Below are 57,377 nucleotides of genomic sequence, written 5' to 3' on the forward strand. Positions count from 1 at the left end.
GAGGGCCTGGCGCACAGGCTGGGCCTGGACGTGCCGGGCGACGTCTCGATCGTCGGCTTTGACGACACCTCGATCGCCGACAACATCTGGCCGGCCCTGACCACCGTTCACCAGCCGATCGCCGCCATGGCCCGCGCCGCCGTCGACCTGGTGCTGGAAGAGATCCGCCGCAAGCGTGACGGCAGCGGCGAGCCGAGGCAGCTCGTGCATCCCCACACCCTGATCGTGCGGGATTCCAGCGGGCCGGTCAGCAAATAGATCACCCTAGCCAGCCGCGCCCTCGGCGCGGGACGCGGCGTTTGGCGGATTGGTCTGACAAGTCGCTTGCGGCTTAGACATGTTAGCGCTACCAAGTGCCTGATCAACGAGCGCCGCCTGTCGGCAGCTTCCAGACGCTCGAACTTGGGGAGACGACGCCGTGGGCGTGAGTGAATTCCTTCCGGAAGACTGGAAAGACGCGACCTTGCTGGGCCGCATCGACTTCGGCGATGGCCCTACGCCCGTGCTGGTGCGCGGCGGTCGTGTCGAGGACGTCTCGAAGATCGCCCCCACCGTCGCCGACCTGATGAACGCCTATCCGCCCGGCTCCGTAATCCCGCGTGGCGAGGACAAGGGGCCGCTGGAAGCCCTCGACATCCGCCCTGTGTGGGAAGACGCCGACGGCGCCGCAGCCGTGAAGCTGCTGGCCCCCGTCGACCTGCAATGCCTGAAGGCCGCCGGCGTGACCTTCGCCGTCTCGACCCTGGAGCGGGTGATCGAGGAACGCGCGCGCGGCGACGCCGCCGAGGCCCTGAAGATCCGCGAGCAGCTGGCCGAGAGCATGGGCGGCGACCTGCGCAGCGTGAACCCGGGCTCGGAGGGCGCCGAGCGCCTGAAGCAGACCCTGATCAAGGACGGCCTGTGGTCGCAGTACCTCGAGGTCGCCATCGGCCCCGACGCCGAGATCTTCACCAAGGGGCCGACCCTGTCGTCGATGGGCTGGGGCGACCATGTCGGCGTCCGCTATGACAGCCACTGGAACAATCCCGAGCCGGAAGTCGTGCTGCTGTGCGACGGCCAGGGCCAGATCCGCGGCGCCTCGCTGGGCAACGACGTCAACCTGCGCGACTTCGAGGGCCGCAGCGCCCTGCTCCTCAGCAAGGCCAAGGACAACAACGCCTCGTGCGCGATCGGGCCGTTCTTCCGCCTGTTCGACGACGCCTTCGGTTTGGATGACGTCCGCTCGGCCGAGGTCGAGCTGAAGATCACCGGCCGCGACAACTTCGTGCTCGACGGCAAGTCGAACATGAGCCTGATCAGCCGTGACCCCGCCGTGCTGGCCGGCCAGGCCTTTGGCAAGCAGCACCAGTATCCGGACGGCTTCGCTCTGTTCCTGGGCACCATGTTCGCGCCGATCCAGGACCGCGACACGCCCGGCCAGGGCTTCACCCACAAGGTCGGCGACCGCGTCCGCGTCTCGACGCCGAAGCTGGGCGTGCTCGAGAACGAGGTCACCACCTGCGATCGGGCCAAGCCGTGGACCTTCGGCATCTCGGCCCTGATCCGCAACCTGGCCGGCCGCGGCCTGCTCTAATCCAGATCCAAGGAGCTCGGCGATGACCGACACCCTGCGCCACTATATCGGCGGCGAACGCGTCGCCGCCGACGCCCCGGCCGAGAGCCTGAACCCGTCGAACACCAACGACGTCGTCGCCAAGGTCCCGATGGGCGGCCAGGCCGAGGTCGACGCCGCCGTCGACGCGGCCAAGAAAGCCTTCCCGTCGTGGTCGGAAGCCTCGCCGGAAGTCCGCTCGGACCTGCTGGACAAGGTCGGCTCGACCATCATCGCCCGCAGCGCCGACATCGGCCGCCTGCTGGCCCGCGAAGAGGGCAAGACCGTCGCCGAAGGGATTGGCGAGACCGTCCGCGCCGGCCGCATCTTCAAGTACTTCGCCGGCGAGGCCCTGCGTCGCCACGGCCAGAACCTGGAAAGCACCCGCCCCGGCGTCGAGGTGCAGACCTATCGTCAGGCCGTCGGCGTGTTCGGCCTGATCACGCCGTGGAACTTTCCGATCGCCATCCCGGCCTGGAAGGCGGCTCCGGCCCTGGCCTTCGGCAACACCGTGGTCATCAAGCCGGCCGGCCCGACCCCGGCCACCGCCAACGTGCTGGCCGATATCATGATGGAATGCGGCGCCCCGGCCGGCGTGTTCAACATGCTGTTCGGCCGCGGTTCGATGGGCGACGCCCTGATCAAGCACAAGGACGTCGACGGCGTCTCGTTCACCGGCTCGCAGGGCGTGGGCGCCCAGGTCGCCGCCGCCGCCGTGGCCCGCCAGGCCCGCGTGCAGCTGGAGATGGGCGGCAAGAACCCGCTGATCATCCTGGACGACGCCGACCTGGAGCGCGCCGTCGCCATCGCCCTGGACGGCTCGTTCTACGCCACCGGCCAGCGCTGCACCGCCAGCTCGCGCCTGATCGTCCAGGACGGCGTCCACGACAGGTTCGTGGCCCTGCTGGCCGAGAAGGTCGCCGCCCTGCGCGTCGGCGATGCGCTGGACCCCAACACCCAGATCGGCCCGGCCGTCTCCGAAGACCAGATGGAGACGAGCTACAAGTACATCGACATCGCCACCTCGGAAGGCGGCCGCGTGGTCACCGGCGGCGAGCGCCTGAAGCTCGAAAATCCGGGCTGGTACGTGCAGCCGACCCTGATCGCCGACACCCAGGCCGGCATGCGGATCAACAACGAGGAGGTCTTCGGCCCCGTCGCCTCGACCATCCGCGTCGGCTCGTATGAAGAAGCCCTGGAGGTCGCCAACGGCGTCGAGTTCGGCCTGTCGGCCGGCATCGCCACGACCTCGCTGAAATACGCCCGCCACTTCCAGCGTCACGCCAAGGCCGGCATGACCATGGTCAATCTGGCCACGGCCGGCGTCGACTACCATGTGCCGTTCGGCGGCTCGAAGAGCAGCTCCTACGGCGCGCGCGAACAAGGCTTCGCGGCGGTCGAATTCTTCACCCAGACCAAAACCTCCTACTCGTGGTCCTAAGCAGCATGTCGTCAGCCATCTATCCCAGCCTGAAGGGCAAGCGCGTCGTCATCACCGGCGGCGGCTCGGGCATCGGGGCCGGCCTCACCACCGGGTTCGCGCGGCAGGGCGCGGAAGTGATCTTCCTCGACATCGCCGACGAGGACTCCAGGGCGCTGGAAGCCGAACTTTCGGGTTCGGCCATCCCGCCGGTCTACAAGCGCTGCGACCTGATGAGCCTGGACGCGATCAAGGCGACCTTCGCTGAGATCGGCGACATCGACGTGCTGGTCAACAACGCCGGCAATGACGACCGCCACAAGCTGGGCGACGTGACCGGGGCCTATTGGGACGAGCGGATCAACGTCAACCTGCGCCACATGCTGTTCTGCACCCAGGCCGTCGCGCCGGGCATGGCCAAGCGCGGCGGCGGTGCGGTGATCAACTTCGGCTCGATCAGCTGGCACCTGGGCCTGGAGGACCTGGTCCTCTACGAAACCGCCAAGGCCGGCATCGAGGGCATGACCCGGGCCCTGGCCCGCGAGCTGGGCCCCGACGACATCCGCGTCACCTGCGTGGTGCCCGGCAACGTCAAGACCAAGCGCCAGGAGAAGTGGTACACGCCGGAAGGCGAGGCCGAGATCGTCAAAGCCCAGTGCCTGAAGGGCCGCCTCGTGCCCGAGAACGTCGCCTCGCTGGTGCTGTTCCTGGCCTCGGACGACGCGGCGCTGTGCACCGGTCACGAATACTGGATCGACGCGGGGTGGCGTTGACAACGCCCCCTTCCCCCTCGATGGGGGAAGGGTTGGGGATGGGGGTGATGTGGCGGTTCGGCCGCCGATGTCCTATTCACCCCCACCCTACCCTCCCCCATCGAGGGGGAGGGATCTGAAGAGGATGATATGACCGCTCAAGCCACCTGCGTCTGGGATCTCAAGGCCACGCTGGGCGAGGGCCCCGTCTGGCACGGCGACGCCCTATGGTTCGTCGACATCAAGGGCCGCAAGATCCACAACTACAATCCGGTGACTGGCGACCACTTCAGCTTCGACGCCCCGGATCAGGTCGCCTTCCTGGCGCCCCTGCCGGATCGCGGCGGGTTCGTGGTCGGGCTGAAGGGCGGCATCCATCGCTTCCATCCGGCGATCGGCTTCCGCCCGCTGATCGAGGTCGAGGATCAGGCGCTCGACAACCGGCCCAACGACGCCACCGTCGACGCCGCCGGCCGTCTCTGGTTCGGCACCATGCACGACGGCGAAGAGAACAAGAGCGGCTCGCTCTACCGCATGGACGCCCAAGGCGTGGCGCGGATGGACAAGGACATCTGCATCACCAACGGCCCGTGCGTCTCGCCCGACGGCAAGACCTTCTACCACACCGACACGCTGGAAAAGACCATCTGGGCCTATGACCTGGCCGAGGATGGGACGCTGTCGAACAAGCGCGCGTTCGTCCACGTGAAGCTGGGCGACGACATCTATCCGGACGGTACGGTCGTCGATTCGGAAGGCTGCCTGTGGATCGCCCTGTGGGGCGGCTTCGGCGTCATCCGCGTGTCCCCGGCCGGCGAGATCGTGGGCCGCATCGAACTGCCCGCGCCCAACGTCACCAAGGTCTGCTTCGGCGGGCCGGATCTGAAAACCCTGTTCTTCACCACCGCCCGCAAGGGCCTCAGCGAAGAGACCCTGGCCCAGTATCCGCTGGCCGGCGGTCTGTTCGCCATCGAGGTCAATATCGCGGGCCAGCCCCAACACGAGGTCCGCCTTGCCTGATCGCACGCCCCGCCGGTTCCGGTCCCGCGATTGGTTCGATAATCCCGACCATATCGACATGACGGCGCTCTATCTGGAGCGCTTCATGAATTACGGGATCACGCCGGAGGAGCTGCGCAGCGGCAAGCCGATCATCGGCATCGCCCAGACCGGCAGCGACATCTCGCCCTGCAACCGCATCCACCTCGATCTGGTGACGCGCGTGCGGGACGGGATCCGCGACGCCGGGGGCATCCCCATGGAGTTTCCGGTCCATCCGATCTTCGAGAACTGCCGTCGCCCGACGGCGGCGCTGGACCGGAACCTCTCCTATCTGGGTCTCGTCGAGACCCTGCACGGCTATCCGATCGACGCCGTCGTGCTGACCACCGGCTGCGACAAGACCACCCCCGCCGGGATCATGGCCGCCACCACGGTCAACATCCCGGCCATCGTCCTCTCCGGCGGTCCGATGCTGGACGGCTGGCACGAGAACGAGCTGGTCGGCTCGGGCACGGTGATCTGGCGCTCGCGCCGCAAGCTGGCGGCCGGCGAGATCACCGAGGAAGAGTTCATCGACCGCGCGGCCTCGTCGGCCCCCTCGGCGGGTCACTGCAACACCATGGGCACGGCCTCGACCATGAACGCCGTGGCCGAGGCCCTGGGCCTGTCGCTGACCGGCTGCGCGGCCATCCCGGCCCCGTACCGCGAGCGCGGTCAGATGGCCTACAAGACCGGTCAGCGGATCGTCGACCTGGCCTACGAAGATGTGAAGCCGCTCGACATCCTGACGAAGAAGGCCTTCGAGAACGCGATCGCCCTGGTGGCGGCGGCCGGCGGCTCGACCAACGCCCAGCCACACATCGCGGCCATGGCGCGCCACGCGGGCCTGGAGATCACCGCCGACGACTGGCGCGCGGCCTACGACATCCCGCTGATCGTCAACATGCAGCCGGCCGGCAAGTATCTGGGCGAGCGCTTCCATCGGGCCGGCGGCGCCCCCGCCGTGCTGTGGGAGTTGCTGCAGCAGGGCCGTCTGCACGGCGACGTCCTGACCGTCACCGGCAAGACCATGGCCGAAAACCTCGAGGGCCGCGAGACCCACGACCGCGAGGTGATCTTCCCCTACGCCCAGCCCCTGGCCGAGAAGGCCGGCTTCCTGGTGCTGAAGGGCAACCTGTTCGACTTCGCGATCATGAAGTCCAGCGTGATCGGCGCGGACTTCCGCGAGCGCTACCTGAGCCAGCCGGGGCAAGAGGACATCTTCGAGGCCCGCGCCATCGTGTTCGACGGCTCGGACGACTATCACGCCCGCATCAACGATCCGGCGCTGGAGATCGACGAGCACTGCATCCTGGTCATCCGGGGCGCGGGTCCGATCGGCTGGCCCGGCTCGGCCGAGGTGGTCAACATGCAGCCGCCGGATCACCTGCTGAAGAAAGGCATCATGAGCCTTCCGACGCTGGGTGACGGCCGCCAGTCGGGCACCGCCGACAGCCCCTCGATCCTCAACGCCTCGCCGGAAAGCGCCATCGGCGGCGGCCTGTCGTGGCTGCGCACCGGCGACACCATCCGCATCGACCTCAACACCGGCCGCTGCGACGCCCTGGTGGATGAGGCGACCATCGCCGAGCGCCGGAAGGAAGGTATTCCGGCTGTCCCGGCGACGATGACTCCCTGGCAGGAAATCTACCGCGCCCACACGGGCCAGCTGGAGACCGGCGGGGTGCTGGAGTTCGCCGTGAAGTACCAGGACCTGGCGTCGAAACTCCCCCGGCACAACCACTGAGACCGAAGAAGCCCCGGAGCGATCCGGGGCTTTTTTCTAGTCCTCGCCGCGCGAGAACGATCGCCGCTCGGCCCGTCGCCGAGAACGGCCGTGGGCCAGCGCCTCGGCCGCCGTGGCGGTCATGGACACGGACCGTCAAGGCCCAATGGGGCGTCAGCATGGCGGCTTGGCCGGTGCGGCGCTGTTGTCCGCCCAACCAGGCTACCGCGACGCAGTCGCAGCCAAGTAAACCTGTTTGACCACCCAAAAGGACATTAAGAAAGTCCTAAAAAATCTGCAGTCAATTGTAAAATTCTCTCCTAGGTTGAAACTCAAAACGAGGTTATGTTCACGGGACCGGGGGCGGTTTTTTTGAGCGCGGACAGCATGTTATCGGTGAGCCGAGCCCTGGATGAACGCAAGGAATCGCCGACCCTGGTGGTCGTGACGAGCGCGCTCCAGCTCGCCCTGGTGGTGCTGGTCTGGCTGCTGGTTCTCATCCCCGCCGCCATCGCGGCCTTAACCATCCTGACGGTCAAAACCGTGCGCGCCCTCCTTCGGCGGCCCGCCGTGTCCTCGCCGCCAATCGAGGAGGACAAGTCATGAGCATTCGCGCCGCCCAGACTCCGGACCTCGGCCCCTTGGCCCGCCTGTGGTGGCAGGGCTGGCGGGACGCCCATCTGCCGCTGGTCCCCAAGGCCCTGGCGACCCGACGCACGCTGGACAGCTTCATCGTCCGGATGGCCATGGCCCTGCCCCACGTCCGCGCCGTGGGGCCGGTCGGCGCGCCGCTGGGCTTCCACCTGATCAAGGACAACGAGCTGAACCAGCTCTATGTCGAGGAAGAATCCCGCGGCGCCGGCATCGCCGCCCTGCTGATGGCCGACGCCGAGGACCGCCTGCTGGAAGCCGGGGTCAAGACGCCCTGGCTGGCCTGCGCCATCGGCAACACCCGCGCCGCGCGCTTCTACCAGAAGGCCGGCTGGGTCCTGACCGGAACCCAGACCGTTCCGACCGAGATTCCGGGCGGCTGGTACCCTCTCAAGATCTGGCGCTACGAGAAGCGGCTGAGCGCCCGGCCCTGGACCTGGCATGAGATCGAACAGCTCGGGCCGCGCCTGTCCCCCGCCGAACCTGGCGGCGAAGCCCAGGATCGCCGGGCGCATCTTTTCCGCGCGCCGCGGACGATCATGTAGCGCCGCCGTCCGGCCTCGCCGCCGGACACCCGATTTCCATTCCGCCTTGTCCGCCCTCGCGCGTCCTACGAAACGGACGTCGCGGAAACCCGCGCGCCTCTGCTATCGAAGAGGCGCAGGGGTGAGTCCCGCGCACGGGCATGGGGTCGCCAGAACCACCGCTTGCGCGCTGATACCGGTAACACTAAGGTCGCCGGCAACCAAAGGTCTGACAAGGACCGCGAGGGCATCAAACGGGGCCGGTAGGCCCAACGGGGAGGAAACCTGTGGCTTCAGTATCCAACGCCGGTCCGAGCGCCGGCATGAGCGCCGACGGGCTGAAGGTCAACATGGCCTTCATCGCCGGGATCGTCGCCGTCGCCACCATCGGCGGATTCATGTTCGGCTATGACAGCGGCGTCATCAATGGCACGCAGACCGGCCTGAAGGCCGCCTTCAACCTGACCGAGGCCGGCGAGGGCCTCAACGTGGCCGCCATCCTGCTCGGCTGCGCCTTCGGCGCCTTCGCCGCCGGCCGCCTGGCCGACGTATGGGGCCGTCGCACCGTGATGATCATCTCGGCCCTGCTGTTCGTGGTCAGCGCCCTGGGCACCGGCGGGGCCCACACCTCGCTGGTCTTCGTGATCTTCCGCCTGATCGGCGGCCTGGGCGTCGGCGCCGCCTCGGTGCTGTGCCCGGTCTACATCTCGGAAGTCACGCCGGCCAATATTCGCGGCCGCCTGTCGTCCGTGCAGCAGATCATGATCATCACCGGCCTGACCGGCGCCTTCCTGGCCAACTACGCCCTGGCCCACACCGCCGGCAGCTCGACCGCAGAGTTCTGGCTGGGCCTGCCAGCCTGGCGCTGGATGTTCTGGATGCAGGTCATCCCGGCCGGCATCTTCTTCTTCGCCCTGCTGGTGATCCCGGAAAGCCCGCGCTTCCTGGTCGCCAAGGGCAAGGACGCTCAGGCCGAAGCCATCCTCTCGCGCCTGTTCGGCCCCGGTCAGGGCGCCGCCAAGGTCGCCGAGATCCGCGCCTCGCTGGCCGTCGACCACCAGCCGAAGTTCTCGGACCTGCTGGACCCCAAGACCCGGAAGCTGCGCGCGATCCTGTGGGCCGGTCTGGTGCTGGCCGTTTTCCAGCAGCTCGTGGGCATCAACATCGTCTTCTACTACGGCTCGGTGCTGTGGCAGTCGGTGGGCTTCACCGAGGATGACAGCCTGAAGATCAACATCCTGTCGGGCGCGCTGTCGATCCTGGCCTGCCTGGCCGCCATCGCCGTCATCGACAAGATCGGCCGCAAGCCGCTGCTGCTGATCGGCTCGGCCGGCATGGCCGTGACCCTGGGCGTGATGACCTGGTGCTTCTCGACCGCCACCATGGTCAACGGCGCCCTGCACCTGGACGCCAGCGTCGGCCCGATCGCCCTGGTCGCCGCCAACCTCTATGTGATCTTCTTCAACCTCTCCTGGGGTCCGGTGATGTGGGTGATGCTGGGCGAGATGTTCCCCAACCAGATGCGCGGCTCGGCCCTGGCCGTCTGCGGCTTCGCCCAGTGGATCGCCAACTTCGCCATCTCGTTCAGCTTCCCGATCATGAAGAAGGCGAGCCTGCCCATGACCTACGGCTTCTATGCCGTCTGCGCCGTGGTCTCGTTCTTCCTGGTCCAGAAGCTGATCGACGAGACGCGCGGCAAGGAGCTGGAGGCGATGCAGGGCTAAGCCCCGCCGTCACCTGAAGATACCGAAGCCCCGGAGGTCGCCTCCGGGGCTTTTTCGTTATCGTTTCATCCTTTGGAACAAGAAAATGACACCGGTGGACAGCGCCTTTCCCGGGCCGCTAGGGTAACGGTGACGAGCGCCCCTTCGAGCAATGGAGGCGCGGGTCCGGGAGAAACGCACATGGTCGACATCAACCGCCGCGGCGCGCTGGGATCGCTGCTGACCGGCGCCGGCCTCGCCGCCATGCCCGCCGCCAGCGACGCCGCCCGGATGAGCCTGCTGCCCGCCAAGACCGTCGCGGGACCGACCTGGGCCAAGGGGATCGAGGGCCAGCGCAAGGCCGACCTCGGCGACGGTACGTTCCTCAATCCGATCCTGGCCGGCGACCACCCCGATCCGTCGATCCTGAAGGACGGCGACGACTACTACATGACCCATTCGTCGTTCGACGCCTATCCGGGCCTGCTGATCTGGCGCTCCAGGGACCTGGTGAACTGGACCCCGGTCGTCACCACGCTGAAGACCAATGTCGGCTCGATCTGGGCCCCGGAGATCTGCAAGCACAAGGGCCGCTATTACATCTACCTGCCGGCCAAGCAGCCGAACAACAACACCAGCTACGTGATCTGGGCCGACAGGATCGAAGGCCCCTGGTCCGAGCCGGTCGACCTGAAGCTGCCGCGCTACATCGACCCCGGCCACATCGTCGACGAGCATGGCGAGCGCTGGCTGTTCCTGTCGGGCGGCGACCGCATCAGGCTGACCCCGGACGGCCTGTCGACCGTCGGCGAGCCCGAGCACGTCTACAATCCGTGGCGCTATCCGGATGACTGGGACGTGGAGGGCTTCTCGCCCGAGGGCCCCAAGGTGATGAAGCGCGGCGAGTACTTCTACCTGGTCACCGCCGTGGGCGGCACCGCCGGCCCGCCGACCGGCCACATGGTCATAGTCGCGCGCTCGAAGTCGCTGGCCGGTCCGTGGGAGGACCATCCGCGCAACCCGGTCGTCCGCACGGTCGACAACAGCGAGACATGGTGGTCGCGCGGCCACGCCACCCTGGTCGAAGGGCCGACGCCGGGCGACTGGTGGACGGTCTATCACGGCTACGAGAACGGCTATTACACGCTTGGCCGCCAGACCCTGCTGGCCCCCGTGACCTGGACCGCCGACGGCTGGTTCGAGGTCGGCGGCGGTGATCTGTCGAAACCCATTCCAAAGCCCAGAGGCGGCAAGTCCGGCCCGCACGGCAAGGCGCTTTCCGACGACTTCTCGACCGACAAGTACGGCGTGCAGTGGGCGTTCTTCGATCCGAAGCCCGGCGAGCAGAGCCGCATCAGTCGCGCCCATGGCGTCATGACCCTGAAGGGCGCCGGCGAGGCCCCGTCCAGCGGCGCGCCGCTGATCTTCGTCAACGGCGACCACGCCTACGAGATCACCTGCGACATCGAGATCGATCCGGAAACCCGCGCAGGCCTGATCCTGTTCTACGACCGCCAGCTCTATGCGGGCCTGGGCTTCGACGAGAAGAATTTCGTCACCCATCAGTACGGCATCGAGCGCGGGCGGCCCGCCAATCCGCACGGGTCGCGGATGCTGATGAAGGTGATCAACACCCGCCACATCGTCAGCTTCCATACCAGCGGGGATGGCGGCAAAACCTGGAAGCGCTTCGACCGGGGCATGGAGGTCTCGGGCTACCATCACAATGTGCGGGGCGGCTTCCTGATGCTGAAACCGGGCCTCTACGCGGCCGGCAAGGGCTTGGCGCGGTTCCGGAATTTCCAGTACCGGGCGCTGGATTGATACGCGCCGCCCCGCTCGCGCTGGCCCTGCTGCAACGCCTCTGGCCTCCAAGATCGTTGTCGTCGGCGCCTCCACCACCGCCGTGAACAGCGGCTGGGGCGGCAGTTTCCGGGCACAGAGCGTGACCTCGAACGTCGCCTGCGTGAACCTGGGCCCCTACCCCAGCAGGTGCCGCACCGTCGACCGCAGCACCGCGGCCAGGGCGTCGCGGTCGAGATCCGGGTGGTTGACGCCGCGCATCAGCAGGCCGTCGAAGATCATGCCGACGACCTCGCAGCGCGCCTGGAACTCGGCCTCGCTCCACTCGGGCTTGCGATCGCGCCCCATCATGGTCTGGGCCAGGGCCCGCTCCTGATCGTCGGCGGCGCGGACGATGGCGGCGACCTTGGGATTGCGAGCGGCCTCGGCCACGACTTCCAGGGCCAGCGTCGCGCGGCGCGGATCGAAGCACTTGTCGATGCCCTCGGGCAGGTGCGCCTCGATCGCGTCCAGCAGGGCGCCCGGCCGACTCTCCATCTCGGCGAACTTGTCGCGCATCTCGGCCAGGTCCTGGGCGACGATGGCGGCGATGATCGCCTCCTTGTTCTCGAAATAGCGATAGATCTGCCCGACGCTCAGGCCGGCCGCCTTGGCGATGTCCGCCATGCTGGCGCCATGGAAGCCCGACTGCCTGACCCGCTCGCACGCCGCGTCCAGAATCTGCTGGCGACGCGATTCCGGCGACGGTCGGCTCGGATGCGTCTCGTCAGACATCGAAGGTTTCACTTGGGAAATTCCCGCTTGGCATTACATTTCCGTTAGGTCAGGCGACGGCATGGGGTGCGGAGGTTGACTTGCGACACTACCGCACCTATGTCCAGCCCACTTGAGAATGAACGTTCATTCTCAAATTGTTCATCATGCCGGTTTCGTCAAGGGCAATAGCCCGCGAAGCCACCGCATCCGGGGTCAAATATGCAATTCCAACGCTCGGCCGTGATGACGGCCGCGGGGCTTTCCGCCATCGCACTCACCCTCGCCGCCTGCGGTCAGGGCAAGGGAGGCGCTGGCGGCATGGGCATGGGCGGTCCGGCCGAGGTCGGCTACGTCGTCGCCCAGACCCAGCCGGTCGGCCTGACCACCGAACTGTCGGGCCGCACCTCGGCCTTTCTGGTCTCGGAGGTTCGCCCGCAGGTGGGCGGCGTGATCAAGGCGCGCCTGTTCACCGAAGGCTCGACCGTCCGCGCCGGCCAGTCGCTCTACCAGATCGACCCGGCGACCTATCAGGCCACCGTCAACAGCGCCGCGGCCGCCCTGGCCCAGGCCCAGGCGACCGCCACGGCCGCCAGGCTGAAGGCCGACCGCTACAAGGGTCTGGTCGAGACCGGCGCGGTGTCCAAGCAGGACAATGACGACGCCCAGGCCGCCGCCCTGCAGACGGCCGCCGCCGTCGCCGTGCAGAAGGCCGCGCTGGACACCGCCCGCATCAGCCTGAACTACACCCGCGTCGTCTCGCCGATCTCGGGCCGCATCGGCAAGAGCACGGTGACGCCGGGCGCGCTGGTCACCGCCAGCCAGGCCGCCCCGCTGGCCACGGTCCAGGACCTGTCGAAGATCTATGTCGACCTGACCCAGACCTCGGCCGAACTGCTCAAGCTCCAGCAGCAGTTCGCCAGCGGCAAGGTCGGCCGCACCAATTCCGCCCAGGTCACCCTGACGCTGGAAGACGGTTCGACCTATCCGATCCCGGGCCGCCTGGAGTTCTCGGACATCACGGTCGATCCGGGCACCGGCTCGGTGACCCTTCGCGCCATCTTCCCGAATCCGAACGGCCAGCTGCTGCCCGGCATGTACGTCCGCGCGGCCCTGGGCCAGGGCGTGGCGCCCACCGGCATCCTGATCCCGCAGGCGGCCATCCAGCGCGACCCGAAGGGCGCCGCCATGGTCAGCGTGGTCGGCGCCAAGGGCGCCGAGGCGCGCCCGGTGACCCTGGGCCAGACGGTCGGCGACAAGTGGCTGGTCACCAGCGGCCTGAACCCGGGCGACAAGGTCATCACCGAGGGCCTGCAGAAGCTGCGCCCCGGCGCGCCGATCAAGCCCGTTCCGGCCGGCAGCAAGCCCGCCGCTCCGCAGCAAGCCCAACACTAAGGCGGGCCTCAGATGCTTTCGCGTTTCTTCATCGACAGGCCCATCTTCGCGTGGGTCATCGCCATCGTGATCATGCTGGCCGGGGCGCTCGCCATCCGGACCCTGCCGATCGCGCAATATCCTGAGATCGCCCTGCCCCAGGTAGCCATCTCGGCCAACTATCCCGGGGCCTCGGCCAAGACGGTCGAAGACAGCGTCACCCAGGTCATCGAACAGAAGATGAAGGGCCTGGACGGCCTGGACTACATGTCCTCGACCAGCGACAGCTCCGGTTCGGCCACGGTCACCCTGACCTTCAAGGCCGGCACCAACATCGATATCGCCCAGGTCCAGGTCCAGAACAAGCTGCAGACCGCCACCGCCCTGCTGCCGCAGGAAGTGCAGCAGCAAGGCCTGACGGTCGCCAAGTCGGCGCGGAACTTCATGATGGTGGTGGGCCTCTATTCGGAGGATCCCCAGACCACCAACACCGACCTGGCCGACTATCTGGCCAGCAACATCCAGGACCCGCTGAGCCGCGTCGACGGCGTCGGCGACATCCAGCTGTTCGGCGCCCAGTACGCCATGCGCATCTGGCTGGATCCGCAGAAGCTGGCCAGCTTCAGCCTGACCCCGGCCGACGTCGCCACCGCGATCCGGGCCCAGAACGCCCAGGTCTCGGCCGGCCAGCTGGGCGGCGCGCCCAACCTGCCGGGCACGGGCCTGAACGCCACGATCACGGCCCAGTCGCGCCTGCAGACGCCGGAAGAGTTCCGCCAGATCATCATCAAGAACAGCACGGGCGGCGCCACCGTGCGCCTGGCCGACGTGGCCCGCGTCGAGCTGGGCGCCGAGAACTACATCTCGGTCGCCAAGTTCAACGGCCACCCGGCCGCGGGTCTGGCCATCAAGCTGGCCCCCGGCGCCAACGCGCTGGACACCGCCGCCGCCGTCAAGGCCAAGATGGCCCAGCTCGAGAAGTCGTTCCCGGCCAGCTACAAATACGTCGTCCCCTACGACTCGACGCCGTTCGTGAAGCTTTCGATCGAGGAAGTGGTCAAGACGCTGATCGAGGCCATCGTGCTGGTCTTCATCGTCATGTTCCTGTTCCTGCAGAACTGGCGCGCGACCCTGATCCCGACGATCGCCGTGCCTGTGGTGCTGCTGGGTACGTTCGGCGTGCTGTCGGCCTTCGGCTACTCGATCAACACCCTGACCATGTTCGGCCTGGTGCTGGCCATCGGCCTGCTGGTCGACGACGCCATCGTCGTGGTCGAGAACGTCGAGCGCGTGATGTCCGAAGAGGGGCTCTCCCCCAAGGAAGCCACCCGCAAGTCGATGAACGAGATCACCGGCGCCCTGATCGGCATCGCCCTGGTGCTGGCCGCGGTGTTCGTGCCGATGGCCTTCTTCGGCGGCTCGCAGGGCGTGATCTATCGCCAGTTCTCGATCACCATCGTCTCGGCCATGGCCCTGTCGGTGCTGGTCGCCCTGATCCTGACGCCGGCCCTCTGCGCCACCATGCTGAAGCCCGTCGAGGCCGGCCACCACGAGCACAAGACCGGCTTCTTCGGCTGGTTCAACCGTAGCTTCAACGACCTGTCTTCGCGCTACCAGGGCTCCGTCCGCGGCATCTTGGGCAAGAGCGGCCGCTGGATGGCGATCTACGCCGCCATCATCGTGGTCATGGCCCTGCTGTTCGTCCGCCTGCCCAGCGCCTTCCTGCCGGAAGAGGACCAGGGGATCATGATCACCCTCGTCCAGCTGCCCGCCGGCGCGACGGAGGAGAAGACCCAGGCCGTGCTGACCCAGGTGCGCGAGCACTTCCTGGGCGCCGAGAAGGACGCCGTGCAGTCGGTGTTCACCGTCTCGGGCTTCAGCTTCAGCGGCGCCGGCCAGAACGCCGGTCTCGCCTTCGTCCGTCTGAAGGACTTCGAGCACCGCAAGGCCGCCAAACTCAAGGCCCAGGCCGTCGCCGGCCGCGCCATGGGCGCCTTCAGCCAGATCCGCGACGCCATGGTGTTCGCCGTGATCCCGCCGTCCGTGCCGGAGCTAGGCACCTCGTCGGGCTTCGACTTCCAGCTGCAGGACATCGGCGGCGTCGGCCACGAGACGCTGATGAACGCCCGCAACATGATGCTGGGCATGGCGGCGCAGGATCCGAACCTGGTAGGCGTGCGCCCCAACGGTCAGGACGACACCCCGCAGCTGAAGATCGAGGTCGACCAGGCCAAGGCCGGCGCCATGGGCCTGACCACCGCCGACATCAACAGCGCGCTCAGCGCGGCGTGGGGCGGCTCATACGTCAACGACTTCATCGATCGCGGCCGGGTCAAGAAGGTCTACTTGCAGGCCGACGCGCCCTACCGCATGACGCCCGAGGACCTGAACCGCTGGTACGTCCGCAACGACCAGGGCCAGATGGTTCCCTTCCCGGCCTTCGCCACGGCCAGCTGGACCTACGGCTCGCCGCGCCTCGAGCGCTACAACGGCCTGTCGTCGATGAACATCCAGGGTTCGCCCGCCCCGGGCAAGAGCTCGGGCCAGGCGATGGCGGCCATGGAGAAGCTGGCGGCGCAACTGCCGCCTGGCGTCAGCTACGAGTGGACCGGCCTGTCGGCCCAGGAACGTGAATCCGGCAACCAGGCGCCGGCCCTGTACGGCATCTCCATCCTGGTGGTGTTCCTGCTGCTGGCCGCCCTCTACGAGAGCTGGTCGATCCCGCTGGCCGTCATCATGGTGATCCCGCTGGGCATCGTCGGCGCCCTGCTGGCGACCTTCGTCCGCGGCCTCAGCAACGACATCTACTCCAGGTCGGCCTGCTGACGACCATGGGCCTGGCGTCCAAGAACGCCATCCTGATCGTCGAGTTCGCCAAGGACCTGTACGAGAAGGGCATGAGCCTGATCGACGCGACGCTGGAGGCGGTTCGCCTGCGCCTGCGACCGATCATCATGACCTCGCTGGCCTTCGTCTTCGGCGTTCTGCCGCTGGCGATCTCCAACGGGGCCGGCTCCGGGGCCCAGCACGCCATCGGCACCGGCGTGATCGGCGGCATGATCTCGGCCACCCTCCTGGCGATCTTCTTCGTCCCGCTATTCTTCGTGGTCGTCGAGAAGATCTTCAAACCCAAGCACAAAGGCCATGACGAAGCGGTCGCCCAAGCTGGCGAAGCGCCGTCGACGGAGGCCCACTGATCATGTTCCGTAGTCTCACCCTGATCCTGCTAGCCTCCACGGCGGTCAGCGCCTGCACCATGGCGCCGCGATATGAGCGCCCGGCCCTGCCGGTCGCTCAGGCCTGGTCCACGCCGACACCGGAGCCCACGGCGTCCGTCACGGCCGCCGACCTCGACTGGCGCCAGGTGCTGGTCGATCCGCGCCTGCAAGGCGTGGTCGACCTGGCCCTCAAGCAGAACCGCGACCTGCGCGTGGCGGTGCTGAACATCGAGAAGGCCCGCGCCCAGTACGGCGTCCAGCGCTCGGCCCTGTTCCCGGGGATCAACGGCGTGCTCAGCGAGCAACGCAGCCACTCCCCGGCCAGCGCCTCGCAGTTCGGCCAGATCCCCGGCGCGACCGGCGGGTCGATCGACACCGAGGTCTACAGCGCCACCATCGGCTTCACGGCCTATGAGCTTGACCTGTTCGGCCGCGTCCGCAGCCTGAACGCCCAGGCCCTGCAGAGCTTCTTCGCCACGCAGGAGACCAGCCGTTCGGTTCGCATCAGCCTGATCGCCGAGACCGCCAACGCCTGGCTGACCCTGGCCGCCGACCAGGAGCGCCTGGCCCTGGCCAGGGACACCCTGACCACCCGCGAGGACACGCTGCGCCTGACCCAGCAGCAGGTCGACGGCGGCGTCGGCTCGCTGGCCACCCTGCGCAACGCCCAGGTCCAGGCCGAGACGGCTCGGAGCGACATGGCGGTCTACACCGCCCAGGTCGCCCAGGACCGCAACGCCCTGACGCTGCTGGTCGGCGCGGACGTGCCCGCTGACCTGCTGCCGTCAAATGGTCCGGGCGGTAGCCTGGCGTCGGCCCGGATCCTGGCCGACCTGCCGGCGGGCCTGCCCTCGGACGTGCTGGCGCGTCGCCCCGACGTGCTGGCGGCCGAGCACCAGTTGCAGGGCGCCAACGCCAATATCGGCGCGGCCCGCGCGGCCTTCTTCCCGCGCATCAGCCTGACCGGCTCGCTAGGCTCGAGCAGCACCGAACTGGGCGACCTGTTCAAGAGCGGCAGCAAGGCCTGGAGCTTCACGCCCCAGATCAGCCTGCCGATCTTCGCCGGCGGGGCCAATGTGGCCAACCTGAACGTCTCCAAGGCCAACCGCGACATCGCCGTGGCGACCTACGAGAAGACCGTGCAGACGGCGTTCCGCGAGGTCTCCGACGCTCTGTCGGTGCGCGACACGGTCGGCGACCGCCTCGCCGCCCAGGAGCGCCTGGTCGTGGCCGCCACCGACAGCCAGCGCCTGTCGCAACAGCGTCGCGACGCCGGCCTCGACAGCGCCCTGACCCTGCTCGACAGCCAGCGCACCCTGTATTCGGCCCAGCAGGGCCTGATCACGGCGCGCCTGGCGCGGGCGACCAACCTCGTCACCCTCTACAAGACCCTCGGCGGCGGCGCGCCGGCGGCCTGAGGCTGAACGAACACGAGCTCCCCGGCGAGAGCCGGGGTGGTTCGCTGGCCATCATCCCCCACCCCGATGGTCGCGAACGGAAGGGCGTTCTCCTCCCCCCATCCCTGGAGGCGCCCTTCCACCCTTGTGGTGGGACTTGCCCGCTCCGCCCCCTTCAGCGCGCACGCGAACGGACCGGCCAACCCGGAATGGGGCGGATCATGCCAGAGGTTGTGTGACCCGACAGATGATTGCGATAAATGTAGGCCTATCGACACAAAGGCGGCTCTCCCAAGGTCCACCCTTGTGACGAACGTCAAGGCCGACGCATCCAACCGCGTCGTCTCGGCAAGGCCGCGCCACTGCCCCACAGGTTGGCGCGGTCTCTCGCCCCCTCAGCCCAGCGTCTAGAGCGGCAGTTGCACCGTGCTCTTGACCTCTTCCAGAACCGCATAGGTCCGGGTCTCGCGCACGCCGGGCATCTTGACCAGGATGTCGCCAAGGAAGCCGCGATAGGCCTCCATGTCGCGCACCCGGGCCTTGATCAAATAATCGAATCCGCCGGCCACCATGTGGCACTCCAGGATCTCGGGCGCGCGGCGCACCGAGGCGGCGAAGTCCTCGAACACCTCGCCCGTCGTGCGCTCCAGCACCACCTCGACGAAGATCAGCAGCGCCCGGTCGACCTTGGCCGGATCCAGCAGAGCCGCGTAGCCGGTGATGTAGCCGCGCTCGCGCAGTCGCCGGACGCGGTCGAAAGTGGCCGCCGGCGACAGGTTGCAGCGCTTGGCGAGCTCGGCGTTGGTGACACGGCCGTCGGCCTGCAAAACCCTCAACAGGCGGCGATCGGTGTCATCCAGAGCGGAAATGGCCATATTGAACTTTCGCCGAAGAAGCTTCGAAAATCAGCGGATACAAACGTAGCACATTCGTAATGTCTAGCGTTACACCTCCGATCGTTCCAGCCCCGCCCCGCGCCCTCCCCCTTAAAAGGCGCCCGGCGAAAACGGCCAGCCCGTAGGGGTGGAACACACGCGACGCTCGCCCCTCTCCCCCTAACCGGGCGTCGCGCAAGAGAGGAAGGGGCGCGATACTCCCCCAGCACGCGCCCCTTCCTCCCTCCCCATGTCCTTATTCTCGCTTCTGGAGCAGGCTTCGGCGCGCGCCTTCCGCCATGCTGGAGCGGATGATCATTTTCCGCGACTTTGCCGAAGAAGATACAGCGCCACCACGCGACAAACGAAGCACCTTTGCCCGAAGCCGAGTTAGACCGATGATATCCTAAACCAAGGGAACAACCATGACCGACTTGGCCCACTGGGACAGCCTCGACGACGGCAAGTATCGCGACGAAGCCGCGGTGATCGCCGACCTGCTGGCCGCCAAGCCCCTGTCCAGCGAGGACCGCGCCGCCGTCCGCGCCGAGGCCGAGGCCCTGGTCCGCGGGGCCCGTCGGTCCGTCCGCAAGCAGGGCGTGGTCGAAAGTTTCCTGCAGGAGTTCAGCCTGGGCACCCGCGAGGGCCTGGCGCTGATGTGCCTGGCCGAGGCCCTGCTGCGCACCCCTGACGACGACACCCGTGACAAGCTGATCGCCGAGAAGATCGGCTCGGCCGACTGGGCCAGCCACCTGGGCGGCAGCGACAGCCTGTTCGTCAACGCCTCGACCTGGGGCCTGATGCTGACCGGCAAGATCGTCGAGCCCGACGACGACGCCAAGAAGGACCTGCCCGGCTTCATCAAGAAGATGGCCGGTCGCCTGGGCGAACCCGTCATCCGCGCCGCCGTCGGCCAGGCCATCCGCATCATGGGCGAGCAGTTCGTCCTTGGACGGACGATCGAGGCCGCCATCAAGCGCGCGGCCGGCGAGAACACCATGTGCTCGTTCGACATGCTGGGCGAAGGCGCCCGCACCGCCGCCGACGCCGAGCGCTACGAGAAGTCCTATGCCGACGCGATTCAGACGGTCGGCAAGCTGTCGAACGGCGCCGGTCCGGAGAAGGGCCACGGCGTCTCGGTCAAGCTCTCGGCCCTGTGCCCGCGCTATGAAGCGACGCACGAGGATCGTGTGTGGGAAGAGCTTTATCCTCGCACCCTGCGCCTGGCCAAGATCGCCGCCCACCACAACCTCAACTTCACGATCGACGCCGAGGAAGCCGACCGCCTGGCCCTGTCGCTGAAGCTGCTGGACAAGCTGTGCCGCGAGCCGGAGCTGGGCGACTGGCAGGGGCTGGGCCTGGCCGTCCAGGCCTATCAAAAGCGCTGCGGCGAGGTCATCGCCCGCCTGCGCGCCCTCTCCGAAGAGACCGGACGCCGCCTGATGGTCCGCCTGGTCAAGGGCGCCTACTGGGACAGCGAGGTCAAGCGCGCCCAGGTCGCCGGCCGCCCGGACTATCCGGTCTACACGACCAAGCCGGCCACCGACCTGTCGTACCTGGTCAACGCCAAGGCCCTGATCGCCGGCGCCCCGCATCTCTACGCCCAGTTCGCCACCCACAACGCCCACACCCTGGCGGCCGTGGTGCGCATGGCCAAGAACGCCGGCGTCAAGATCGAGCACCAGCGCCTGCACGGCATGGGCGAGGCGCTCTACAAGGCCGCCGACGATCTCTATGACGGCGTCACCCTACGGGCCTACGCCCCGGTGGGCGGCCACGAGGATCTGCTGCCCTATCTGGTCCGCCGCCTGCTGGAGAACGGCGCCAACACCAGCTTCGTCCACGCCCTGCTGGACGAGCGGGTGCCGGTCGAAAAGGTCGTCACCGACCCGATCGACACCGTCGAGGCCCACCCGGACCGCCACGCCAAGATCCCGACGCCGATCGAGGTCTACGGTCCGCGCCGGAAGAACAGCGCCGGCCTTGATCTGTCGGTGAAGGCCGACCGCCAGCGCCTGGAAGCAGCCGTCGCCGCGCTGGACGGCGCCACCCAAAACAGTGGGATTTTGGCGGCTGGCCCGCTGATCGACGGCAAGGTCAGCGCCGGAACCCCGCCGCTGCCGGTCGTCGCCCCGGCCGACGACCACAAGGTGGTCGGCGCGGTCTCGGAAGCCCAGGCCGCGCAGATCGATGAGGCCTTCCGCCTGGCCCGCGCCGCGCAACCGGCCTGGGACCGCGCCGGCGGCGCCGCTCGCGCCAAGGTGCTGCGCGCCATGGCCGACGCCCTGGAAGCCGACATCGACCGCCTGATCGCCATCCTGGCCCGCGAAGCCGGCAAGACCCTGAGCGACGGCGTCGCCGAGGTCCGCGAGGCCGTCGACTTCTGTCGCTACTACGCGGTGCTGGCCGAGGATCAGTTCGGCGACGGCGAGGTGCTGAAGGGCCCGGTCGGTGAGACCAACACGCTCAAGCTGGCCGGTCGCGGCGTCTTCGTCTGCATCAGCCCGTGGAACTTCCCGCTGGCCATCTTCACCGGCCAGATCGCCGCGGCCCTGGCCGCCGGCAACGCCGTGCTGGCCAAGCCCGCCGAACAGACCCCGCTGATCGCCTTCGAGGCCGTGAAGCTCTACCACGCCGCTGGCCTGGACCCGCGCCTGCTGGCCCTGCTGCCCGGCCGTGGCGAGACCGTCGGCGCGGCCCTGACCGCCCACGAAGGCCTGGATGGCGTCGCCTTCACCGGCGGCACCGACACGGCCTGGCGGATCAACCAGACCCTTGCCGCCCGCCAGGGTCCGATCGTGCCGTTCATCGCCGAGACCGGCGGCCTCAACGGCATGTTCGTCGACACGACGGCGCAGCGCGAGCAGGTGATCGACGACGTGATCGTCTCGGCGTTCGGCTCGGCCGGCCAGCGCTGCTCGGCCCTGCGCCTGCTGTTCCTGCCGGAAGACACCGCCGACCACATCATCGACGGCCTGAAGGGCGCCATGGACGCCCTGGTCATCGGCGACCCGGCCCTGGCCGTCACCGACGTCGGCCCGGTCATCGACGCCGAGGCCCGCGACGCGCTGAAGAAGCATCAGGACCGCCTGATGCAGGACGCCAAGGTCCTGCACGTCCTGACCGCGCCGAACGGCGGCACGTTCTTCGCGCCGGTGCTGGCCGAGATCCCCGCCGCCGACTTCCTGGAGCGCGAGGTGTTCGGACCCGTTCTGCACGTGGTGCGCTACAAGCCGGAAAACCTCGAGCAGGTCGCCGGCGCGCTGGCTGCCCGCCGCTACGGCCTGACCCTGGGCGTCCACTCGCGGATCGAGAGCTTCGCGGCCGACGTCCAGCGCCTGGTCCCGGCTGGCAACGCCTATGTCAACCGCTCGATGACCGGCGCCGTGGTCGGCGTCCAGCCGTTCGGGGGCGAGGGCCTGTCGGGCACCGGTCCCAAGGCCGGCGGCCCCCACGCCCTGCTGCGCTTCGCGGTCGAGCGCGCGGTCAGCGTCAACATCACCGCCCAGGGCGGCGACCCGGCGCTGCTGAATCTGTAGGACTTGACGCCATCGGCCGTCGGCGAGACTCTGCGCCCATGGCCGATGGCTTCGACATCCATATCGACAACGAGCAGGCTGCCCAGCTGAAGGCTGGGGCGGACAGATTCGGCATGTCGGTGTCCGAGTACGCCTTGGCTCTCATAGACGCTGGCTTAACGGGCGCGCTTCCGAAAAGTATCGATCCGGATCCAGCCATCGACGAGGCTATCGCCGACGCCATCGAACGCGGCGAAGAGCCGACCATAACCCTCGACGAGTTCCGCGCGCATCTGCGCCGCGTGAGCGCGGCCCTAGATTGACCTTCACGGTTTCGGTCTCGGTCCGCGCCAAACGAGACTTCAACAGTCTTGTCGTCTGGCTCTTAGTCCGCGACGCACGTGCTGCCGCCAGACTTGGCCCGCTTGTCGAAGAGGCCGTGAACAGCTTGGCGGAAGCGCCCTTGAGAGGCCGCCTAGCCGGTCCGACTGTCCGCGAGATCAACATTCCCTTTGGCCAGCATGCTTACATCGTCCGCTATCGCGTCGATGGCTCGCAAGTGAACGTCATCCGTATCTTGCACAGCCTGCAACGTCGGTAGACGCCACCGCCGAATCTGCGACCGCCCATCTTCACAACCGTCACGCGTAGCGCCTAAGCTTCCCGACAAGAGTTAGGGGAGTTTCGGATCACATGCGTTTCCTGCCTCGCGCGGTCGTCGCCGCCGCCCTGTTCGCGCCCGCTTGCCTCGCCCCCATGGTCGCCTCGGCCCAGGTCGGGCCGATCGTCGGGGACTGGTACGGGACGCTGGACACCCCGCGCGGCAAGCTGCCGGTGGTGTTCCACATCAAGCCGGACGGCTCGGCCACGCTGGACAGCCCCCGGCAGATGGTCAAGGGCATGCCGGCCAGCGCGACCCTGGCCAAGGGCAAGATGACCCTGACGCTCAGCGCCGCGCCCGCAGGCTTCGAGGGAACGGTCTCGGCCGATGGCCAGGCCGTGCAGGGCGAATGGTCCCAGGGCGGCGCGGCCCTGCCCCTGACCATGAGCCGCGCCGCGCCGGTCGTGAGCCGTCCGCAGACGCCCAAGCCGCCCTTCCCCTATCGGGCGGAAGAGGTCTCGTACCGCAATCCGGCCTCGGGCCTGAAACTGGCCGCAACCCTGACCTTGCCCGAGGGACCGGGACCGTTCCCGGCCGTAGTGCTGATCAGTGGCTCCGGCACGCAGGACCGCGACGAGACGATCTTCGACCATAAGCCCTTCCTGGTCATCGCCGACGCCCTGACGCGCAAGGGCGTCGCGGTGCTGCGAGTCGACGATCGCGGGGCCGGCGGCTCGGACAAGGGCGATCCTGCAACGGCCGGCATCCCCGCCTTCGCCACCGACGTGGCCGCCGGCGTCGCTTTCCTGCGCGCGCGCGCGGACATCGATCCCACCCGCATCGGCCTGATCGGCCACAGCGAGGGCGGCCAGATCGCGCCGCTGGTCGCCGCCGACGACCCCCGCATCGCCTTTCTGGTGCTGATGGCCGCGCCGGGCGTCGACGGAACCGCGCTGCTGCTGGCGCAGAACCGGGCGCTGTTCACGGCCAATGGCCTGCCCGCCGATCAGGTCGAGATCATGATGAAGAACCGGGCCGAATGGTTCCAGGCCGCCCGCGACGCCCAGGACGTCGACGACGGGCGCGCGCGGCTGAACGCGGTGCTCGACCGTCAAGGCCTTCCAGCGACTTCGCCCCAGCGCGCCCAGGTGTTGGCCCTCTCCAGCGCGGCGGGACACTATATGCTGAACGCCCGCCCCGCCGACGCCCTGGCCAAGATCAAGATCCCCGTCCTGGCCATCGGCGGCTCGAAGGACCTGCAGGTGGACGCCAAGACGAACCTGGCCGCGATCCGCGCGGCCCTGGCTGGCGACGCCGACGTCACGGTCAAGGAGCTGCCGGGGCTGAACCACCTCATGCAGACCGCCGATACCGGCCTGCCCACCGACTACGGCCAGATCGAGGAAACCATCGCTCCCGTCGCCCTGACCACGGTCGTCGACTGGACGGTCGCCCACGCGGCGAAGAAGTGACCGCCTCGCGGCGCCAACTGCTGGCGGGCCTCGCCGCCCTGCCGGCGCTGGGCGCGGCCGGCGCGCCGGCCAAGGGCTTCGTCGCCGTGAAGGACGGCCGCCTCGCGCTGGACGAAAAGCCCTACCGCTTCGTCGGCGCGAACCTCTGGTACGGAGCTTGGCTTGGCTCGCCCGGCCCCACCGGCGATCGCGCACGCCTGGCGCGCGAGCTCGACCGACTGAAGGCTCTGGGCGTCACCAACCTAAGGGTCCTGGGCGCGGGCGAGCGCTCGCCGGCCAAGGCCGCCGTCTCGCCGACGATGCAGGAGGAGCCCGGCGTCTACAGCGCCGACCTGTTGAAGGGCCTCGACTGGCTGCTGGCCGAAATGGCCCGCCGCGACATGAAGGCGGTGATCTACGTCAACAACTTCTGGGACTGGTCGGGCGGCATGCCGGCCTATCTGAACTGGGTCGGCAATGGCCCCTGGTTCGAGGCCGGCGATCCGAAACATCCGTGGCCGGAATATCCGGACTATTCGGCCCGCTTCTATGCCGACGCCAAGGCCAACGCCCTGTTCCGCCGCTACCTGACCAGCCTGGTCCAGCGGACCAACAGCGTCACCGGCAAGGCCTATCGCGACGACCCGACGATCATGGCCTGGCAACTGGCCAACGAACCCCGCCCGGGCGGGACGGAAGCCAAGGCCGACACGCTTCTGCCGCCTTACTACGCGTGGATCCGCGAAACCTCGGCCCTGATCAAGGCCCAGGACCCGCGCCACCTGGTCTGCACCGGCAGCGAGGGCAGCATGGGGTGCCTGCGCAGCGAGGCCTGCGCGCTGGAGGCTCACCGGCCGGCGACCATCGACTATGTCACAGCCCACGTCTGGCCCAACAACTGGAGCTGGATCGATCCCAAGAACCAGCCGGCCACCTATGCGGAGGGCGAGGCCCGCTGCCGCGAGTACGTGACCCGCCACATCGCCCTGGCCAGGTCGCTCAACAAGCCGCTGGTCATCGAGGAGTTCGGCCTGATCCGCGACGCCCGCACTTTCGCGCCCGGCTCGGCGACGGCCGACAAGGACCGTTTCTACCGCACGATCTACGGCCTGGCCCTGGACGATATGAAGGCCGGCGGCCCGACGGCCGGGACCAACTTCTGGGCGTGGAACGGCGAAGGCCGCGCCCAGCACGGCGACGCCTGGTTCGCGCCCGGCGACAAGAGCTTCGTCGGCGATCCGCCCCAGGAGGAGCAGGGCCTCTACGGCGTCTTCGACACCGACGCCGCGACCCTGGCGGTGATCGCCGAGCATGCGGCGGCAGTGCGGGCGCTTTAGCGAGCGGCCGTCAGCGCCAGAGCCTGCCGCACCGCCTCGGGCAGGCGCGGGGCCAGGCGGCGGGCCTTGAGGGCCGGGCCGTCCGTGCCGCGAAAACCGACCAGGACGTCGGGCTCGACCCCGCCGATCTCGTTGGAGCCGTCGGCCCGCAGGCGCAGGCAATCGGGCAGCGACAAGCGACCGCCGCTGTTCTTCAGCACCACCGGACCGGCCTCGGTGGCGTGGCCGCAGCCGGCGCCCAGGGTCGGCGAGCCCAGGATGATCCCGGCCCTGTTGTCCTGGATCATCGCGGCGAATTCCTCGGAGGCGCTGGCCGACCCGCCGTCGACCAGCACGATCAGCGGGCCGGACCAGACGCCTTCGCGCCAGGACCATTTGGCCGGACCGAACACGGACTGGCCCCAGGGCTTGTCAGCCAGGACCGCCGGGTCGCCCGAGGCGCGGACGCCGCTGCTGTAGCCGGAGTCGATCATTAGCGCGCAGGGCTGGCCCTCGACGCACGGCTTGCGGGCCTCGGCGGCGCGGCGGCGCAGATCCTTGGCCTCGGCCAGCAGGGCGGCCTTCGACGCCCCGTGTTCCTCGCCGACATTGTTCTCGATATCCAAGGCCAGGCTGTCGAGCTGGTCGGCGGCCTGGGGCGAGCGCACCAGGCGCATCGGCGCGCTCTTCAGGCGTACGGGCGTGACCATGCGGGCGGCGATCTCGGTCCATTCGCGGCCGCCGCCGTTGCCGGCCAGATCGATCATCAGCACCCGCGCACCGGCCGCCTTCACGGTCGCCAGGCGCGCGGCGAAGCGGTCGGTCAGTTCCTGGTAGACGGCGGTGTCCAGCTTGCTCGAGCAGTCGCCGTCGCAAGGCTTGTCCAGCGGCAGCTGCAGCTTGGCGGCGGCGGCCTCGCACACGGCGGGGTCGGCCATGAAGATGTTGATCTGCACGACGCCGACCTTGTGGTCGTCGACGGTGACCAGACCGCCTGGGAACTCGCGCGCGCCCTCGCCCGTGTCCAGCGGCGTCCAGCCCGGCAGGCCCGAGGCGACCGGCGGGCGCGGCCGGAAAGGGCGTTGGTCGGCGCAAGGCGTGGCGGACGGGGCCGTGACCTTGGGCGCCGGAACGGCCGGGCTCCAGTCGACCCGCACATGGCCGTCGGCCAGGGACGCCAGGGCGCGATCCAGCAGGGCGCGCGCCTCGGCGTCCGACGTGGTCTTGGCCAACCCCGCCTCGACCGCCTTGAAGCTGGTGTCGAGGTTCAGGCCCCGGTCGATCGTCAACCAGTCGAGATTGGCGTAGCGACTGCCCAGCGCCGCGCGGATCTGACGGGCGTCCTCGATCCACGGCGCGGGATCGTAGGCCAGGGCGGGCGCGGCGAGGCCCATCAGGGCGACGGCGGCGACGGCGGCGCTGAGGCGCGAGATCATGAAAGGCTCCCCCGGAAAGCTTCCGCCAAGCCTCCTAGTCGCCGAACGCCGCTACGCCACGTTAAAACGACGAAAGGTGCGGGATTCGAGCGGGCGAAAGTGGATTGTTACCGGTGTCATTCGTGCTACCGCTACGGCAAAGCGCGCCAGGAAGGCGCCGGAGGAACCGCTGTGCACACCGCCACCCGCCGCACCCTGATCACCGGGGCCGCCGCCCTGGCCGCTTATGGCGCCCTGCCCCGCGCCGGCTATGCGGCGCAGAAGCGCTCCCCCGTCGTGGCCACCACCGCCGGCAAGGTGCGCGGCTATGTCGAGGACGGAGTCAGCGTCTTCAAGGGTCTGCGCTACGGCCAGGACACTGGCGGCGTGCGGCGCTTCATGCCCCCCGTCAGGCCCGAGCCCTGGACCGAGATAAAGGACGCCCTGACCTATGGCGCGTCCTGCCCCCAGGGCAAGGGCAAGGAAGAAACGCAGTCCGAGGACTGCCTGTTCCTCAACGTCTGGACCCCGGCCAAGGCCGGCAAGACCGGCCTCGCGGATGGCGGCAAGCGGCCGGTGATGGTCTACATCCACGGCGGCGCCTACAACACCGGCTCGGGCAGCCACCCCTGGTATGTGGGGACCAAGCTGGCCAAGCGCGGCGACGTCGTGGTGGTCACGGTCAACCACCGCCTGAACGCCTTCGGCTATCTGTATCTCGCCCGCCTGTTCAACGATCCGTCGGTGGCCGACAGCGGCAATGCCGGCCAGCTGGATCTTGTCCTGGCCCTGCGATGGGTGCGCGACAATATCGCGGCCTTCGGCGGCGATCCCGGCCGGGTGATGCTGTTCGGCCAATCCGGCGGCGGGGCCAAGATCGCCACCCTGCTGGCCCAGCCGAACGCCAAGGGCCTGTTCCACCGCGCCGCCACCATGAGCGGCCAGCAGGTCACCGCCGGCGGCCCGTTCAATGCGACGAAGCGCGCCAAGGCGTTCATGGAGAAGGTCGGCGCCCAGGACCTGGCGTCCTTGCGCGCCCTCTCGGCCGACAAGATGGTCGAAGGTCTGCGGGCCGTCGATCCGATCGCCGGCGTGGGCGGGGTCTATATGGGCCCGGTGCTGGACGAGCGGACCCTGGACCGCCACCCGTTCTTCCCGGACGCCGCGCCGGTCGGTCTGTCCGTGCCGATGATGTGCGGCAACACCCACGACGAGACCAAGGGCTTCATCGGCTGGGACGCCGGGGCGTTCCCCAAGAGCTGGGACGAGGTGATCGCCCGGCTGCCGGGCCAGTTCAACGCCCGCATCGACATCGCCCCCGAGACGGTCGTGGCCTTCTACCGCAAGACCTATCCGAACTACTCGCCGTCGGACGTCTATTTCGCCGCCTCGACGGCTGGCCGCTCGTGGAAGGCCGCGATCATCCAGGACGAGGAACGCGCCAAGGCCGGCGCTCCGGCCTTCGCCTACCAGGTCAACTGGAAGTCGCCCAAGGACGGCGGGATCTTCGGCGCGCCGCACACCATCGACATCGGCCTGGTGTTCGGCACGCTGGACGCCAAGGGCTCGATCGTCGGGACGGGGCCGGAGTCGGTCGCCATGTCCAACACGATGAGCGACGCCTTCGTCAACTTCGCCCGCAACGGCGATCCGAACGGCGGCGCCCTGCCGAAGTGGGAGCCCTACACCCTGCCCCGCCGCCAGACGATGGTGTTCGACACCACGACGCGGCTGGAGGACGACCCGCGCGGGGCCGAGCGCGCGTTCTTCAACCGCGTGCCGTTCACCCAGTTCGGGACTTGATCTCGTAAGGGAGCGTCAGCGGCAGATGCTGGACCAGGATCCGCGACGTCGGTTCCCGATCGGGCTGCACGGGCGGCGGCTCGCCGAAGACGGCGGCCCACAGGGCGATCCACGCTTGACGCTCTTCGTACTCCACCGGGCGAACTCCTTTCGGGGGTTCAAATGGCTCGGCGGAACAAGGGGTTGCTGGTTAACGCGCGGGTAACCAGGCTTTCGTGCTGGAGCTTCCGCGAGAAGCCCCCCGTAACGCGGGAAGCTGTCGCGGACGACCGAGGTCGCCGAGGCGGCGGTCAGGCCACTTTGGCACGCCTCGGCTAGAGATCGGCAAAAAGAAAAAGGGCGAGTCCGGAGACTCGCCCTTTCGATGACCTTTAGGTCGAGATGTCCGGCTTAGCGGAACAGGCTGAGGATCGACGAGCTCGAGGAGTTCGCGATCGACAGGGCCTGGATGCCCAGCTGCTGCTTGGTCTGCAGCGACTGCAGCTTGGCGCTTTCCTTGGCCAGGTCGGCGTCCACCAGGTTGCCGACGCCGGCGTCCAGGCTGTCCTGCAGCTTGCCGACGAAGGTCAGGTGGGTGTCGAGGCCGGTCGAGGCCGTACCCAGCGAGGCCAGCTTGTTGGTGGCCGTGCCGATGGCCTTGTCGACGGTGGTGATCATCGACTTGGCCGTCGAGGCCGAGGTGAAGGTGTTGCTGCCGCTCACCAGGCCGAGACCGGTCAGGCCCAGGGTCTGGGCCTTGACGGTGAAGCCCGAGCCGTCCGAGTTGGCCAGGAAGGTCATTTGCGTGGCCTTGCCGTCGGCCAGGCTGACGCCGTTGAACTTGGCGTTGTCGGCGGCCTTCTGGACCTGTTCGCGCAGCGAGTCGAAGTCCGACTTCAGCGCGTTGAACGAGGCGGTGTTCAGCGAGGTGTCGGAAGCGGCCAGGGCCTTTTCCTTCATCTTGCCGAGCAAATCGGTGATCGTGTCGCCGGCGGCCAGGGCCACGTCGATGGTCGACTGGCCGCGCTGCAGCGAGTCCTTCACCGAGTTCAGCGACGACGAGTTGGCGGTCTGCGTCTTGGCCATGGCCCAGATCGCGCCGTTGTCCTTGGCGTTACCGACCTTCTTGCCGGTGTTGATGCGTTGCTGGACGACGCCCAGTTCGCTGTTGGTGGTGTTGAGGTTTTGAAGGGCGATCAGCGCGCCCGAGTTCGTGTTGATGCTGTTCAGCGCCATGACGAAACAACTCCTATTCGAGGTGTTCCGGCGTCGTTTTGACAACCGGCGGGCGTTTTGCCCGCCGCGACACTATGCCACCCGCTCTTTCAATATTGTTGATGAGCGACAGCCCCCGACTGAATCATCGAACCTTTTCCTTAAGAAACAAGGCCCGGACGTTAGGACTCATTACTATATTTCCGAAAGTGTCCCAAATTGGCACACATTCAAACACCCCTCACTCTACCTGATGATTCCCACCTAGACTCTGAGAGACTGCGCGCAAAAGAAAAAGGGCGAGTCCGGAGACTCGCCCTTTCGACGACCTTTAGGTCGAAGACGTCCGACTTAGCGGAACAGGCTGAGGATCGACGAGCTCGAGGAGTTCGCGATCGACAGGGCCTGGATGCCCAGCTGCTGCTTGGTCTGCAGCGATTGCAGCTTGGCGCTTTCCTTGGCCAGGTCGGCGTCCACCAGGTTGCCGACGCCGGCGTCCAAGCTGTCTTGCAGCTTGCCGATGAAGGTCAGGTGGGTGTCGAGGCCGGTCGAGGCGGTGCCCAGCGAGGCCAGCTTGTTGGTGGCGGTGCCGATGGCCTTGTCGAGCGTGGCGATCATCGACTTGGCCGAGCTGGCCGAGGCGAAGGTCGAGGTCGCGGTCGTGCTCAGGCCGAGACCGGCCAGACCCAGGGTCTGGGCCTTGACGGTGAAGCCCGAGCCGTCCGAGTTGGCCAGGAAGGTCATCTTCGAGGCCTTGCCGTCGGCCAGGCTGACGCCATTGAACTTGGCGTTATCGGCGGCCTTCTGGACCTGTTCGCGCAGCGAGTCGAAGTCCGACTTCAGCGCGTTGAACGAGGCGGTGTTCAGCGAGGTGTCGGAAGCGGCCAGGGCCTTTTCCTTCATCTTGCCGAGCAGGTCGGTGATGGTGTCGCCGGCGGCCAGGGCCACGTCGATGGTCGACTGACCGCGTTGCAGAGAGTCCTTCACCGAGTTCAGCGCCGACGAGTTGGAGGTCTGCGTCTTGGCCATGGCCCAGATCGCGCCGTTGTCCTTGGCCGAGCCAACCTTCTTGCCGGTGTTGATGCGTTGTTGGACGGAGCCCAGCTCGGCGTTCGTCGAGTTCAGGTTTTGCAGGGCGATCAGAGCGCCCGAGTTCGTGTTGATGCTGTTCAGCGCCATAACGAAGAAACTCCTATTCGAGGTATTCCGGCGTCATTTTGACGACCGGTGGGCGTTTTGCCCAATACGAACCTCGCACAACGAGCTTACGGCTTCGTTTAATTTTCAGTATTACACAATTAACAATTCAAACTATTTCGTTTACTATTAAAGCCAGATCAACTTTGAATTTGAATTAACGAGCGATAACACTTTGTATCAAAATGGCACATCTTAGGTATTGCCTACGATGACTTGGTAATCGCCCAGGCCCCACCTCAGCCTCCCCGGCTTCCCCGGGAGGCTGGGGCGGACCGGCGGCCGGCTCTCAGCGGCCCGCCAGGTACAGACGGCGCGAGCGATAGGGCCTGGCGATCGCCCGGATGGTCACGATGAAGACGAAACCTCTCCAGAGGTCGGCGAAAAGGCCGTTGCGGCGACGCATGACGAGACTCCTTGCTTTCCAGTTCAACGAAAGAAGGGGCCGACCGGCTCCCCGGGAGGGGGAAGGAGCCGGCCGGCCCCTCACGGCCGGTCGCTAGCGATGTGACCGGCTAAAGCCGGGGCTTGAGATCAGCCGTGCAGCTTGATCGCCGTTTCGGCGATGCGGCGGCCCTGGTAACGGGCGCCGGTCAGCTCGTTCTCGCTGGGCTGACGCGAGCCGTCGCCGCCGGCGATGGTGGTGGCGCCGTAGGGGCTGCCGCCGGTGATTTCGTCCAGGGTCATCTGACCGGCGTGGCCGTAGTCCATACCCACGATGGTCGTGCCGAAGTGCAGCAGGTTGGTGATGATCGAGAACAGGGTGGTTTCCTGGCCGCCGTGCTGGGTGGCGGTCGAGGTGAAGGCGCCGGCCACCTTGCCGTGCAGGGCGCCGCGGGCCCACAGGCCGCCGGCCTGGTCGAAGAACGCCGCGACCTGCGAGGCCATGCGGCCGAAGCGGGTCGGCGCGCCGACGATGATCGCGTCATAATTGGCCAGATCCTCGACCGAGGCGACGGGAGCATCCTGGTCGAGCTTGAAGTGGGCGCTCTTGGCGATGTCCAGCGGCACGGTTTCGGGTACGCGCTTGATGTCGACGCTCGCGCCGGCTTCGCGGGCGCCCTCGGCGACGGCCTTGGCCATCGTCTCCAGGTGACCGTAGGACGAATAGTAGAGAACCAGAACCTTGGCCATGACGGCGAACCCTCGGTGTCTTGCTTGGCGGAAGCGTCATGCCCCGTCGTTGACGCGCCTTTTGGCGCCGCTTGAGCTTGCGAAACAGCCGAATAAAATCGTCTAGTATGTTCGAGATTTTCGAATGCCAATCTTAGGTCCTGGAGCCCGATGACCGCCGAGCCCGGCCTTCCCACCCTCGACCAGCTGTCCGTATTCCTCGCCGTGGTCGAGGCGGGCAGCTTCGCGGGCGCGGCCCGGCGGATGAACCGGGCCAATTCGGTGGTCAGCTACGCGATCGCCAATCTGGAGGCCCAGCTGGGCCTGACGCTGTTCGACCGCGACGCGGCCAAGACGCCGGTGCTGACCGAAGCCGGCCGGGTGGTGCTGGCCCAGGCCCGGGTGATCGCCGGCGACGTCGCGTCCCTCCGGGCCCAGGCCAGGGGCCTGATCCAGGGGCTGGAGGCCGAGGTCAACCTGGTGCTGGACGTCATGCTGCCCACCGCCCGGGTGGTCGACGCCCTGCGCGCCTTCCGCGAGGCCTTCCCGACCGTGACCCTGCGCCTCTATGTCGAGGGCCTGGGCGCGGTGACCCAGATGGTGCTGGACCGCCGGGCCACGATCGGCGTCGCCGGACCGCTGGACGTCGTCAACGGCGGCGACGCCCTGGAGACCATCGCCGTGGGCTCGACCCTGCTGATCCCCGTCGCCGCGCCGGACCATCCGCTGGCCCAGGGCCGCAATCCGCCGGGCGCGGCGCGCGGCCATACCCAGCTCGTTCTGACCGACCGATCGAAGCTGACCGACGGTCGCGACTTCGCCGTCGGCAGCGTCCACACGTGGCGGCTGGCCGACCTCGGCGCCAAGCACCTGCTGATGAAGGAGGGCTTCGGCTGGGGCAACATGCCCGAGCCGATGGTCCGCGAGGACATCGCCGCCGGCCGCCTGAAGCGCCTCGACATGCCGGACCTGAGCGACGCGGTCTACACGCTGCACGCCATCTATCGCAGCGACACCCCGCCCGGTCCCGCCACCGCTTTCCTGATCGAACGGTTCCGCAGCCAGGCCAATTGAGCCGCCCGCCGCGCTTTGGTCAGACCTATGGCCTGAACACTCTTGCCGAACCGGCGCGGGGCGGCTGTATTCGCACGCGCTCCAAGGAACACCCGATGCAGACTCCCTATGTCGCCGCCGCCGACCGCTACGCGGCCATGCCCTATCGCCGCACCGGCCGCAGCGGCCTGGATCTCCCGGCGATCTCGCTGGGCCTGTGGCAGAACTTCGGCGGGGCCGACGTGTTCGAGACCGGCCGCGCCATCCTGCGCCGGGCCTTCGATCTGGGGATCACCCATTTCGACCTCGCCAACAACTACGGCCCGCCCTACGGCTCGGCGGAGGAGAACTTCGGCAAGGTGCTGGAGAGCGACTTCAGGGCCCACCGCGACGAACTGGTCATCTCGACCAAGGCCGGCTGGGACATGTGGCCCGGCCCCTATGGCGGCATAGGCGGGTCGCGGAAATATCTGATCGCCAGCTGCGACCAGAGCCTCAAGCGCATGGGCGTCGACTATGTCGACATCTTCTACTCGCACCGCGTCGATCCCACGACGCCGCTGGAGGAGACCATGGGGGCGCTGGCCCACCTGCACCGACAGGGCAAGGCGCTCTATGTCGGGATCTCGTCCTACTCGCCCGAGCTCACCCGCAAGGCCCACGCGATCCTGAAGAGCGAGGGCGTGCCGCTGCTGATCCACCAGCCGTCCTATTCGATGGTCAATCGCTGGATCGAGGATGCGCTGCTGGACACCCTGGACGACCTCGGCGTCGGCTGCATCGCCTTCTCGCCGCTGGCCCAAGGGCTGTTGACCAGCAAGTACCTGAACGGCGTGCCGACGGACTCGCGGGCGGCCCGGGACGGCTCGTTCGGCGGGCATCTGCTGACCCAGGACAATCTGGATCGCATCAAGGCCCTGAACGCGATCGCCCAAGGTCGTGGCCAGACCCTGGCCCAGATGGCGATCGCCTGGACCCTCCGCGATCCGCGCGTCACCTCCGCCCTGATCGGCGCCCGCACCGTCGCCCAGTTGGAGGATTCCCTAGCGGCGCTGAAGGGCGTCACCTTCTCGGCCGAGGAGCTGGCGCTGATCGATCGCCATGCCTCCGAAGGCGGCGTCGACCTGTGGAAAGTGTCGTCGACCCTGGCAGACGGCGATCTGCCGCGTCGCTGATAGCCAAGGTTTAATGTTCCGGCGCTTGGCCGACCTGTCGCGTTTGCATATGGTTCTCGGTGATGGATAAGGGCGCTCACACCCTGCCTGACCAGGCCAACGGCCTGGAACGCCTCACCGAACGTGAGCGCGAGTGTCTCCGACTCGTCGATCGTCACATGAGCTCCAAGGAGATCGCCCGCGAACTGGGCCTCTCCAAGCACACCGTCGACTGGCACCTGGACAAGGCCCGCAAGCGCCTGGGCGCGGCCGACCGCTACGACGCGGCGCGCCGCGTCTTCGACCGGGCGTATCAGGCGGGCGATCAGGGTCCCCATCAGGGGGGCGCCCCCCCTCCTATCGCGCCCCCCCCTCCTATCGCGTCGGGGTCCGACACGGCCCGGCTAGGCGAACATCCTTCCTCGCGGTCTGCTGACCTCATCGAGGAAGGAGTTCCCAGTGAACGAGTTGACCCCCCACCAGAAGGACGCGATCGGCCGAGCCACGCACCTGCGCCAGGAAGTGTCGAGCTTCCGGCACGCGTGGCCCCTGCTGAATTCGGCCGAGACCATGCCCCCGATCACGTGGAGCGAGCTCGAGCGCCAGCTTCAGAACCTGTCGGTGACTCCGGCGGGCGCTTCGATGGTGCACGACCTGGTGGAAGCCACCCGCAAGCAGGCTTCGTTCAAGCCCAGCGAGTTGGTGATGCGGGAGATCCTGTGCATCGCCAGCGCGGTGATGGACGAGACGTTCCTGTCGGACTTGTCCTCTTCGGACTCGGAGGAGGACGGCCCAATCATCTGAGCCTGCCCCTGCGATTGGCCTTCATCGCCGCCGTGATGATCGTGACCGCGTTCGCATTCGGCTCGATCCTGGCGGGGCTCCACGCACTGCAAGGCCTGTTTCCGTAAGATTTCCGCCTCCGGGGAGCCGGGGCGTCCATCCGCCCAGATTTTCACCTCAGCAACGCGCCGGGAGCTCTCGGCGCGAGGAGACTTCTCATGCTCAAGCAACGCCGCCTGGCCGCCGAGACCGTGGCCGAAGCTCTGTTCGCCGCCGAAAAGGCCATCGACGCCGCCATCACCCGCACCGCCGCCCTGGCCGGGCTGATGCCGACCACCCGCCAGGACGCCAACCTCTCGGCGCTGGTCGGCCAGGACGCCCTGATGGCGGCGATCAACACCATGCAGGCCCTGGGCGCGGCCCGCGAGGGCATCGTGGTCACGCACAAGCACCTGTCGACCGCCCAGCACGACATCGGCCTATCGGCCGTCTCCTTCGGCGAAGGCGCCGTCAAGCCGGCCGGCCTGATCGAGACCAGCCCCAGCGGCCGCCTGACCGTCGCCGCCTAGACACGAGCGCGCCTCTCGCCGGTCTCGATCGGCGAGAGGCGTTGCAATCTGGACGAATGGCGCCACCCTGGCGCGATGTCCCTCGGCTTCTTCTATCAATGGGCCAGTCTCGCCGCGTTGCTGATCGCGACCGGCGTGGCCCTGTGGCGTGGCGGCTGGCCCGAGCGCGTAGCCGCCGTCGCCATGATCCTGGCCTGGTTCGCCACGGCCCTGTTCTACAACAGCCTGCAGAGGTTCGGTCCCCAGACCGCGGTCATCCTGGTCGACCTGGCCCTGATGCTGGTGCTGCTGTTCATCGCCCTGCGATCGGATCGCTGGTGGCCAATGTGGGCCTGCGGCTTTCACGGCCTGACCCTGATCCTGGTTCTCGCCAACCTGGCCGATCACAAGCTCTCCAACCGCGCCGGTTACATCGCGGGCGGCGGAGTCTTCAGCTACCTGGCCATGGCGGCGCTGTTCTGCGGCGCGCTGCCGCGCCGGCGCCCGACGACGCCCAAGGCCGTCGCGCCCTGACGCCCAACCCCGTGACGCCGCCTCACCGCTGACAGCGCTACCAACGCCCGGTTCACGTTTCCCGCATCAAGAGGGGAGGAATTCCAGGCTTCTTATCGTCTTACGGCAAATTAACTCAGCGACCCGAGGTTTGTCGGCTAGAAGGCCGTCGGGCTCAATTGTTGCTGGGGAAATGTTCGTGCTTAACGGGATCAATGGGCGCCGCCCGACTCTGAGCGCGCTGGTCTTGGTCCTGGGCGTGAGCGCGATCGCTCTGGCCGGATGCGGGAAGAAGCCGGAGAAGAAGACGCGGGCCGCGCCGAGCGCTTCGGCGACCGTCAGCCTCGCCACCGTCTCCAGCCAGCCGATCGCGCGCCAGATCAACGCCACGGGCACGGTCTCGCCGTGGGAAGAGGTGCCGGTCGGCGCCGAGACCGGCGGCCTGACCGCCGTCGCCGTCAACGCCGAGGAAGGCCAGACCGTCCGCGCCGGCCAGGTCCTGGTCCAGCTCAACAGCGCGCTGATCACCGCCCAGCTGCGCCAGCAGGACGCCGCCGTCGCCAGCGCCAGGGCCACCCTGGCCGAAGCCAGCGCCGCCCTGAACCGCGCCAAGGAGCTGCAGGCCAAGGGCTATCTCAGCCAGGCCGGCCTCGACACCGCCATCGCCCGCCAGGGCACCTCGGCCGCCAACCTGGCCGCCGCCGAAGCCGGCAGGGGCGAGACCGCCGCGCGCGTGGCCCAGACCTCGATCCGCGCGCCGGTCGGCGGCCTGATCAGCCGCCGCAGCGTCACCAAGGGCCAGATCGTCACGGCCGGCTCGGAACTGTTCCGCATCGTCCGCGACAGCCGACTGGAGCTGGACGCCGACATCCCCGAGACCGACCTCGGCGCGGTCAAGGCGGGCATGTCGGCCAAGATCTATTCCGACAAGGTTGGTGAAACGACCGGCCGCGTCCGCATCGTCACTTCGGAAGTCAACCCCGCCACCCGCATCGGCACGGCGCGCATCGCCCTGTCGTCGATGGGCGGCTTCCGTCCAGGCATGTTCGCCCGCGCCACGATCGACGCCGGCGATCAGGCCGCGCTGGTCGTTCCGTCGGCCTCGGTGCTGTACCGCGAGAACCGCCCCGGCGTGTTCGTGGTCGACGCCGCCAAGAAGGTCCATTTCCGCCGCATCGTCATCCTGGCCACGACGGGCGACCGCGTGGCGGCGACCGGCCTGAACGCCGGCGAGCAGGTGGTGGTCGAGGGCGCCGGCTTCCTGGGCGAGGGCGACCTGGTCCGCGTCGGCGCCGCCGCCCGGCCGGCCGCCTCCAAGACCGCGCGCTGAGGACGACAGACCGATGCGCAACATCTCGTCCTGGGCGATCAAGAACCCGATCCCCGTCATCATGCTGTTCGTGCTGCTCTGCTTCGCCGGCATCGCCGGCTTCAAGAGCATGCGGATCAATAACAATCCCGACGTCGACCTGCCGTTCGTCGTCGTCACGGCCGTGCGCCCCGGCGCCGCGCCGCAGGAGCTTGAGACCCAGGTCACCCGCCTGATCGAGGACTCGATCGCCGGCCTGGGCCAGGTGCGCCACATCAACTCCACCGTCGTCGACGGCGCGTCGACCACGTTCATCGAGTTCGAGCTGGGGGTGGACCACGAGCGCGTCACCAACGACGTGCGCAACGCCATGTCCAACCTGCGCGGCTCCCTGCCCCAGGACATGCAGGAGCCGATCGTCACCCGGATCGACATCTCGGGCGACCCGCTGATCACCTATGTCGTCAAGGCGCCGACCCTGACGCCCGAGCAGCGCAGCTGGTTCGTCGACAACGACGTCAGCCGCGCCCTGCTGGCCATCAAGGGCGTGCGCGAGGTCAACCGCCAGGGCGGCGTGAGCCGCGAGATCGAGATCGCCCTGGATCCCGACCGCCTGGCCGCGCGCGGCGTCACCGCCGCCGCCGTCAGCCAGGCCCTGGTGTCCTCGAACGCCGACCTTCCCGGCGGCCGCGTGACGATCTCGGGCGCCGAGCGCGCCATCCGCACCCTGGGCGCGGCCGGCTCGGTCGAGCAGCTGCGCGAGACCCGCGTGCCCGTCTCCAGCGGCGACGCCGTGCGCCTGGCCGACCTGGGCCAGGTCACCGACCACTGGGCCGAGCCCCGCTCGCGCGCCCGCTATGACGGCCAGGAAGTCGTCACCTTCAACATGGTCCGCGGCCGCGGCGCCTCGGAGGTGCAGACCGCCGAGAAGATCCGCAAGGCCGTCGAGAAGCTCGACCAGGATCATCCCGAGATCCAGATCCAGGAAATCACCTCGAACGTGAAATATATCGAGGAGAGCTATATCGCCTCGATGGAGGCCCTGATCGTCGGCGCGATCCTGGCGGTGCTGGTCGTGCTGCTGTTCCTGCGCGACTGGCGCGCCACGCTGCTGGCGGCGGTGGCCATCCCGATGTCGCTGTTCCCGACCTTCGCCGTCCTGGCGCCGATGAACCAGTCGCTGAACGGCATCACCCTGCTGGCCCTGTCGCTGACCGTCGGCATCCTGGTCGACGACGCCATCGTCGAGATCGAGAACATCGTCCGCCACATGCGCGGCGGCAAAAGCCCCTATGCGGCGGCCATGGAGGCGGCCGACGAGATCGGCCTGGCCGTCGTGGCCACCACCTTCACCATCGTGGCCGTGTTCGCGCCGGTGGGCTTCATGCCCGGCATCATCGGCCAGTTCTTCAAGGCCTTCGCCCTGGCCGCCTGTATCTCGGTGCTGTTCTCGCTGGTGGTCGCCCGCCTGCTGACGCCGCTGATGGGCGCCTACATGCTGAAGGCCGACCATAACCACGAGGACAAGGATCCGGCGTGGATGGGGCCTTACCTGAAGGCCCTGAACTGGGGTCTGCGCAATCGCTGGAAGGTGCTGGCGATGGGCATCCCGATGTTCGCCATCTCGATCCTGCTGGCCACCCGCCTGCCGTTCGAGTTCCAGCCCCAGGCCGACCGCGGTCGCGCCGAGTTCTCGGTCGAGCTGCCGCCCGGGGCCACGCTGGACGAGACCGACGCCATCGTGCAGCGCGTGACCCGCGAACTGCGGGCCCGCAAGGAAGTGGTCAGCGTCTATGCCGCGGTCGGCAGCAACAGCGCCGTCAACAAGGCCGAGCTGACCGCCGACCTGACCGACAAGAAGGAACGCATCAGCCAGAAGGTGTTCAGCCGCCAGATGGTCGACCAGTTCGCCGCCATCCCCGGCGCGCGGATCGGCTCGGGCAGCAACAACGGCGGCGGCCCGTCCAGCGGCGGCAGCTACACCCTGAGCCTGGTCAGCGACAACGGCCCGGCCCTGGAAGCGGCGGCCCGCAAGGTCGAGGCCGAGATGCGCGGCGTCCCGGGCCTGGCCCACGTGGTCAACACCGCTTCGATCGCCCGTCCCGAGATCGTCGTCACGCCCAAGCCCGACCAAGCCGCCCGCGCTGGCGTCTCGGCCGGCGCGATCTCCCAGGCCGTGCGCGTGGCCACCATCGGCGACGTCGACCAGAACCTGCCCAAGTACAATCTGGGCGACCGCCAGGTGCCGATCCGCCTGCGCCTCAGCCAGACCGCGCGCGAGGACATCGCCGTCCTGCAGACCCTGCAGGTGCCGTCGCCCAACGGCCCCGTGCCGCTGAACGCCGTGGCCGACGTCCGCTTCGGCGCGGGTCCCTCGCAGGTCGACCGCCGCGACCGCGCGCGCGTGGCGACGATCACCGCCGAGCTGGACGGCATCGTCGTGGGCGAGGCCGCCAAGCGCGTCCACGCCCTGCCCGCGGTCAAAAACCTCCCGAACGGGGTCAAGGAAGTGGCCGCCGGCGACGCCGAGTTCATCCAGGAGATGGTCACCGGCTTCCTGGGCGCGCTGATCACCGGCATCCTGCTGATGTACGTCGTGCTGGTGCTGCTGTTCCGCAGCTTCGCCCACCCGATCACCATCATGGTGGCCCTGCCCCTGGCCATCGGCGGCGCCTTCGGCCTGCTGGTGCTGGCCCACTCCAGCTTCTCGATCTCGACCCTGATCGGCATCCTGATGCTGATGGGCATCGCGGCCAAGAACTCGATCCTGCTGGTCGAGTACGCGATCATGGCCATGAAGGAGCACGGCATGGACAAGCGCACGGCGATCATCGACGCCGCGCACAAGCGGGCCCGGCCGATCCTGATGACCACCGTGGCCATGGGCGCGGGCATGTTGCCCACCGCCATCGGCCTCGGCGCGGAAGTCGAGTTCCGGGCCCCCATGGCCATCGCGGTCATCGGCGGCCTGATCACCTCGACCCTGCTGTCGCTGCTCTACATCCCGGTGGTGTTCATCCTGATGGACGGCCTGAAGACGCGCTCCGAGCGCCTGATGGGCCGCCTGTTCGGCAATCACCACCACGTGGCGCCTAAGAAGCCGATCGTGGAGTAGATCCTCCACCATCCCGATCTTCCCGGCGAAAGCCGGGGAGGTCGGTGTTGGGGTTGAGCCCCTAAGCCCTCAGCGCCTGCGCCACCACCGGCGCCAGGCGGTCGGCGATGATCCTCGCCCCGTCCGCGTTCGGGTGGATCCCGTCGCGCTGCATGTAGCGCGACACGCCGATCACCCCGGTCAGGAAGTCCGGCGCGTAGAACACCCCCTGCTCGCGGGCCAGGTCCGGATAGAGCTGGGTGAAGCGGCGGGCGTAGTCGACGCCCAGCAGGCCCGGCGCGCGGACCCCGGCCAGCACCACGCGGATGTTCTTCGACTTCAGGTGCTGGACGATGGCCCGCAGGTTGGCCTTGGTCATCGTCGGGGCGAGGCCGAGCAGAAGGTCGTTGCCGCCGAGCGCCACCACGCAGACCACGCTCTCGACGGGCACGCGATCGACGCGCGCCAGGCCGTTGGCGCTGGTGTCGCCCAGCACGCCCAGGTTCCGCACCCGCGACGGCGCGCCCATCCGCTCCAGCGCCGCCTGCAGCCGCGCGGGCATGGAAAGGTCCTGCGCCAGACCAAGGCCCGCCGTGATCGAGTCGCCCAGCACCGTCACGACCGGCAAGGGCGGCGGCGAAGGCTTGGCGTTCCGCGCGGTCGCCGAGGCGCCGCCGGGCGTCACGAGCGCCGCGAGGCCAGCCAGCAGGAACCGGCGATCAAGAGCGGAAGACTGGAACTTCACCATCGTCGAACCGTATCCATAACCAGAACAGATCAAACACCCTGCGCGTTGAACGCAGGATGAAGAGGGAAGCGTTCAATGCGGCGTCGGTTTCGCGAAATCTTGATCGTCGGCGTGGCGTTGACAGCCCTCGCCGCCTGCGGGCGGAGCAACGGCCAGCAGAACGGCGCGGTCGGCTACGGCCCTGACCCGCGGCTGCCCAAGCCCAGCAGGAGCCTGATCCCGACCGTCAAGGTCTCGGACGTCGTCGGCTGGCCGGCGGGCGTCACGCCGAGCGCCCCGGCGGGCTTCCAGGTGCAGCCGTTCGCGCAAGGCCTGGACCATCCGCGCTGGCTGCTCGTCCTGCCCAATGGCGACGTGCTGGCGGCCGAGAGCAACGCTCCGCCCAAGAAGGAACCGCCGCGCGGCCTGAAGGGCTTCTTCGAGAAGATGCTGATAAAAAAGGCCGGAGCCGGCGCGCCCAGCGCCGACCGCATCACCCTGCTGCGTGACGCCGATCACGACGGCGTGGCCGAGATGAAGGTCCCGTTCCTGACCAATCTCTATTCGCCGTTCGGCATGGCCCTGGTCGGCGACACCCTCTACGTGGCCAATGCCGACGCCGTCGTAGCCTTCCCCTACACGACCGGCGCGACCCGCATCTCGGCGCCGCCGCGCAAGGTCGCCGACCTGCCGGGCGGGCCGATCAACCACCACTGGACCAAGAACATCATCGCCAGCGCGGACGGCTCCAAGCTCTATGCGAGCGTCGGTTCGAACAGCAATGTCGGCGAGAACGGCATCCCGGCCGAGGAGGGCCGCGCCGCGATCCACGAGATCGACCTCGCCACGGGCCAGCAGCGCATCTTCGCCTCGGGCCTGCGCAATCCCGTCGGCCTGTCCTGGAACCCGGCCAATGGCCAGCTGTGGACCGCCGTCAACGAGCGCGACGAACTGGGCAACGACCTGGTCCCCGACTACATGACCTCGGTCCGCGAGGGCGGCTTCTATGGCTGGCCCTACAGCTACTACGGCCGCCACGTCGACAAGCGGGTCAAGGACAAGGACCGCCGCCCCGACCTGGTCGAGCGCGCGAGCGTCCCCGACTACGCCCTGGGCGCCCACACCGCCTCGCTGGGCCTGACCTTCTACACCGGCAAGAGCTTCCCGGCTCACTATCGGGGCGGAACCTTCATCGGCCAGCACGGCTCGTGGAACCGCAATCCGCAGGCGGGCTACAAGGTGGTCTTCGTGCCTTTCGTCGACGGCAAGCCGGCGGGCCCGGTCGAGGACTTCCTGACGGGATTCCTGGACGCCAAAGGCAAGGCCCAGGGCCGGCCGGTCGGCGTGACGGTCGACGCCTCCGGCGCGCTGCTGGTCGCCGATGACGTCGGCAACGCGGTGTGGAGGGTCAGCCCCACGCGGTAGCCAGTTCCGCCTCCGCGCCCTTCACCATCAGCTCGAGGCCGCGCTCGAACAGCCCCGCATGGCCGCTCGTGCGGTAGTAGGCGACGGCCTCGGACAGAACCGGATAGGCCCTGGCGGCTTCGTCCAGCTGGCTCTGCTCGACCGAGCCGTCCGCGGGCGAGGCCTGCTCCTCCAGCACGCAGCCGACCACATAGCGGCTGACGGCGACGAACAGCTGCATGGCCTGGCCGGGCGTGAAGCCCGCCGCGACCAGGAAGGCGACCTGGGCCTCGACGTGCGTCAGGTCGCCCGGATCGGCCTCGGTGCCCGCATGGACCCGCGCGCCGTCACGGTAGTTCAATAGCGCCGCGCGGAAGCTCCTGCCGTTGCGGCGCACGAAGTCCTGCCAGGTCTCGCCTGGCCGGGGTACGCGCGCCTCGTGGGCCCTCCCCAGGATTTCGCCGTTCATGGCGTCCAGCAGGTCGCGCTTGCTCTTGAAGTGCCAGTAGAGGGCCGGCTGCCGCACGCCCAGGCGCTCGGCGATGGCGCGCGTGGACAGGGCGTCGACCCCGACCTCGTTCAGCACCTCCAGCGCCGTCTCCAGAATCCGTCGACGATCGACCTTCATGAGAGTCCCATTCTGAATCATCTTGACCTCGCGGCCGATCCGGACTTTATCGCCGATAAGGAACTTTATCGATGATAAATTTTATGTCCGATCTTCTTCAGCGCCGCGCTAAGCTCGCCTTTCCCCTGATCCTGGCCACCGTGATGCTGGACGCCGTCGGCATCGGCCTGGTCATGCCGATCATCCCGCGCCTGCTGCGCGAGGTCGGCCATACCGGCGACCTGGGCTGGCGGTTCGGGGCGTTCCTGGGCCTCTACGCCCTGATGCAGTTCTTGTGCGCGCCGGTGCTGGGCGCGATCAGCGACAAGGTCGGCCGCCGCCCGGTGCTGCTGGTCTCGCTGGCGGGCGCGGCGATCGACTATGTGTTCATGGCCTTCGCGCCCTCGCTGGCCTGGCTGTTCGTCGGCCGCGCCATCGCCGGGATCACTGGGGCCAACATGGCCGTGGCCCAGGCCTATATCGCCGACATCACGCCCGAGACGCAGCGCACCCGCCGCTTTGGCCTGTTCAGCGCCATGTTCGGGGTCGGCTTCATCCTGGGCCCGGTGATCGGCGGGTTCCTGGGCGAGGTCTGGACGCGCGCCCCGTTCCTGGCGGCGGCGGCGCTGAACGGCGTCAACTTCCTGATGGCCGTCTTCATCCTGCCGGAGTCGCACAAGAGCCTGGATGAGGCCCGCGCCAAGCCGTTCGACCCCGCGGCGTTCAACCCGTTCGGCTCGCTGCGCTGGGCGGCCGCCTTCCCGGCCCTGCTGCCGCTGATGGCCGCGTTCGTCATGCTGGCGATCGTCGGCGAGGTCGGCGGCACGATCTGGGTGCTGTACGGCGAGGACAAGTTCGCCTGGGATCCTTGGACGGTCGGCTTCTCACTGGCGGGCTTCGGCGTCTTCACCGCCCTTGCCCAGGCCTTCGTGGCCGGTCCGGTGGCCGGGCGGTTCGGCGAGCGCAAGACCCTGGCCATCGCCATCGTCTGCGACGCCTTCGCCTATGTCGCCATCGGCCTGGCGACCAAGGGCTGGATGGCGTTCGCGCTGCTGCCGTTCTTCTGCCTGGGCGGCATCGGCCACGCGGCGATCCAGTCGCTGCTGTCGGCCCAGGTCGGCGAGGACCAGCAGGGCCGCCTGCAAGGCGTGCTGGCGAGTCTCGCGAGCCTGGCCTCGGTGATCGGTCCCGTGGTCATCGCCCAGGTTTATTTCGCCAGTCGCGGCTGGTTCCCGGGCCTGGTGTGGATGGCCGGCGCGGCGATCGGCCTGCTGTGTCTGCCAATCCTGCTGAGCGGCCCTTCGACGGCGGTCCGCCGATAGGGTCCGAACCGGAGAAACATGGTTAATCGGACCTTTACCCCGGCCGCCTAGAGTCGCTTCATGCGCCGCCGCCTTCTCGTCCTGCTGACCCTCGCCATCGCCGGCCCGGCCCTGGCCGGCCAGCCGACGGTCCCGGCCGCGCCGAAGTCCAAGAAGCCCGTCGCGGTTCTCGCCGCGCCGGTCGACGCGCCCAGCTTCATCCTGCCCGCCCCGATCCCGCTGGCCCAGGGCCGGCCCGCCGGCGACACCCAGCAGTGCAAGACGACCTGCTCCAAGACGCTCTACTTCTGCCAGGCGGGCGGCGACGATGACGGGTGCGGCGGACGCTGGGCCCAGTGCAACGCCGCCTGCACGGCCACCTATTCTCCGGCGCGCTTCGGCCGCTGAGTTTCCCCAACGGCCGCTTGCCGCTCCGCATAACGCTGATACGCTCCTGAACAACGATAAGTCAGGGTGGATGGAATGACGGCCAAGCTCCCCAAAGCGTGCGTCATCGGCGCGGGCTGCAGCGGCTTCACCACGATCAAGCGGTTGAAGGACCACGGAGTCCCCTACGACTGCTTCGAGATGTCCGACGAGATCGGGGGCAACTGGTACTTCAAGAACCCCAACGGGATGTCGGCCTGCTACGAGAGCCTGCACATCGATACCTCGAAGTGGCGGCTGGCGTTCGAGGACTTCCCCGTGCCGAAGGACTGGCCCGACTTCCCGCACCACGCGCAGCTGTTCCAGTACTTCAAGGACTATGTCGACCACTTCGGCCTGCGTCCGACGATCACCTTCAACACCCGCGTCGAGAAGGCTCGCCGCACCGACGATGGTCTCTGGTCGGTGACCCTGTCGACCGGCGAGACGCGGCTCTACGACGTGCTGTTCGTCTGCAACGGCCACCACTGGGATCCGCGTATTCCCGACTATCCGGGCGAGTTCGAAGGTCCGGCCTTTCACGCCCACGCCTATAGCGACCCGTTCGATCCCGTCGACATGCGCGGCAAGAACGTCGTGGTGGTCGGCATGGGCAATTCGGCCATGGACATCGCCAGCGAACTCTCCCAGCGGCCGATCGCGAAAAACCTGTGGGTCTCGGCCCGGCGCGGGGTCTGGGTGTTTCCCAAGTACCTGAATGGCAAGCCGGCGGACAAATCCGCCATGCCCGCCTGGATGCCCAGGAAGCTTGGCCTCTCGCTCGCCCGCTCGGTGATCAAGAAGACCATCGGCAAGATGGAGGACTACGGCCTGCCCAAGCCCGATCACGAGCCGCTGGAGGCGCACCCCTCGGTCTCGGGCGAGTTCCTGACCCGGGCCGGCTGCGGCGACATCAAGTTCAAGCCGGCGATCAAGGCGCTGGAGGGCAAGCGCGTGCGCTTCGCCGACGACAGCGTCGAGGACGTCGACGCCATCGTCTTCGCCACCGGCTACAAGATCAGCTTCCCGTTCTTCGATGACCCGGCCCTGCTGCCGGGCGCCGACCACCGCTTCCCGCTGTTCAAGCGGATGATGAAGCCGGGGATTCCGAACCTGTTCTTCATGGGCCTGGCCCAGCCGCTGCCGACCCTGGTGAACTTCGCCGAGCAGCAGGCGAAACTGGCGGCGGCCTATCTGGCGGGCAAGTACGCCCCGCCGTCGGACGCCGAGATGGTCCGGATCATGACCAAGGACGAGGCGCGCCACACGGGCCAATTCTATGACTCCGCGCGGCACACCATCCAGGTCGACTTCAACGTCTATTGCGCCGACCTGAAGAAGGCGATCGCCAAGGGCGAGGCGCGGGCGCGGAGCCAGGGCGGCAAGCTGCCGGTGCCGGCGCTGGCGGAGATCAGGATGGAGCCCTTGCTGGCGAGCTAAGCCCTTCCCCCCTTTGATAGGGGAAGGGTTTGGGATGGGGGTGACACGCGTTCCGAAAAGGGCGAGGTGTCGCCACCGCCGCATCACCCCACACCCGCCCTTCCCCCATCGAGGGAGAAGCGAGAAGAAAGCAACCATGGCCAAGATCACCTTCGACAAGGACACCCGCGCCAAGCTGGTCGGCGGGCTCTCGGACTATCTGCGGACCGAGCTGGACCTTGAGGTGAAAGGCTTCGACGCCGAGTTCCTGCTCGACTTCATCACCGAGCGGCTGGGCCCCTACTACTACAACCAGGGCCTCCACGACGCCTCGGCGCTGTACCGCGAGAAACTGGAGGCGATCAGCGAGGCCGTGTGGGAGATCGAGCAGCCGGTGAAGCCGCTGTGAAAATCCCCTCTATTCCGATTTCCCCGGCGAACGCCGGGGCCCAGATCGAACCCATGGGCGCCCGACAAGCTGACCGGGCGCATCTCGGATCATCCCAAACCGCTCTGGCTGAATCTGGGTCCCGGCCTTCGCCGGGAAGGTCGGGGTGGGGGGCGGGATTCAGCCGCCCCCAGCCAACCCCTTGCGTCTCGCGCCCGACTAAGGCTGTGATCCTGACGGAGCGTCAAGATCGCTCCATCTCCGAGTCGCGGTCCATGTCGAACATCGCCTATTTCCCCAAGCCCCACGTCGATCAGCGGCCGGGCAAGCGGGAACGCACCAAGACCGCCAATCGCCAGGCGATCCTGGACGCCGCGCGCGAGGTGTTCGGCGAGCTGGGCTATGACGCCGCCACCGTGCGCGACATCATCCGCCGCACGGGTTTGGCCTCGGGCACCTTCTACAACTACTACAAGTCCAAGGAGGAGGTGTTCGACGCCCTGGCCGATGACGGCGCGCGCCGCTTCCGGCCCCTCCTGCGCGCCGAGTCCGAGAAGGCCGCCGACTTCCAGTCGTTCGTGCGCGGCGCGATCCTGGCCTATTTCAACTTCGTGGCCACCGAGCAGGAAAGCTGGCGCATCAACCGGCCGCCGGGCGAGCAGATCCCGCACGCGCGTCCATCGCCCGAGGTGACCGCCGTGTTCGACGAGGTGCGAGAGGCCTTCGCCCGGGTGCTGGAGCAGACCCACGCCCCGCCGGTCGACCTGGACTACCTGACCGCCGCCTGCATCGCCGTGGCCCGCGAGATCGGCGACAAGATGCTGGAGCGGCGGCCCGTCGACACAGAGAGCGCCGCGGATTTCGCGGTCAAGCTGATCCTGGGCGGGCTGCCGGCCTTGCCAAGGCTCTAGAGCCTTCCAGATAATCAGAACAACAAGAACGCAGAGAGTGGGGAAACCATGGCCTCCGACGCCGCCCAGAAGACCATCCTGAAGCTGATCCTGTCGCTGCCCAGCCCGATCCTGCGGGCCATGTCGGGCGGCGGGGTCGTCTATAAGGGCGGGCGAACCCTGGACCCCCGCTTCCAGTTCTTCGCCCACGCGGCCAAGAAGCTGCCGCCCATGACCACGCTGAGCCCCGCCGAGGCCGTGGCCGGCAGCGCTCGGGGCCTGGCCGCCGTCCAGGGGCCGCTGGAGCCCGGCGTGCGCACCGAAAGCCTATCGATCGAAGGCCCGAACGGTCCGATCCCGGCCCGCGCCTATCGGCCGGAGAACCAGGACAGCACCGCGCCGCTGATCGTCTACGCCCACATGGGCGGCGGGGTGATCGGCGACCTGGAGTCCTGCCACGCCTTCTGTTCGATCCTGGCGCGGATCGTCCGCACGGCGGTGATCTCGGTCGACTACCGACTGGCCCCGGACCACAAGTTCCCGGTTGGGCTGGAGGACGTGCTGGCCGCCTATCGCTGGGCGCGCGACAACACCGGCCGCTTCGGCGCCGCGCCGGTCCCGCCGGCCATCGGCGGCGACAGCATGGGCGGCAACTTCGCGGCCATCGTCGCCCAGGACATGCAGCGCAAGGGCGAGCCACAGCCGGCCGCCCAGATCCTGATCTATCCCGCCGTCGACGTGGCCAGCGAGACGCCGTCCATGACCACCTATGCCGACGCCTATCCCCTGACCCGCGCGACCATGGACTGGTTCATGGGCCACTATATGAGCGCCGACGCCGACCCGGCGGACCCGCGCCTGTCGCCGGACAGGACCGCCGACCTGACGGGCCTGGCGCCCGCCGTGGTCGCCACCGCCGGCTTCGACCCGCTAGTCGACCAGGGCGAGGGTTACGCCAAGCGCCTTCAGGCGGCCGGCGTGCCGGTGCTGTACCGCTGCTACGATAGCCTGGCCCACGGGTTCACGGCTTTCACCGGCGCGATCCCGGCGGCGGACGGCGCGTGCCGCGAAATCGCGGGACTGGTGCGGCAGGCGTTTGATCAGCGCGCTTCTCAATAAATCCGTTCTCCCCGGCGAATGCCGGGGCCCAGATCGAACCCATGGGCGCGTGACACGGTGACGGGGCGCATTTCGGATCAGCCCCAACCGATCAGGCTGAATCTGGGCCCCGGCATTCGCCGGGGAAACCGGATTGAGGAGATGGCGTGAGTTCTGTTCCCCCCACCATGCGCGCCCTCGTCGTCGAGGACCTGGCCCCCGACTTCGCCGGTTGCGCCGTCCGAGACGTCGCCACGCCCCAGCCGGGTCCCGGCGAGGTGCTGGCCCGCGTGCGCGCCGCCAGCGTCAACTTCCCCGACCTGCTGATGACGCGGGGCGAGTACCAGTTCAAACCATCCCTGCCCTTCACGCCCGGCCTCGACCTGGCCGGCGAGGTCGTCGCCCTGGGCGAGGGCGTCACCGGCTTCCAGATCGGCGACGCCGTGGTCGGCGGCGCGCGGCTGGGCGGGTTCGCCGAATACGCGGTGCTGTCGGCCGAGGCGCTGAAGCCCAAGCCCGCGCGGCTGTCCTTCGCCGAGGCCGCCGCCTATGGCGCGGCCTATCTCACCGCCTATGTCGCCCTGGTCCGCCGCGCACGGGTCGAGCCTGGCGAGTGGGTGCTGGTCCATGGCGCGGCCGGCGGGGTGGGCCTGGCGGCGGTGGACCTGGCCAAGGCGCTGGGCGCGCGCGTCATCGCCGCCTCGGCCTCGGACGACAAGCTGGCGGCCGTTCAGGCGCTCTACGCCCCCGACGCCCTCGTCAACGTCACCGGCGGCTTTCGGGAACGCGTGAAAGAGATCACCGGCGGCCACGGGGCCGACGTGATCTATGATCCCGTGGGCGGCGACGTGTTCGACGAGAGCGTCCGCTGCATCGCCTTCGACGGCCGGCTGCTGGTCATCGGCTTCACCTCGGGCCGGATCCCGAACGTCTCGGTCAACATGCCGCTGATCAAGGGCTTCTCGGTCATGGGCGTGCGCGCCGGCGAGTACGGCCGTCAGTTTCCCGAGAAAGGCCGCGAGAACGCCCAGGCCATCTGGAAAATGGCGAACGAGGGGGTGATCCGGCCGCATGTGCATGCGGCGCTGCCGCTGGATCGCTGGCGCGAGGCGTTCGAGCTGCTGGCGGAGCGTAAGGTGGTGGGGAAAGCGGTGATCGTTCCGTGACCCCACGGGCAAGTGATTGAACCGACTCAGGTTGACATCCCTCGTCCGTTCTTTTATCCACCGCCCCTCACTCGCGGGGACCTGGTCACCGCGTTCAACGTATTTGCATTTCGGAGCCACGTCGTGAAGCGCACCTTCCAGCCGTCGAAGCTCGTGCGCGCCCGCCGTCACGGCTACCGCGCGCGTATGGCCACCAAGAATGGCCAAAAGGTCGTCGCGCGTCGCCGCGCCAAGGGCCGCAAGCGCCTGACCGCCTAATTTCTCTTCCTCCCTCGGGAGGTTAGACGATGATCAAAGCCGCCTTTTCCACAGACCTGGTTTCAGGTTCTCGCCGGAAAGGCGGCTTTTTTCATGCCTGAACTCAAGTTCGCCCCCCTTCGCTTCGAGCGGCTGCGCAAGCGCCCCGACTTCCTGCTGGCGGCCAAGGCCCCGGCCCTGTCGCGGGGCGCCGTCTTCATCCAGATGCGCAAGCGCCCCGACGAGGATCCCACGGTCCGGGTCGGCTTCACGGCCACCAAGAAGGTCGGCGGGGCCGTCGATCGCAACCGCGCCAAGCGCCGCCTCCGCGAGGCCGCCCGGCTGGTCCTGCCCCTTCATGCGCGCCCTTCGCACGACTATGTGTTCATCGCGCGCGGAGGAACCACGACGCGCGAATGGGGGCGTTTGCTTGACGACGTTAAAACAGCGCTGATAAGCCTCGCCGCCGAGCATGATCGCGGAGGACCCAAGGTTCCCCGCCCGTCATCCGGCGCATCCGCTCAAGACGCCTCTTCCCAACAACCCGATCTCAAAGTTTCCGGTTAAGCGCTCCATGCAGAACGACAACAAAAACACGCTGATGTTCATTGTCAGCGCGTTCGTGATCCTGATCGGGTACCAGTTCTTCATCCTGGGTCCGCAGCAGAAGCGCGCCGAGATCGAGGCGCGCGCCAAGAAGGCCGCCCAGGTCCAGGCCGCGACGCAGCCGGGCGTGACCCTGGACGCCAACGGCAATCCGGCCCCGCTGCGCCTTTCGCGCGACGCCGCCAAGGCCCAGAGCCCGCGCATCGTGGTCGACACTCCGGCCCTGTCGGGCTCGATCGCCCTGAAGGGCGGCCGCATCGACGACCTGTTCCTGCGCAAGTACGCCGAGACCACCGACAAGGGCTCGCCGCCGGTCGAGCTGTTCCGCCCCGAGGGCGCCGAGCACGCCTGGTTCGCCGATTTCGGCTGGGCCGGCGCCAACCTGCCGGGCCTGCCCGACAGCCGCACCGTCTGGACCGCCGCGCCGGGCCAGGTGCTGCGTCCCAACGCCCCGGTCACCCTGACCTATGACAACGGCGTCGGCCTGACCTTCACCCGCGTGATCGGCGTGGACGACCAGGCGATGTTCACCGTCACCGACAGCGTCAAGAACAACGGGACCGCCGCCTTCCAGCTGGCCCCCTACGCCACCGTTCAGCGCCAGGGCATCACCGACCACCTGGGCAAGAACCAGATCGTCCACGAAGGCGCCATCGGTGTTCTGGGTTCCGGCAAGGACCAGAAGCTGGAAATGGCCAAGTACCAGAAGTGGAAGAAGGACAAGCCGCTCTCGACCTTCGACTCGGTCGGCGGCTGGGCCGGCATCACCGACAAGTACTGGCTGGCGGCCCTGATCCCGAACCAGGACCAGACCATCAAGGCCCAGTACCGCGTCACCCAGGCCTCGGGCACGGATATCTATGACGTCAACTTCGTCGGCCCGACCCAGGCCCTGAACCCGGGCGCGACCCTGACCCAGAAGACCCGCCTGTTCGCCGGCGCCAAGACCGTGCCGCTGCTGCGCAAGTACGAGTACGGCGCGACGCCCGCCCCGGCCATCTGGGAGTTCTGGAGCAGCGCCAAGGCGGAAATCCCGCGCTTCGACGACGCCGTCGACTGGGGCATGTTCCGCTTCTTCACGCGCCCGATCTTCAACATCCTGGAGATCTTCTATCGTCTGGTCGGCAACTTCGGCCTGGCGATCATGGCGCTGACCGTCCTGCTCAAGCTCATCCTCTATCCGATGGCGGACAAGAGCTATGAGAGCATGGCCAAGATCAAGAAGATCTCCCCCGAGGTCGAGAAGCTGAAGGCCAAGCACAAGGACGATCCCGCCAAACAGCAGCAGGAGATGATGGCCCTGTACGCCAAGGAGAAGATCAACCCGATGATGGGCTGCCTGCCCATGCTGGTGCAGATTCCGGTCTTCTATTCGCTGTACAAGGTGCTGACCGTCACCATCGAGATGCGTCACGCGCCGTTCTTCGGCTGGATCCACGACCTCTCCGCGCGCGATCCGACGACGATCTTCAACCTGTTCGGCCTGATCCCCTGGGACCCGGCCCACGCCCCGCTGATCGGCGCCTTCCTGTCGACCACCCTGCACATCGGCGTCTGGCCGCTGCTGTACGGCTTCACCATGTGGCTGACCACGGCGATGAACCCGCCGGCGGGCGACCCGATGCAACAGCGGATCTTCCAGCTGTTCCCGATCGTCTTCACCTTCACCCTGTCGCAGTTCGCCGTGGGCCTGGTGATCTACTGGTGCTGGAGCAACGTCCTGACCATCATCCAGCAGTACATCATCATGCGCCGCTACAAGGTCGAGAACCCGATCGACAAGATCATCGCCCGCTTGCAGGGCAAACCTGCTAACGCCACCTGATGAGCGACGAACCCAACCTTCCCGGCGAACTCCCCAGCGTCCTGCCGGGCGCGGCCGATTTCACGGACGAGCAGATCGAGACGGCGCGGGTGTTCTTCGCCCAGCCGGTCTCGTTCATCATGGGCGCGGTGCGCATGGACGCCATGCCCGCCGCGGATCTGCCGGAAGTGGCCTTCGCCGGTCGCTCCAACGTCGGCAAGTCCAGCCTGATCAACGGCCTGGTCGGCCAGAAGTACCTGGCCCGCGCCTCGAACGAACCGGGCCGCACGCGGGAGATCAACTTCTTCCTGCTGGCCGAGCAGGTGCGCCTGGTCGACCTGCCCGGCTACGGCTTCGCCCGCGTTTCGCGCTCGATCGCCGACAAGTTCCAGGACCTGGGCCGGGCCTATCTGCGCGGCCGCCCGAACCTGAAGCGCGTCTATGTGCTGATCGACGCCCGCCATGGCCTCAAGAAGGTCGACCTGGAGGCGCTGGACGCCCTGGATACGGCGGCGGTCTCGTATCAGATCGTCCTGACCAAGGCCGACAAGATCAAGCCGCACGAGGTCGACAAGGTCGTGGCCGAGACGCTGAAGGCGATCTCCAAGCGCGCCGCCGCCTTCCCGCGCGTGCTGGCCACCTCGTCCGAGAAGGGCCTGGGCATGCCGGAGCTGCGGGCCGAGATCGTCCGGTTGTGTATCGACGAGTGAGACAACAATAATCCGATCTCCCCGGCGAAGGCCGGGGCCCAGATCGAGCCCACGAGCGCGTCGGAAGCTGATGAGGCGGATGGCGCGCTCACCCAAGCCGGCCCGGATGAATCTGGGCCCCGGCCTTCGCCGGGGAAATCGGAATTTGGGGATATGTTTGGACGGTTAACCCTGCGCTAGGCTTCGGCCGCCAGAACCGCCCGCTTTCTAGTTTCGAAAGTCCGCCGCCCATGACCCGCCACGAACTCAAGACCTGGCCTAAATACTTCGCCGCCGTGCGCTCGGGCCAGAAGCGCTTCGAGATCCGCCGCAACGACCGTGACTTCAAGGTCGGCGACATTCTGGTGCTGCGCGAGTTCGATCCGGAGGACGACGCCTATACCGGCCAGAGCGAAGAGCGCCAGATCACCTTCCTGCTGTCGGAGGAGGATTATGGCGGCGTGATCCACGGCTTCGTGGCCATCGGCTTCGGCGAGGTCCCTCCGCACCCGGACGCCGCCGCCGAGGTCACCGTCGACAGCCTGGCGCAGTGGCACGAGACCGCCGCCTCCAACGCGGCCCTGCGCGCCCAGGGGGCCCGCAAGGTCTCGGAGAGCTACGCGGCGAGCAACATGGGCGTCGCGGCCGAGCGCCAAGGCGCCGTGGCCGACCTCGCCGCCGCCGAAGCCGGCTTCCACGCCGCGGCGGCGCGGATCGTCCGCAAGGGCTGATCGCCGAGCACCAGACAGAGAAAAGCCGCCGAGGTCACCCTCGGCGGCTTTTCTTTTGTCCGGAGAGACGAAGCCTACGCGGCTTCGCGAACCACGGCCGGGAACACGTCGTCCATGCGCAGATAGGTGATCAGGCGGTTTTCCATCGAGATGATGGCCTGGATGTAGCGCAGCTCTTCCACGCCGACATCGGGGGCCGGCTGCAGGCTGTCGCGCGGCACGGTGAAGGTTTCCGACACGGCGTCGACCAGGATGCCGGCCAGGCGATCCTGGCACTCGACCACCACGATCACGTGGCGGGTCTCGGGGATGGTGACGCCCAGGCCCAGGCGGTTGCGCAGGTCGATGACCGGCATGATCGCGCCGCGCAGGTTGATGACGCCACGCATATAGGCCGGCGCGTGCGGGATCGGGGTGGCCGGGGTCCAGCCGCGGATTTCGCGAACCGTCTTCACGTCGATGCAGAATTCCTGCTCGCCGATGCAGAACGAGATCAGCTCCAGCGCGGGCGCGGTGGTGTCGGTCATGGCGGTGTCCCCGGGTCTAATTCAGCGGGCCCGGGGCAGCGTGTTCGACGCGCTCTCGGGCTCCCTGCCACAAGAGCCCATCCGTCTTTAACAACCGTTAAGTCTGAGCTTGAGGGAGCGCGCCGGATTGTCGCGGCTTTAAAATTTGTCATCCCGGCCGCAGCGAAGAGGAGAGCCGGGACGCAGGGGCAACCGCACTGGGCTTGGCCCCTGGATCCCGGACAGCGCTACGCGCTTCCGGGATGACAAGAAAAGCTAGAGTTCCTCCGACAGACCCTCGTCGCCCTCGTCGGCCAGATTGAACTCGTACCAGACGCCGTTCAGCACGCCGAAGGCGACGGCGAGGCCGAGACCGAGGATCCAGGTGAAGTACCACATGACTTTCTAGCTCCTCAGTACAGGTCGGGGTTGGTGGCGAGGGCGCCGGTCGTGCTGCGGCCCCACAGGACCTTGTAGACCCAGGTCGTGTAGAGCAGGACCAGCGGCAGGAAGATCACCGTGACGATCAGCATGACGAACAGGGTCAGGTGGGTCGACGAGGCGTTCCACACCGTCAGGCTGGAGCGCGGATCGAAGCTGCTGGGCAGGATGAACGGGAACATCGACAGACCCACGGTCGCGATGATCCCGACCGCCGAGGCCGACGAGCCGCTGAACGCCGCCCAAGCCTTGTTGAACCGCAGGCCGTAGAGGGCCAGAGCCGCGCCCACGAAGCCCAGGACCGGGGCGATGACCATCCAGCCATGGCGGCCGTAGTTGTCGAGCCAGGCGCCCGGAGCCCGCACGGCGGCGGCGCCGCGCAGCGGGTTGGACGGACCGGCCGCATCGGCCAGACCCTCGATCCGGAAGCCCAGGCCGCCGAAGGCGACCCAGAAGCCGCCGGCCGCGAACAGCACGATGCTGGCCAGGGCCGCGATCTCGCCGAACAGGCGGGCCCGCTCGGTGACCGGCCCTTCCTCGGCCTTGATGGTCAACCAGGCCGCGCCGTGCAGCACCAGCATCGAGACCGACAGCAGGCCGCACACCAGGGCGAAGGGCGAGAACAGGCCGATGAAGGCGCCCTCATAGAAGGCCCGCAGGTCGGTATCCAGGCGGAAGGGCGCGCCTTGCAGCACATTGCCCATGGCCACGCCGAACACCAGCACCGGCACGAAACCGCCGACGAACAGCCCCCAGTCCCAGAAAGACCGCCAACGAGGGTCTGGCCGCTTGGAGCGGTACTTGAAGCTGACCGGCCGCATGATCATCGCGGCCAGCACCACGAACATGGCCAGATAGAAGCCCGAGAAGCTGATGGCGTAGACGAACGGCCAGGCCGCGAAGATCGCCCCGCCGCCCAGGATGAACCACACCTGGTTGCCTTCCCAGGTCGCGCCGACGGTGTTGATGACCATGCGCCGCTCGGCGTCGTTCTTGGCGACGAAGGGCAGCAAGGCCCCCACGCCCATGTCGAAGCCGTCGGTCAGCGCGAAGCCGATCAGGAGGATGCCCAACAGGGCCCACCAGAGGACGCGAAGGGTGGCGTAGTCGATTGGGAGTTCCATGACTCAGCGCTCCTTTAGGCGACGGCCGGTTCAGGCTCGGCCGATTCCCCGTCCGGGACGGGATCGTGCTGAGCGAACGGGCCTTTCTTGATGGCGCGCAGGATCAGGCCGATCTCGACCACGGCCAGCGCGCCGTACAGCAGGGTGAAGGCCGCGATGCTGGTCAGCAGCTGCGGCACGGACAGGCTGGAGACGCCCAGGAAGGTCGGCAGCACGCCGTCCACCGCCCAGGGCTGACGGCCCACCTCGGCCAGCACCCAGCCCAGCTCCGTCGAGATCCACGGCAGCGGGATGGCGGCCACGGCAATGACCAGGAACCACTTGGTGTCGTGCTTGCGCAGGGTGACCAGGAGGAAGGCCGTGGCGAACAGGGCGATCATCAGGAAGCCGATCCCGGCCATGATGCGGAACGCCCAGAACATCACCGGCACCGGCGGCACCGTGTCCCAGGCCGCCTTCTGGATCAGCTCGGGCGAGGCCTGGCGCGGATCGGCGACATAGCGCTTCAACAGCAGGGCGTAGCCCAGGTCGCGACGGTGCGCCTCGAAGGTGGCGCGGGCGGTCATGTCCTTGGGATTGGCCTTCAGGGTCTCGACCGCGCCATAGGCGATCACGCCGGACTCGATGCGGTCCTGCGCCTTGGCGACCAGCTGGAAGATGCCCTCCACCGGCGTGTCGAAGCTGCGGGTGGCGATCAGGCCCAGGACGTAGGGGATCTTGATCTCGGCGTGGGTCTTGCGTTCCTTCAGGTCCGGTATGCCGAAGGCCGTCAGGCCGGCCGGGGCGGGCTCGGTCTCCCACATGGCCTCCAGGGCCGCGAGCTTCATTTTCTGGTTGTCGGTCAGGGCGTAGCCGCTCTCGTCGCCCAGCACGACGACCGACAGCGAGGACGCGAGACCAAAGGCGGCGGCGACGGTCATCGA

The 57,377-nt window shown here is 68.0% G+C and carries 49 protein-coding genes and 4 pseudogenes (2 of these 53 running past the window's edge); 41 read left to right on the plus strand and 12 right to left on the minus strand.

The window, feature by feature from the left end; all coding sequences use genetic code 11:
- The 11 genes and pseudogenes from xylR to AC1RJ9_RS12055 form a co-directional block, all read left to right on the plus strand.
- Positions 1–258, plus strand: partial view of a transcriptional regulatory XylR gene (gene xylR, locus AC1RJ9_RS12005; RefSeq protein WP_492837116.1) — the end only. The gene continues 798 nt to the left of window position 1, outside the view; 258 of the gene's 1,056 nt are visible here — the last part of the coding sequence; the start codon falls outside the window, past its left edge; the stop codon is at positions 256–258.
- A 160-nt stretch (positions 259–418) separates the two neighbouring features.
- Positions 419–1,573, plus strand: coding sequence for a fumarylacetoacetate hydrolase family protein (locus AC1RJ9_RS12010; protein WP_492837117.1), 1,155 nt, complete (start codon positions 419–421; stop codon positions 1,571–1,573).
- Positions 1,574–1,595: 22 nt separating this feature from the next.
- Positions 1,596–3,032, plus strand: a complete 1,437-nt coding sequence (locus AC1RJ9_RS12015; RefSeq protein ID WP_492837118.1) for an aldehyde dehydrogenase family protein — start codon at positions 1,596–1,598, stop codon at positions 3,030–3,032.
- A gap of 5 nt (positions 3,033–3,037) precedes the next feature.
- Entirely contained in the window at positions 3,038–3,784 is a 747-nt protein-coding gene (gene xylB, locus AC1RJ9_RS12020) for a D-xylose 1-dehydrogenase (protein ID WP_492837119.1), read from the plus strand.
- Positions 3,785–3,913: 129 nt separating this feature from the next.
- Positions 3,914–4,783 (plus strand): D-xylonolactone lactonase, encoded by an 870-nt coding sequence (xylC, locus tag AC1RJ9_RS12025; protein WP_492837120.1) that lies wholly within the window; start codon positions 3,914–3,916, stop codon positions 4,781–4,783.
- Positions 4,776–6,551: a xylonate dehydratase XylD gene (xylD, locus tag AC1RJ9_RS12030; RefSeq protein ID WP_492837121.1), complete on the plus strand. Its 1,776-nt coding sequence runs from the start codon at positions 4,776–4,778 to the stop codon at positions 6,549–6,551. Before xylC ends, xylD begins: the two co-directional genes overlap by 8 nt.
- A 351-nt stretch (positions 6,552–6,902) precedes the next feature.
- Positions 6,903–7,136 (plus strand): hypothetical protein, encoded by a 234-nt coding sequence (locus AC1RJ9_RS12035; RefSeq protein WP_492837122.1) that lies wholly within the window; start codon positions 6,903–6,905, stop codon positions 7,134–7,136.
- Positions 7,133–7,726: a GNAT family N-acetyltransferase gene (locus AC1RJ9_RS12040; protein WP_492837123.1), complete on the plus strand. Its 594-nt coding sequence runs from the start codon at positions 7,133–7,135 to the stop codon at positions 7,724–7,726. Before AC1RJ9_RS12035 ends, AC1RJ9_RS12040 begins: the two co-directional genes overlap by 4 nt.
- Positions 7,727–7,992: 266 nt before the next feature.
- Positions 7,993–9,429: a sugar porter family MFS transporter gene (locus AC1RJ9_RS12045; protein ID WP_492837124.1), complete on the plus strand. Its 1,437-nt coding sequence runs from the start codon at positions 7,993–7,995 to the stop codon at positions 9,427–9,429.
- 180 nt (positions 9,430–9,609) lie between these two features.
- Entirely contained in the window at positions 9,610–11,232 is a 1,623-nt protein-coding gene (locus AC1RJ9_RS12050) for a family 43 glycosylhydrolase (protein ID WP_492837125.1), read from the plus strand.
- A pseudogene (locus tag AC1RJ9_RS12055) lies at positions 11,228–11,386 on the plus strand (hypothetical protein); the annotation flags it as partial. The gene AC1RJ9_RS12050 and the pseudogene AC1RJ9_RS12055, both read left to right, overlap by 5 nt.
- Positions 11,387–11,388: 2 nt before the next feature.
- Here AC1RJ9_RS12055 and AC1RJ9_RS12060 read toward each other — a convergent pair.
- On the minus strand, positions 11,389–11,985 hold the full coding sequence (locus tag AC1RJ9_RS12060; protein ID WP_492837126.1) for a TetR/AcrR family transcriptional regulator: 597 nt from the start codon (positions 11,983–11,985) through the stop codon (positions 11,389–11,391).
- A gap of 201 nt (positions 11,986–12,186) precedes the next feature.
- Between AC1RJ9_RS12060 and AC1RJ9_RS12065 the strand changes: the two genes are divergently transcribed.
- From AC1RJ9_RS12065 to AC1RJ9_RS12075, 3 genes and pseudogenes are all read left to right on the plus strand, one after another.
- Positions 12,187–13,359: an efflux RND transporter periplasmic adaptor subunit gene (locus AC1RJ9_RS12065; protein ID WP_492837127.1), complete on the plus strand. Its 1,173-nt coding sequence runs from the start codon at positions 12,187–12,189 to the stop codon at positions 13,357–13,359.
- Between the two features lie 12 nt (positions 13,360–13,371).
- Positions 13,372–16,535: pseudogene (locus AC1RJ9_RS12070) on the plus strand (efflux RND transporter permease subunit).
- A gap of 2 nt (positions 16,536–16,537) precedes the next feature.
- Positions 16,538–17,974 carry an efflux transporter outer membrane subunit gene (locus tag AC1RJ9_RS12075; protein ID WP_492837128.1) on the plus strand — a complete coding sequence of 479 codons (1,437 nt, stop codon included), beginning with the start codon at positions 16,538–16,540 and terminating at the stop codon, positions 17,972–17,974.
- A 386-nt stretch (positions 17,975–18,360) separates the two neighbouring features.
- Here the strand turns inward: AC1RJ9_RS12075 and AC1RJ9_RS12080 are convergent, their stop codons facing one another.
- Positions 18,361–18,828, minus strand: a complete 468-nt coding sequence (locus AC1RJ9_RS12080; protein WP_492837129.1) for an Lrp/AsnC ligand binding domain-containing protein — start codon at positions 18,826–18,828, stop codon at positions 18,361–18,363.
- Between the two features lie 434 nt (positions 18,829–19,262).
- On the opposite strand from AC1RJ9_RS12080, the gene putA reads away from it, so the two are divergent.
- From putA to AC1RJ9_RS12105, 5 genes are all read left to right on the plus strand, one after another.
- Entirely contained in the window at positions 19,263–22,367 is a 3,105-nt protein-coding gene (putA, locus tag AC1RJ9_RS12085) for a bifunctional proline dehydrogenase/L-glutamate gamma-semialdehyde dehydrogenase PutA (RefSeq protein ID WP_492837235.1), read from the plus strand.
- Positions 22,368–22,405: 38 nt separating this feature from the next.
- A complete protein-coding gene (locus AC1RJ9_RS12090) occupies positions 22,406–22,669 on the plus strand; it encodes an antitoxin (RefSeq protein WP_492837130.1) in 264 nt (87 codons plus the stop codon).
- A complete protein-coding gene (locus tag AC1RJ9_RS12095) occupies positions 22,666–22,947 on the plus strand; it encodes a type II toxin-antitoxin system RelE/ParE family toxin (RefSeq protein ID WP_492837131.1) in 282 nt (93 codons plus the stop codon). Before AC1RJ9_RS12090 ends, AC1RJ9_RS12095 begins: the two co-directional genes overlap by 4 nt.
- 92 nt (positions 22,948–23,039) lie before the next feature.
- Positions 23,040–24,419: an alpha/beta hydrolase family protein gene (locus AC1RJ9_RS12100; RefSeq protein WP_492837132.1), complete on the plus strand. Its 1,380-nt coding sequence runs from the start codon at positions 23,040–23,042 to the stop codon at positions 24,417–24,419.
- Positions 24,416–25,735, plus strand: a complete 1,320-nt coding sequence (locus tag AC1RJ9_RS12105; RefSeq protein ID WP_492837133.1) for a glycoside hydrolase 5 family protein — start codon at positions 24,416–24,418, stop codon at positions 25,733–25,735. Before AC1RJ9_RS12100 ends, AC1RJ9_RS12105 begins: the two co-directional genes overlap by 4 nt.
- On the opposite strand, the gene AC1RJ9_RS12110 is transcribed toward AC1RJ9_RS12105, so the two are convergent.
- Complete coding sequence (locus tag AC1RJ9_RS12110; RefSeq protein ID WP_492837134.1) at positions 25,732–27,150, minus strand: S41 family peptidase; 1,419 nt, start codon at positions 27,148–27,150, stop codon at positions 25,732–25,734. The genes AC1RJ9_RS12105 and AC1RJ9_RS12110 overlap by 4 nt on opposite strands.
- A 171-nt stretch (positions 27,151–27,321) precedes the next feature.
- Here AC1RJ9_RS12110 and AC1RJ9_RS12115 point away from each other — a divergent pair, with 171 nt between their 5' ends.
- Positions 27,322–28,932, plus strand: a complete 1,611-nt coding sequence (locus AC1RJ9_RS12115; RefSeq protein WP_492837135.1) for a carboxylesterase/lipase family protein — start codon at positions 27,322–27,324, stop codon at positions 28,930–28,932.
- A gap of 390 nt (positions 28,933–29,322) precedes the next feature.
- On the opposite strand, the gene AC1RJ9_RS12120 is transcribed toward AC1RJ9_RS12115, so the two are convergent.
- The 3 genes from AC1RJ9_RS12120 to wrbA form a co-directional block, all read right to left on the minus strand.
- Positions 29,323–30,147 (minus strand): flagellin, encoded by an 825-nt coding sequence (locus AC1RJ9_RS12120; protein WP_492837136.1) that lies wholly within the window; start codon positions 30,145–30,147, stop codon positions 29,323–29,325.
- A gap of 330 nt (positions 30,148–30,477) precedes the next feature.
- A complete protein-coding gene (locus tag AC1RJ9_RS12125) occupies positions 30,478–31,305 on the minus strand; it encodes a flagellin (RefSeq protein ID WP_492837137.1) in 828 nt (275 codons plus the stop codon).
- 552 nt (positions 31,306–31,857) lie between these two features.
- Positions 31,858–32,457, minus strand: coding sequence for an NAD(P)H:quinone oxidoreductase (gene wrbA, locus AC1RJ9_RS12130; protein WP_492837138.1), 600 nt, complete (start codon positions 32,455–32,457; stop codon positions 31,858–31,860).
- Positions 32,458–32,607: 150 nt separating this feature from the next.
- On the opposite strand from wrbA, the gene AC1RJ9_RS12135 reads away from it, so the two are divergent.
- From AC1RJ9_RS12135 to AC1RJ9_RS12170, 8 genes and pseudogenes are all read left to right on the plus strand, one after another.
- Complete coding sequence (locus AC1RJ9_RS12135; RefSeq protein WP_492837139.1) at positions 32,608–33,510, plus strand: LysR family transcriptional regulator; 903 nt, start codon at positions 32,608–32,610, stop codon at positions 33,508–33,510.
- 95 nt (positions 33,511–33,605) lie between these two features.
- A complete protein-coding gene (gene mgrA / locus AC1RJ9_RS12140) occupies positions 33,606–34,664 on the plus strand; it encodes an L-glyceraldehyde 3-phosphate reductase (protein WP_492837140.1) in 1,059 nt (352 codons plus the stop codon).
- 158 nt (positions 34,665–34,822) lie between these two features.
- Positions 34,823–34,876: pseudogene (locus AC1RJ9_RS12145) on the plus strand (hypothetical protein); the annotation flags it as partial.
- 226 nt (positions 34,877–35,102) lie between these two features.
- Positions 35,103–35,447, plus strand: coding sequence for a hypothetical protein (locus AC1RJ9_RS12150; protein WP_492837141.1), 345 nt, complete (start codon positions 35,103–35,105; stop codon positions 35,445–35,447).
- A 197-nt stretch (positions 35,448–35,644) separates the two neighbouring features.
- Positions 35,645–35,995 (plus strand): hypothetical protein, encoded by a 351-nt coding sequence (locus AC1RJ9_RS12155; RefSeq protein WP_492837142.1) that lies wholly within the window; start codon positions 35,645–35,647, stop codon positions 35,993–35,995.
- Positions 35,996–36,070: 75 nt separating this feature from the next.
- Positions 36,071–36,508 carry a hypothetical protein gene (locus AC1RJ9_RS12160; RefSeq protein WP_492837143.1) on the plus strand — a complete coding sequence of 146 codons (438 nt, stop codon included), beginning with the start codon at positions 36,071–36,073 and terminating at the stop codon, positions 36,506–36,508.
- A gap of 238 nt (positions 36,509–36,746) precedes the next feature.
- A complete protein-coding gene (locus AC1RJ9_RS12165; protein ID WP_492837144.1) occupies positions 36,747–37,817 on the plus strand; it encodes an efflux RND transporter periplasmic adaptor subunit in 1,071 nt (356 codons plus the stop codon).
- 13 nt (positions 37,818–37,830) lie between these two features.
- Positions 37,831–40,911: an efflux RND transporter permease subunit gene (locus tag AC1RJ9_RS12170; RefSeq protein ID WP_492837145.1), complete on the plus strand. Its 3,081-nt coding sequence runs from the start codon at positions 37,831–37,833 to the stop codon at positions 40,909–40,911.
- Positions 40,912–40,972: 61 nt separating this feature from the next.
- Here AC1RJ9_RS12170 and AC1RJ9_RS12175 read toward each other — a convergent pair whose 3' ends face one another.
- Positions 40,973–41,638 carry a GDSL-type esterase/lipase family protein gene (locus tag AC1RJ9_RS12175; protein WP_492837146.1) on the minus strand — a complete coding sequence of 222 codons (666 nt, stop codon included), beginning with the start codon at positions 41,636–41,638 and terminating at the stop codon, positions 40,973–40,975.
- A 75-nt stretch (positions 41,639–41,713) separates the two neighbouring features.
- On the opposite strand from AC1RJ9_RS12175, the gene AC1RJ9_RS12180 reads away from it, so the two are divergent.
- The gene (locus AC1RJ9_RS12180; RefSeq protein ID WP_492837147.1) at positions 41,714–43,042 is read left to right on the plus strand and encodes a PQQ-dependent sugar dehydrogenase; all 1,329 of its coding nucleotides are present in this window, start codon (positions 41,714–41,716) and stop codon (positions 43,040–43,042) included.
- Here the strand turns inward: AC1RJ9_RS12180 and AC1RJ9_RS12185 are convergent.
- Entirely contained in the window at positions 43,026–43,649 is a 624-nt protein-coding gene (locus tag AC1RJ9_RS12185; RefSeq protein WP_492837148.1) for a TetR/AcrR family transcriptional regulator C-terminal domain-containing protein, read from the minus strand. The genes AC1RJ9_RS12180 and AC1RJ9_RS12185 overlap by 17 nt on opposite strands.
- A gap of 83 nt (positions 43,650–43,732) precedes the next feature.
- Between AC1RJ9_RS12185 and tet the strand changes: the two genes are divergently transcribed.
- The 12 genes and pseudogenes from tet (at position 43,733) to AC1RJ9_RS12245 (ending at position 54,383) form a co-directional block, all read left to right on the plus strand.
- Positions 43,733–44,950, plus strand: a complete 1,218-nt coding sequence (tet, locus tag AC1RJ9_RS12190) for a Tet(A)/Tet(B)/Tet(C) family tetracycline efflux MFS transporter (protein ID WP_492837149.1) — start codon at positions 43,733–43,735, stop codon at positions 44,948–44,950.
- A gap of 60 nt (positions 44,951–45,010) precedes the next feature.
- Positions 45,011–45,337, plus strand: coding sequence for a hypothetical protein (locus AC1RJ9_RS12195; protein ID WP_492837150.1), 327 nt, complete (start codon positions 45,011–45,013; stop codon positions 45,335–45,337).
- Positions 45,338–45,412: 75 nt separating this feature from the next.
- The gene (locus AC1RJ9_RS12200; RefSeq protein ID WP_492837151.1) at positions 45,413–46,795 is read left to right on the plus strand and encodes a flavin-containing monooxygenase; all 1,383 of its coding nucleotides are present in this window, start codon (positions 45,413–45,415) and stop codon (positions 46,793–46,795) included.
- Between the two features lie 136 nt (positions 46,796–46,931).
- Positions 46,932–47,183 (plus strand): DUF2164 domain-containing protein, encoded by a 252-nt coding sequence (locus AC1RJ9_RS12205; RefSeq protein ID WP_492837152.1) that lies wholly within the window; start codon positions 46,932–46,934, stop codon positions 47,181–47,183.
- Positions 47,184–47,437: 254 nt separating this feature from the next.
- Entirely contained in the window at positions 47,438–48,073 is a 636-nt protein-coding gene (locus tag AC1RJ9_RS12210) for a TetR/AcrR family transcriptional regulator (RefSeq protein ID WP_492837153.1), read from the plus strand.
- Positions 48,074–48,106: 33 nt separating this feature from the next.
- Positions 48,107–49,171: pseudogene (locus AC1RJ9_RS12215) on the plus strand (alpha/beta hydrolase); the annotation flags it as partial.
- Positions 49,172–49,317: 146 nt separating this feature from the next.
- Positions 49,318–50,316: an NADPH:quinone oxidoreductase family protein gene (locus tag AC1RJ9_RS12220; RefSeq protein ID WP_492837154.1), complete on the plus strand. Its 999-nt coding sequence runs from the start codon at positions 49,318–49,320 to the stop codon at positions 50,314–50,316.
- 123 nt (positions 50,317–50,439) lie between these two features.
- Positions 50,440–50,574: a 50S ribosomal protein L34 gene (rpmH, locus tag AC1RJ9_RS12225; protein ID WP_004622337.1), complete on the plus strand. Its 135-nt coding sequence runs from the start codon at positions 50,440–50,442 to the stop codon at positions 50,572–50,574.
- A gap of 93 nt (positions 50,575–50,667) precedes the next feature.
- Positions 50,668–51,120 carry a ribonuclease P protein component gene (gene rnpA, locus AC1RJ9_RS12230; protein ID WP_492837155.1) on the plus strand — a complete coding sequence of 151 codons (453 nt, stop codon included), beginning with the start codon at positions 50,668–50,670 and terminating at the stop codon, positions 51,118–51,120.
- Between the two features lie 7 nt (positions 51,121–51,127).
- Entirely contained in the window at positions 51,128–52,984 is a 1,857-nt protein-coding gene (gene yidC / locus AC1RJ9_RS12235) for a membrane protein insertase YidC (RefSeq protein ID WP_492837156.1), read from the plus strand.
- Positions 52,984–53,673 carry a ribosome biogenesis GTP-binding protein YihA/YsxC gene (gene yihA / locus AC1RJ9_RS12240; protein WP_492837157.1) on the plus strand — a complete coding sequence of 230 codons (690 nt, stop codon included), beginning with the start codon at positions 52,984–52,986 and terminating at the stop codon, positions 53,671–53,673. The genes yidC and yihA overlap by 1 nt, the downstream gene beginning before the upstream one ends.
- Positions 53,674–53,903: 230 nt before the next feature.
- Positions 53,904–54,383: an ASCH/PUA domain-containing protein gene (locus tag AC1RJ9_RS12245; RefSeq protein WP_492837158.1), complete on the plus strand. Its 480-nt coding sequence runs from the start codon at positions 53,904–53,906 to the stop codon at positions 54,381–54,383.
- 74 nt (positions 54,384–54,457) lie between these two features.
- On the opposite strand, the gene AC1RJ9_RS12250 is transcribed toward AC1RJ9_RS12245, so the two are convergent.
- From AC1RJ9_RS12250 to AC1RJ9_RS12265, 4 genes are all read right to left on the minus strand, one after another.
- Positions 54,458–54,910 carry a chemotaxis protein CheW gene (locus tag AC1RJ9_RS12250; RefSeq protein ID WP_099575770.1) on the minus strand — a complete coding sequence of 151 codons (453 nt, stop codon included), beginning with the start codon at positions 54,908–54,910 and terminating at the stop codon, positions 54,458–54,460.
- Between the two features lie 255 nt (positions 54,911–55,165).
- Positions 55,166–55,288 (minus strand): cytochrome bd-I oxidase subunit CydX, encoded by a 123-nt coding sequence (gene cydX / locus AC1RJ9_RS12255; protein WP_492837159.1) that lies wholly within the window; start codon positions 55,286–55,288, stop codon positions 55,166–55,168.
- Positions 55,289–55,302: 14 nt separating this feature from the next.
- On the minus strand, positions 55,303–56,454 hold the full coding sequence (gene cydB, locus AC1RJ9_RS12260; protein ID WP_492837160.1) for a cytochrome d ubiquinol oxidase subunit II: 1,152 nt from the start codon (positions 56,452–56,454) through the stop codon (positions 55,303–55,305).
- A gap of 14 nt (positions 56,455–56,468) precedes the next feature.
- On the minus strand, positions 56,469–57,377 hold the 3' portion of the coding sequence (locus tag AC1RJ9_RS12265) for a cytochrome ubiquinol oxidase subunit I (protein ID WP_492837161.1). It continues 657 nt past the right edge of the window; 909 of the gene's 1,566 nt are visible here — the last part of the coding sequence; the start codon falls outside the window, past its right edge — the gene reads right to left on this strand; it ends in the stop codon at positions 56,469–56,471.

This window comes from Caulobacter sp. GW822-FHT07D08, from assembly GCF_058798735.1.

What these genes read in the sequence shown, in the direction of transcription:
- AC1RJ9_RS12015 (WP_492837118.1), top strand. Translation starts at nt 1,596, where the DNA reads ATGACCGACACCCTGCGCCACTATATCGGCGGCGAACGCGTCGCCGCC.
- xylB (WP_492837119.1), top strand. Translation starts at nt 3,038, where the DNA reads ATGTCGTCAGCCATCTATCCCAGCCTGAAGGGCAAGCGCGTCGTCATC.
- xylC (WP_492837120.1), top strand. Translation starts at nt 3,914, where the DNA reads ATGACCGCTCAAGCCACCTGCGTCTGGGATCTCAAGGCCACGCTGGGC.
- AC1RJ9_RS12040 (WP_492837123.1), top strand. Translation starts at nt 7,133, where the DNA reads ATGAGCATTCGCGCCGCCCAGACTCCGGACCTCGGCCCCTTGGCCCGC.
- AC1RJ9_RS12050 (WP_492837125.1), top strand. Translation starts at nt 9,610, where the DNA reads ATGGTCGACATCAACCGCCGCGGCGCGCTGGGATCGCTGCTGACCGGC.
- AC1RJ9_RS12060 (WP_492837126.1), bottom strand. Translation starts at nt 11,985, where the DNA reads ATGTCTGACGAGACGCATCCGAGCCGACCGTCGCCGGAATCGCGTCGC.
- AC1RJ9_RS12065 (WP_492837127.1), top strand. Translation starts at nt 12,187, where the DNA reads ATGCAATTCCAACGCTCGGCCGTGATGACGGCCGCGGGGCTTTCCGCC.
- AC1RJ9_RS12075 (WP_492837128.1), top strand. Translation starts at nt 16,538, where the DNA reads ATGTTCCGTAGTCTCACCCTGATCCTGCTAGCCTCCACGGCGGTCAGC.
- AC1RJ9_RS12080 (WP_492837129.1), bottom strand. Translation starts at nt 18,828, where the DNA reads ATGGCCATTTCCGCTCTGGATGACACCGATCGCCGCCTGTTGAGGGTT.
- AC1RJ9_RS12090 (WP_492837130.1), top strand. Translation starts at nt 22,406, where the DNA reads ATGGCCGATGGCTTCGACATCCATATCGACAACGAGCAGGCTGCCCAG.
- AC1RJ9_RS12100 (WP_492837132.1), top strand. Translation starts at nt 23,040, where the DNA reads ATGCGTTTCCTGCCTCGCGCGGTCGTCGCCGCCGCCCTGTTCGCGCCC.
- AC1RJ9_RS12110 (WP_492837134.1), bottom strand. Translation starts at nt 27,150, where the DNA reads ATGATCTCGCGCCTCAGCGCCGCCGTCGCCGCCGTCGCCCTGATGGGC.
- AC1RJ9_RS12120 (WP_492837136.1), bottom strand. Translation starts at nt 30,147, where the DNA reads ATGGCGCTGAACAGCATCAACACGAACTCGGGCGCGCTGATCGCCCTT.
- AC1RJ9_RS12125 (WP_492837137.1), bottom strand. Translation starts at nt 31,305, where the DNA reads ATGGCGCTGAACAGCATCAACACGAACTCGGGCGCTCTGATCGCCCTG.
- wrbA (WP_492837138.1), bottom strand. Translation starts at nt 32,457, where the DNA reads ATGGCCAAGGTTCTGGTTCTCTACTATTCGTCCTACGGTCACCTGGAG.
- AC1RJ9_RS12135 (WP_492837139.1), top strand. Translation starts at nt 32,608, where the DNA reads ATGACCGCCGAGCCCGGCCTTCCCACCCTCGACCAGCTGTCCGTATTC.
- mgrA (WP_492837140.1), top strand. Translation starts at nt 33,606, where the DNA reads ATGCAGACTCCCTATGTCGCCGCCGCCGACCGCTACGCGGCCATGCCC.
- AC1RJ9_RS12155 (WP_492837142.1), top strand. Translation starts at nt 35,645, where the DNA reads ATGCTCAAGCAACGCCGCCTGGCCGCCGAGACCGTGGCCGAAGCTCTG.
- AC1RJ9_RS12160 (WP_492837143.1), top strand. Translation starts at nt 36,071, where the DNA reads ATGTCCCTCGGCTTCTTCTATCAATGGGCCAGTCTCGCCGCGTTGCTG.
- AC1RJ9_RS12170 (WP_492837145.1), top strand. Translation starts at nt 37,831, where the DNA reads ATGCGCAACATCTCGTCCTGGGCGATCAAGAACCCGATCCCCGTCATC.
- AC1RJ9_RS12175 (WP_492837146.1), bottom strand. Translation starts at nt 41,638, where the DNA reads ATGGTGAAGTTCCAGTCTTCCGCTCTTGATCGCCGGTTCCTGCTGGCT.
- AC1RJ9_RS12180 (WP_492837147.1), top strand. Translation starts at nt 41,714, where the DNA reads ATGCGGCGTCGGTTTCGCGAAATCTTGATCGTCGGCGTGGCGTTGACA.
- AC1RJ9_RS12185 (WP_492837148.1), bottom strand. Translation starts at nt 43,649, where the DNA reads ATGAAGGTCGATCGTCGACGGATTCTGGAGACGGCGCTGGAGGTGCTG.
- tet (WP_492837149.1), top strand. Translation starts at nt 43,733, where the DNA reads ATGTCCGATCTTCTTCAGCGCCGCGCTAAGCTCGCCTTTCCCCTGATC.
- AC1RJ9_RS12195 (WP_492837150.1), top strand. Translation starts at nt 45,011, where the DNA reads ATGCGCCGCCGCCTTCTCGTCCTGCTGACCCTCGCCATCGCCGGCCCG.
- AC1RJ9_RS12200 (WP_492837151.1), top strand. Translation starts at nt 45,413, where the DNA reads ATGACGGCCAAGCTCCCCAAAGCGTGCGTCATCGGCGCGGGCTGCAGC.
- AC1RJ9_RS12205 (WP_492837152.1), top strand. Translation starts at nt 46,932, where the DNA reads ATGGCCAAGATCACCTTCGACAAGGACACCCGCGCCAAGCTGGTCGGC.
- AC1RJ9_RS12210 (WP_492837153.1), top strand. Translation starts at nt 47,438, where the DNA reads ATGTCGAACATCGCCTATTTCCCCAAGCCCCACGTCGATCAGCGGCCG.
- rnpA (WP_492837155.1), top strand. Translation starts at nt 50,668, where the DNA reads ATGCCTGAACTCAAGTTCGCCCCCCTTCGCTTCGAGCGGCTGCGCAAG.
- yidC (WP_492837156.1), top strand. Translation starts at nt 51,128, where the DNA reads ATGCAGAACGACAACAAAAACACGCTGATGTTCATTGTCAGCGCGTTC.
- yihA (WP_492837157.1), top strand. Translation starts at nt 52,984, where the DNA reads ATGAGCGACGAACCCAACCTTCCCGGCGAACTCCCCAGCGTCCTGCCG.
- AC1RJ9_RS12245 (WP_492837158.1), top strand. Translation starts at nt 53,904, where the DNA reads ATGACCCGCCACGAACTCAAGACCTGGCCTAAATACTTCGCCGCCGTG.
- AC1RJ9_RS12250 (WP_099575770.1), bottom strand. Translation starts at nt 54,910, where the DNA reads ATGACCGACACCACCGCGCCCGCGCTGGAGCTGATCTCGTTCTGCATC.
- cydX (WP_492837159.1), bottom strand. Translation starts at nt 55,288, where the DNA reads ATGTGGTACTTCACCTGGATCCTCGGTCTCGGCCTCGCCGTCGCCTTC.
- cydB (WP_492837160.1), bottom strand. Translation starts at nt 56,454, where the DNA reads ATGGAACTCCCAATCGACTACGCCACCCTTCGCGTCCTCTGGTGGGCC.